Here is a 57,671-nt window from a genome sequence, read left to right on the forward strand (position 1 = left end):
GGTTCATTTTGGTTCCTTTTCAATTTCATTTACTTATTATTTCTTTGTTTTAAAAGTTATAAATATTTGACTATGGCAAAAATCTGCTATAGCGCTTAACAATAAATTTACGTGTTCCGTTAAATTCCTAAAAAAAGAACGTAAGACGATACTTCCGTTTTACTTTTTTTACCATCTATTGTGATGCAGTGAGCAACTTCCCAGAATAGTTATTATGTCGCATAACATTCGCTATTCGTTGAGTGTACTCGTACATCCTTTACAGTTTTGTCTTAATACATACTTTACAAAAAGTATGATCAAAATCCTGATTCAGACGTTAAAGAGGATGGCATTGGGTTTTTAAATTGCAACAATTTTCCTGTATATAGGTCTATTACTCCAAGACTGACTCCATAAAAATGAATCTTCACATGTCTATCAGAGATCTCTTCCAGTCCGACTTCCTCTAATGCAAGTGCGGAAGATAAAAAAATCCGATGCCCTTCAAAATGTAGATTCCCTAGATCATTCACTTCACCAATCATTATGTTTGTTGGATAAGAAGCTTTAACGATCCGTTTCGGAAACTTTCGTTTGGACTTCTGATAATGCTGCGCTGGAAATGAATTTTGGATTCCTTCATGGGGTCTTAGATAGTTGAACTCCTTTTGAAACTCCCGAAATGCTTTCTGTTGGGCTTCTAAACTCGACCTTGGTGGCAAAGCTGTTTCTTCTTTTAACGTTTTATGCATCCTTTCATGCCTACCATTCTGTTGGGGTTTGCCCGGTTCAATTCGCTCTAATTTGATCCCAAGTTTGATCCACCAAACTGACAGTTTACTTAGCCCAGCAAGTGCATTGGATGCAAACGGTGGTCCATTGTCCGTTCGAATCGCAAGAGGCATTCCGTACTCCGTGAATAACTTCGTAAATTCATTGATTACATTGGCGGTATCCGCCTTTGCCACAATCTCACAACAGAGTAAAAATCGACTATAAGCATCCGTTACCGTAAGCGGAGTGCATCTTTCTCCATTCCCAACAGTGAAATGACCCTTAAAATCCGCACACCAAATATCATTCGGACCAAGCGCATGAGAAAACGGTTGTTCGATGCTTTCTCTCCGGATCCTTCGTTTGGGAGGTTTGATTAAATCATTTTGTTTTAAGATACGACCAACAGTACTTGGATGAGGCCAGTTCTTAATCATATGAATCCTCGCAGATAAAGAAGCCAAGAGTTTCCTTGCTCCCCATCTCGGATGTTCTTTCCTTTCTTGTAAGGTCAGTTCAATGATTTTCTTTCGGGTTTGGTGTGGGTGGCGTTTGGGTTTTCGACTTTTATCTTTTAAACCATCAAGACCATAAAGCTCATACTGTTCTAAGTATTTATAGCCAGTGACTCGACTAATATTAAATTCATGGCAAAGGTCTGTGAGAGACCAACCTCCACGTTTCCACGCTACAACAAATTTCATTCTTTCTTCAAACACGTTTGTCTCCTTCCAAGCCATGACACACTCCTGGTGTGTACATCGTGTTCTGAATCGAAGAATTAAAATCTAGTTTGTAAAGGATGTATTGAGATCAATTTGTAAGCGAAGAAGCAAGTACGGACCCTTTGAATAGAAAGGCACATCGGTAACACATTATACTAAGAATTCGATGTTATCAATTTTTTTCATAATTCTGTCAGTTTCAAAAAGAGCGACAATTATTTTCTGGTAATAAGAGATATCTTCAAATGTAAGCTCCATCCCTTTTCGATCATTTAACCATTTTTGTGCAGGCTGATATCCACCAATTGAGAAGTTCCATATAAAATCTGAAATTCCAGTAAAAAATTGTTCAGAATTAATATAAACATATCCTTCCGAATATGTTAAATCATCTATTAGATTGCTACCTGCTTTAGGATACTTTGTAACAAATTTTTCAAGCTTGAGGCTTTCCAGTAAATGTAGCTCCCTGAGTTCCCCTCCGAGATTCACCAATTCCCAAAAAACTTTTTTATCACTTGGATAAGGAATTCGAGGAAAATCTGATTTGAAATATTCTTTGTAAGTTTTTCTGTATACTTGTGAATGCAATATTGCATAGATATAGTCAAATAAGTCCATAGGTGCGAATGAATCTTTTGTTGATTCTTTTTCGTCTGAAAATGTTAACCCTAAGTTATTAGCGATTTCAAGAACGATGTCCATATTTAAATTTGGTTTTCGTTTTCCCGCTCCGATCAGTTCTGGATTTTTGAAGTCTGGATAAATATAAAGTGGGAACACATAATTTATATTGTATGCACTAAAGGTTTTATGGCCAGCTATAAATTTAGATACAAACGCGCCAGCTTGCTCTTTCTCTGGCACTTGCTTTGGGCAAATCAGACTAATATTATCTTTTTTAAACAAATGTTTCATTACCTCAGCTCTAGGCATGCAATGAAAGCCTTTTGTGATTCCAGAATAATAAGTATACCTATATTCAAAAGGACGATAAGTAATCTTTACAATGTTCGAGAAGTCTAAACCAGAATTTTTTAAATCGTTCTTTGCTCCCGATACTGACCAGTCTCTAACGTCTTTGCCTAAATTAAATTTTGATCTTCCTGCATCATCATCTAATTCGATAAATTCTTCGATTGTTTGTTTTAAATCTTGAATTGTAAAATGAATTGTAAATTCATCCCTGGCAGTAACAATACCAGCAGAGTTTATACTAAAAATTTCATGAATTGAAAATCCCTTGTCATATTCTAGTTGTGCAGAATACTCTTTCGGAACGAAAAAATAATTTGGTTTATTTTTTTCTATTTCTAGAAATTGAATTTTATTTAATGTGTTTATCGATAAAAAATTATATTTTTCATCTCTTTTCCCGAATAGATCAAAGTGAAACACTTTCGCCAATTCTTTAGGTTTTTTCTTACCAGTTTTGATGAAAAAATTAATAGAAACCCCTTGTTGAATATCGAATACATTCTCATCAAGACTTCCATCAGGTGATTTTTCTTTTTTTTTGCTATTCCCATGCAAGTCGATTGTATATATTTTGTCATAAGTTTTAAGCAAGTTCCAGCGCATCCCTCTAAAAGTCGGGTTATCTAGGAAACCATGCGGATTTATGAATGCAAGTATTCCAAACTCGTTCTTTTCTATAAAATGCTGTCCGTAACGTATAAATTTAACATAGTCATCATTAATCCATTTTGGATTTCGTTCTTTTAGTTTTTCTACACCTCCAGGTTCTTTCTTGTAGTCCTCCATTAGACTCATTATCCATTCGCCTTTGTTTGAGCTTTCTCCACTATAAGGTGGGTTTCCAAATACAATCATCACTGGAGCATCTCGCTTTACGTCATTCGCATGCCTTGCTTCTTCAGACAACCACCTTGCAAGAGCAAATAAAGTGCCATCATCTTCATGATATTCTTCCAATGAATTTGTAAGAAAGACTTTCAACCTTTGATTTTTTGATGGTTTGAAGCCAGTTTGGTGTAGTAGCATTTCTATTTTTAAATGAGCCATTGCATATGAGGCCATAAGGATTTCAAACCCATGCATTCTTGGGATTAAATGGTTTTCCACGTAATTACTCCAAATGCCTTCTTGACCATCAAACTTATGTTTTACCAAACTAATCAATTCCGCGAGAAACGTTCCCGTTCCCGTAGCAGGATCAAGAAATTGTACTTTATGTAACTTTTTCTTTACTGCTTTTTTTTCACCTGGTTCTTTAATCTGTACGTCGATCATAGAATGATCAGCAATCCCATCAGAAATCTCAAACTCCGATTTCAGTATTTCGTCTATTGATCTGGTGATGAAATTTACTACCGGTCTTGGTGTATAATAAACACCCTTTGCCTTTCGCAAGGCAGGATCATATTCAGCTAAAAAAGTTTCATAGAAATGGATTATCGGATCTTGAGTTTGAGTAGACCTTCCAAAATCCTTGAGCAGAGAAGCAACATCAGCCGATCTAAATATCTCAGCTAAAGAATCTACTACCCATTTGATTCTATCATCAATCTCGGGTCCGGCAATATATCCAAACAAACTTCTTAAGAATGGATTTGATTTAGGTATGAGTTCCGCTGCTTCTTGCCTGGAGAATGTTTCTAATGTCTTATCATGGAACCTTGCCGCAAACATACCATATGCAATAGTTTGCGCGTATATATCTGCAAAAGCTTTAGGTTCAATGTCGTGAATAAGTACTTTTTTAAATGCCTCCATCTGGTCCCACAAAGAAGACTTTTCGCGATTCTTTATGTCAAGCTGGAGTGCTGATTCAATAATACCATCGAGCATTCTTGCTTTTTTAGCCATAAACTTTGCTAACATCTGCGAAGAAGTAATCGTCTGTCCCTTGTAGTGACAGAATTCTTGAATTAAATTTATAAGTTGATCGAATGACTCAGGTTTTGAAACAATTTTCCCATTCCTGATATCAGCAATCTTTACTCTAATTTTATTCTCACCATCAACATAAAGATGAAAATCTAAGTAGTCTGTGAAAATTAAATTACCAAGACTTGATCTGTAGCGGTCGAACTGCTCTTTGTTACCTGTTTTCTTCATCCCTTCTAAGTCATTGTCACCAATATCTTTTGCTTCAATGTAACCAATAGGGATATCACGTTTAGAAATTATATAATCTGGAGCACCACATGCGATTTTCTTAGGTTCATTCGTAACTAGCACATCAGGAACCAAATCCTCTATAAGTGTTTGAAGATCTCCTCGATAAGTATGTTCCGTTGCCTTCCCAGATTTAAAATGCTTGCTGATGTTTTGTAAATATTTCTCTATATGCATGTAAAAATTTTATAACCTAAGTAAATCTTAAAATTTGGGAAATTTCTGTTCATTAAATATTAGCATCCCAGCAGGTACAGAATTCATACTTTCCCACTTCTGAATAATGACGCTAGCAGATTCCTGTGATCTCGGAGTTCTCATCGAAAAACTTGCATCTGTGACATGCAAGCTCCCAGGAGGCCCGGATGGTCTCTCTCAACGGAATAGCGTATTCGTCTAGGTCGGATTTATCTTTTTCCATATAAGGTAGGGAGGTTGAGAATCGAGGATTTGGGCCCAAGAGTGCAAATTTTTGCAAAATTTAAAAATTAATTTTACTGATCCAATCTTTAATCAAATCGACTGTCTTCGTATCTTCAGAGGCCTCGGAGATGGTATTTGTCATCGCGAGCATATAATGCTCATTTTTCCCTTGTTTGTAGACATCATTGAAATAAGAAATCTTATTGAATCGGCGAAAATGACGAAACCAAATTTCCATTTCTGGAATGACTTTCTTGATATAGTTGTATTCTTCTATTTCTGTAACCAAGGCAAAAGGTATATTGTGATGGAAAATAATTATAATATCATCCTTGGAAATAGCTTTCGCAAAGGCGCGAATGTTATTTGGAAATGTTTCTAATTCGGAATCGTCATAAGTTGTCAGATCAGACTTATCATCGTCAAAATCTAGTCCAACGTAATTCTTAGACAAACATTTAACAGTATAGTCAGTAGCATATGCACTGTCGTTAGGATGAAGTTGCATTCTCCAGTATTTCATTTCATTTTCCTTCTAATAATAATTAATTTTTATTCTAGTATTCTCGACCGACGACTTGGTATTACAAATTCGTCAAATATGGTGCAATAAATTTGCCAAACGAAACCACATGTTGTGAAGTTTCGATTAAGGAAAGATATGGATTCCACTTCTCCATCAATAACTTTAGAAACCCCTTATCCTTTAGTCTATCATTAGTATTTTCCATAAATAAAATCAGCAGGGAAACCAACTGTTCCTTATCATGGTAATTTGTTTTTTCTATTTCTTTGATTATCTCTGCTACCGTTGAATGAACATCACTTGATATATTAATCGTTGAATTGTTTGAATTAGATTGTAAGGCGATACTTCCAGAGTTATTTTGAATCAATATTCCTTTACTGAGTTCACTGTTTTCTAAATAAGCAGTTTCCAAATCATTAAAGATTTCTTCAAAGAATGGAAGGAGGATAGACTCATGAAACATTTTTACATGTGCGTTGACATTTTTAGTATTTCCACCATATAGGTATCCCAAATTAAAGTAATCCAAATGTTTCTTGGTTTTTACCCAATCATTTATTAAAGCCCAAATAAAAGAGCTCCGCTCGTTCGAGTTTGATGGTAATTTATATCTGCTAAAATCTCTACCTTTGTATAATTCTTTTTCGCTATATTGATGCTGCTCTAATTTTTCGATAACTTTTGAAAATACACTTTCAGCTCTCATAAAGTTAATAATCGATTCCAGCGCTTCAAATCCATCATCATTTGAGCTCCCAATTAAAAACTTTATATTGGTCTCAAATTTTTTTAGAATATTTCGAATTTCTTTTATTTCCATTTTAATTTCGTGCGTTTTTCCACGTTCTGGATATTATTCAGTACTTGGAAAACAGTTAATCAATTTAATTTTTCTATCCAGAAATATCCTTTATTTGTCTCAGAAAAAGGATCTATTCCATTTTTTACTAAGTATTCTTTTGTTTGATTAATTGCTTTTAAACATATATTTCTCAGAAAAGTTTCTGGATATGATAAATGCCAATATTCACCTGATGAGTTTTTATCACTCGGATTATCTATCCAAGATAAATAATGCGGGATATCCTGCCGCAAAACTCTTTTATTATCAATTCCCAGTGGTTTCATTTCGTGAATTAAAGAATTTCGATATTTATAAAATAAGTTTAAATGTTGGAATTGGAAAAGTGACCCATTATACTTCTTATCGAATAATACAACAATTGGAGGGCGATCGAATTTTTTTAATTCGGAGATCGAAATGTCAATCTCTGGAACAGTGTATACCCAACCATGTTTCATGTGATTATATTTCTTGTTTATGAAATCTTTGATTTCTGAAAACTGAGGCTCTAGTAGATATTTAAAATATTCATACAAATGAGGAAGACTAAACAATTGGCCCTCTTCCCAGCTTACTATATTTTCCAGGAATTTTATGATTCTTTCTCGATTGCCTTCGGAAGGGAAAATTGATTTTGAGAGCGCATCAATTATTGTAAAATATAGAATCTTTTTAAAATCTTTAAGATCCGCCTTCAAGGAATCTGCCTCATTGAATTGAACTTCAAAGTAATTTATAAAATATTCCACATTTGATATAATTTCCTCGTTCACTTAATTTTCCCTTCTTCATTCTGAATTCCGAATGGTTTCACCCCCTACCCCTGGGCACAGCTTCGCCCCTTGAGTCCCATGCCCAAAACAAAACAGTGGTTCCATTTTTAGGGATTTGGCGCAAGTGAATTTCCAGCTAACGGGAATTTTCTGTATTCGAGTTTTATGTAATTATGTTGGAAAATGCTAATTTTTTAGGTAGATCTTGGTAAAAAAATTGAGACGAATGCAATAAAATGAATCTGCTTTATTTGTATCGCAAGTTAAACCTACATTCAAACATAGTGACTAATTCCAATGGCGTGGAAGGCCATGAAAAGTTGAAAGGTCCCCCTCCCTCGGATTATTCTGAATATCATACGCCAATAGGTAACAAAGCCTTAGGTCTTCTTTCGGACTTTTTGTTTTTGAAGTATCCTGGCAATCAAAGGAGAGTAAGGTAAAAATTACCAGTAATGTTTTCATCGCATAATCTACCTTAAATTTGATCATCGTATATATTTATTGATTTAATTCAATAAATACTTTTATTCACAATGCGAGAGATCTTTCTAAATAATTAGGGTAATATACCAGAATTTCCTTTGCAATCTTGATCCCTTACATAGGATAAAACTCAATGATTCACGTTAAATGCCCGCAGACTTTCCCACCTAGCGGAACCTTTGTCTTCGGAATTATCGGAGGTAATTAGAATAAGAAGAGAAGACTCCAAACTGCTAATCCCGTTTCTTTTATTCTGTTCTTCGCATTTGGCTCTTGCACTAAAGCAATTGATGAAAAGGAAAAATAAAAATATTCTAAGTAAGTTCAGCATTTCTCGGGTAAAATTCTGATTAATTTTGGCTGGGCAACTAATTCACGTCCTCTTGAGTTTTAGATAGAAAAATATTGAGATCGCAAGAGTTATAACAAACAAATTCATAAAGACAATATTCCCAATAATAAGGTAATTTAATTTCTCTTTATTCGCATTTAATTGTTCTGTCAGTTTCGATTCAGTCTCGTTTATTTTAAAAACAATCTGTTCAAATTCAGGAATCGGATCCTGTATCTCAATCCTCTGAGCTACGCATTCAGTAAGATTAGGAGTTTTTTTACTTCTTTTCCCATCGGCTTTATTTTCCTCATCAATCAATTCTTTATTCTTCAACTCATAATATCTTTGTTGAACTAACGGATCAGCACTCCAAAATTCGAAGGCTTTAGAGAAATATTTATAAGCAGTACTGAATTTTCGTTGGTTATAATTTTGATTTCCAAGTTCAATCCATATTTTTGATTGTAATAAATCATATTCAGGATTAGAAAACTTAATTGCCGAATGTTTGTTTATTTCGATTTCCGCTTCTGCAAACTTATTTTCCTTGTATAATTTTTTTGCGAATTCCAACGGATCATCTTTACTCTCCGCAATGATAGGTAATATAGAGAAGATTGTAATTGTTAGATAAATTAATTTTTTCATCTGTTGATTATAATAGCCTTATGAGCAAAACGTGGTCTTGGCATTTTTATGGATTCTGTTCTCCATGGACCTGCAATGGGGTTGGCTAAATCTATAGAATATATGGTATCTGTAGGGATATTAATGCTATTCGCACCTCCCATGAGGTATGCCCTTCGATTTTCATATGAGATTTCCAAACTTGGGTAGTAAATTGCTGCCGGCAAAGCAGGTCCAGACTGAAAAACATTGCTACTGATTCCAGTTCTATAATAGTCGTACGCGGAAGACGGAGTAATCGCAGTTACAGGTTGATTAAAATTTGAGGACGTGCTTCCACCTGCTAGTAAAAATGATTGGGAGTCATTTGGGAAAGGATCCGAACTTTTCGGATTATAACATACTGATGCTACACCGTGCCTAGCTTGATTATTTGACGCCTCAACGAGAGTCGTTGTAGTGTTCGCAGCTGGTAAGTATACATCTGTAGTTGCAAATGCATTCCCATCAGAATATAAACGGCCTCCGGAGAAGAATAATGAACCGTTCATCATACATCCACCCATATCTAAACGTGGGAAAATAGCATTATTAGAAGTATATTGAACCCATTGACCATTGCTTCCAACGTTTGGATTAAATCGATACACTGTATTCAAAATAGTTCCTGTGGTCATATCCATCGTAGTAGAACCAGAAATTAAAAAGATCTCTTCTCCATTTGACACCCCTATTCCACCTTGAAGGTCTGTTGGCATATCAGCCATTCTTTGCCATTCATTCCTCTGAGTATCAAATCTCTCTACTACTCGCGACTGAACCCAAGAGGATCCAACTTTTCTTGCTCCCCCAATTATGAAAATAGATCCTTTATGATAAACTGTTTGTGAAAATGCTCGAGGCGTTGGTATTTGGGCCACGTTTTCATACCAAACATTTCCTACAGGATCAAAGACATCGATAGCAGCAATTGGCTCAAAGGTCGTTCCGATTCCACCTACTACCCATATTGCTCTCCTTCCATTTATTCGATCGAGAAAGTCGTTTGTTCTCGTAACGAAAGATTGATTTCCACTAGTGATTTCTCCAAGTTCTTTGCAGTAGACTTGATAGTAGTATCGAGTATTGGGCTTTAAGCCATTGACCATAAACAAATGTTCTTTTCCCTCTCGAATACTTGCTCTCACATTGTCGGATCCCAATAATGCAGCAAGACCATTTAATGGTAACTCTGAGAAAGCCATTAAGCCATTTGTCTTAGAAGAGCATAATACGAATATATCAGCTGAGGTCTCACCAATGTAAGATGTTCCAAAGCCTTCAATTTTTAAATTTTCTAATTTTTCTGTGCTAGAGAGCGGTGAATTGTAACAGTTAATAGAGAGAATCGAAACAAATAAGGTTAATATAAATATCTTCAAAATTTTAGCATTCCTTGAATTGCTGGGCCAGAGAAACATAATGTAGATTTTGTTTCAAAGGAACAGAAAGTGTTTATACCCAATCTAAGCTGAAAATCATTGATTTTGTAGCCTTGCCATCCGAGTTCAATCATAGCCAATGGATTCAGACCAGATCTATTTCCATCATCGGATATGGTATTTACGTAATTTCCACCGACCCCAAACTTTCCATAAAAATCCAATTTAGGATTTTCATAAAATTGATAATGATTATAGTAATAAACGAGACCATTGAATATATTGAGCTTGTAATCGGAGTTTGATCCCCATATGCCATCTAACTGAAAACCTATTCTTCCATTTCCATTCAAAGCTAAATAAGCAGGTTCGAGATTTAAAAATATTTGATTTAATGTAATATTTAAATTCGGCGATCTGTAAATACCATAACCTAAACCGATGAAGGTATTCAATGATTCTTGAGTGCTCACAAGAAACTTTTTTGGTAGAGCAAAGTTCTTTTCTCGATTTAATTCAGATTCAGATATCTTCGACTTTTCTACATTCACGAAGCCAAGCTGACTTTGCAAAATGACATTTTCTTGCCCTTCTTCAACTAGATATCCGATGATTTGACTTTTATCTTTCAGAGTAACCCTGGATAATCCAATACTAAAGTCACCGCCAGTTTTACTTCTATCAAATTTTACAATCTCGGATTTCGGAATTCGATAATCCTTATCTTGGAATTTGAATAGAATAGACCTCTCATCTTCAGAAATGAATCTCCCGAGAAATTTGTCTCCAGAAGATAGTTCAATTTCAGATGGAAAAATAGAAACTATCATCAAAAAGTTCAAATAAACATAAAAAATACTCCGAAAAATTGCTTTCATATTGATCGAGTGTCATCAAATTTAAATGAATAAAAAATTTCACTAATTAGATTATTGTTTCTTATTCTGAATAAATTATGCATAAATAATTTCCTTTTCTATATATAGAGTAAATAAATTTGTATTCTTTATCAAGCGGAGCATCCTTAAAATCAAATTCGATGCATTTATTTTTACTTTCGATTCTACTTGGTTCATTAACTTTCCGTATATAAAAGTCTCCAAAATAAAAAATTTTTCCGTAGAAATCTGGATGTTTAATGAACTTATTTCTCTCTTTGTCGAATGTAACTTTTTCTTCTAGTGAGTAGTTATATTTTTTACTGTCTCTCGATTCACTGCTAGTCTCAAATGAATTACAAGATATCATTAAAATTAAAACCGGGGCAAAAAGGATTTTATTTATTTTTATCATATTTTATCAAGTAACCTGTTATAATAAACTGATCTGAATTTGTTTGCACATAAATTAATCCAGGCGTCGGAACAACTGAAATTTGTGTTTCATTTTTAAATGCTTCATTTTTATAAATAGTTAGTTCTTCTATTTCATCATATTCAAAAATTCCTTCAGCAGGAAAAATTAAACCATGAATATCTTCCCTTACCGAGTTTAGCAGTTTCCTGCCCACAATTTGTAGAAAATCTTTTGAATTTTCATCTAGCTTTTCTTCTAATCTGAACTGAATTTTGAATGGAATTCTCGTTTTATGTTCAACTTTCACCTTCTTGCGCTCTAGCTCAATAATTGGGATTGTCTTTCGACAACCACATAACGAAATGAAGATAATAGAATAAAATAAAACTAATTTCATGGTGTGAACCCCCAATGTTCATTATCTAAATAATAACTCAACAAATACATTGGTGCAACTATAACAGCACCAATCAATAGTGCAGCACCAGCCTGTGCCAATATATATAAATAAGCGTCGGACCATAAAGGATTAAAGAATTCAAGAATACTAGCAATTCCTTGATCGGTAAAAGACAAACCTAAAGGGAAATCTACGCTCCCAAACAATGAGTATCTACCAGATTGATCAAGTAGCCTTAAAAAGTTATCGGTCTTATTCTGATTTTCTATTTTTCTTCGATTATCTTGATTCTTGCCTACAAGATATGCTGAGATAATGAATAATTCTTTATTGGGCATGTCTCGTGTTAATATATAAGCAGCAAATGCCATCTTCCATGAATTGCTAATTCTGTTTGTCTCATCCTTAAAGCCTTCTATCTCATTCCACGTTCGACCAGCTTTTTTACCCATTGTGAATGCTAAGGCAAAAATTTTAACTTTCTCACTCGTACTCGAGTTTTCTGTCAGAAGGTAGGCGGCAGTCAGGTATTTCATCAACTTTGAAATGTGAGGCTTGCCCAAATGAGAAGCATTTTTACCACTTGTTTTTTCTAACCATGATTGTTTGCCTCTTTCATTTCCTCTAAACTCAGCAAAAGCCGAGGAGGTTAAAAGCAAAGGTTCTCTTTCACTCATTCCTGCACTTAACATATATACTACGACGGCCCCTAAGTATGGTGTTTGTTTGCCAAAACCAGTCGGATCATTATACTTAATAGGATTTCCGTTTGTGTACATGTATCTATTCAATCCATTGACTTGCTTTGGATAAATTTTTGGATCCCCAGTTAAAAATCTCCCAACAAAAGGATCATAATAACGTGCTTTCATGTAGTATAAACCAGATTCTTTGTCTTCGAGTTGACCAGCATATTTAACTTTACTGATGTCGGGACCACCGCTATCCGTTCTATGAATAAGACCATACGGTCTGTATGCAATTCGAGACCTTCCTGTCCAGTCTCCTCCGGAAAGAGGATTTCCTTGTGAATCAGACAAAAAACTGACTGAACCTAAATGGTCTGCATGTTGAAAAGCTACGCCACTAATCGAACCTGAAGATATGGGAGAGGCCGTTGTGCCACTCCCTGGAAAATAATCATTTCCAGTATCGTTCACAGAAGGAGCTGATTCGGCCACTTGAGTTGGAAAAATTAACAAAGGTTGTTCTGATCCATTACTACCGACACCTAAGAAACCGCAGTTGCCTACACTAAACAAAAATGAAAATAGCAAGAGTGCATTTGCATATCGGATAAATGTGGGAATTATATTTGAGTATTTGGATTTTTGTCGTCGCACAAAAGTAAACAAGAAGCCTAAGAAAGCAAATTGAAATGAATAGGATCCAAATTTTATGTTTTTTTTAGTTAGCTTTTTTCGGATCGGATCAAAGAACATAGAATCAATTCTATTTTTCCTATATTGGGAACATTCTAGTCTTGTCTTCGAACAATCAAATACAGAAAAATTATCAGCAATAAGTTTGTCCCAACCGGCAAGTGAAGTAAAATTTTCATCTCGAAGAAACTTTACATCAGGAATTGCTATTTGGGATAGTGGTTCACCCTTTAATCCTTTTACATAAATTGTTACCGACTCAGGTAAACCTTCCTCCCTTGTTACGTCAAAAGAATCTCCGTATAATGTATAACTTACATGCTTCCCACTTCCAATATCTTTCTTAATGCGACTTCCGCTATGATCGTAAAGGTATCGGATGTTCGTTCCACCAGAAGTTCGAATCTGGGTTAACTGATTATTTGTATTATAAGTATGGACATCCCCATTCCGATTAATCATATTTCCATTTTCATCATAATGATAATGGAAAGTTCCAATCTGAGGAGAACTAGCTTCCGTCACCAAATGAGGTCTATTGGAATTTTCATATTTGAACCTAACCTCCCCTCTTCTCAAGAGGTTTCCGTCATAGGAGTATTCGTAGACCTCTTCACCATATTTTCCTGCAGCTTTGACCAATCGATTATGGCTGTCATACTCATAAGTTTGAGTTCTATCATCTCTATTCAAATCTTGAATTTTACTGATATTTCCTGAATAATCGTATTCATACTTGAGATTCTGTTCAAAATAGCCATTCGCTAATTTCGTGCGAAGCCCAACTAAACGTTTATGTTTCTTATCAATTTCGATCTGAGACTCAACACCATTGCCTGCAGTTTTTCGAATGAATAGATTATCCCCGTCTGTGAATGGTCCTTCATATTTTACTAGCAATTGATTAGTTGAATTTCCATCCGCTGAATCAAGCGTTATCTTATTTAAATGCCCTCCAGAGCCATATGAATAGCGTAGAGTAGTTCCCTCTGGATATCTAGTGTAAATGGGATTATTGTTAGTATCGTATGCAGATTCTACAAATAGATGTAAACCATCTAAAGACTTCTTTTGTCTGATAATGTTTCCTCTTTGATCATAATCAATATTAATTACCAGGGCTCCATCATTTACCTGTGTTAATCTTCCAACTGGGAAGGTATCCGATGTTGCACCACCTACGTCATAACTAAAGGTGATATTCTTCTCTATCGAGTTTTGTGTTTTAATTCTTGATAAACTGTCATACGTAAAATCAGTTTGCGATCCATCTGCTTTTATTACTCTGGACAATCTTCCCAAAGAATCATAACTCATGTGAGTTACTCCAGAAGAGGAATCTGATTGTCGAATTTTCCTGCCCCTGTTATCATATTCTGATCTAAATTGATTCCCAGAGGGATCAGTAATCATAGCAACATCCCCTCTTTCAGTGAAGCTAGTTAAATGAGTTAGGCCATTAACTGTTCGTCTTATTTCTTGACCTATTGAATTTTTTTCAACTTCGACTGTCTGAATAATCTCTCCATTTGCTCCGAAGATTGTAGATGTTATAGTCAATTGGTTTGGAGAGTAACTCATCGACATTCTCTCGCCCTTTGAATTTCGAGCGCCGACGATTCTATCATAGCTATCATAATCATACTCTTCCCACTCTTCATCCATCAAGCCTTCGACTACGGGTGAATACTTTTTTGTAAGGCGTCCGAAAGCATCATAATCTCTTCTTTCCGTTAATGAAGCAAAATCATTTAATTGAGTGACCCTACTTTCCAATTTCCCTTCATTATTCAGAATGTCCGTAACAACAGAGTATCCACCTTCTGAATTCCTGTTCTGTTTGGTTATCCTAAGTTTCTGAATATCCTTGTCGAATTTGAAAGATTGCTTCTCATTCGGTTCTGTATCTCCTGGTAGAATTTCACTCTTTTCATTCAGGAATGGATCGTAATCTTTTTTTAGGCTTGCTCCGTTTGCCGAAATTTCTTCGACTAGTGCATCAGTTGAGGCATCATATCTTTTTACAGTTTTGTGACCTAAACTATTTGTTTCCCCAATAACATTAATTCCTGAAAGCGAATCGTATTCTGTAAATACCTCCCCCATCCCTGGGATATTCTTAGTTTGCACTCTTCCTAAGTCATCATAAGCCATTTGAATTTTACTTTGATCAGAAGAACCTGGAAAGGAAATAACTTCTGCTACTAAGCCTTGATTGGTATAGAGAAATTCTTCATCCGAGATCAATTCAGATTTAATGAATTGTTTTATCCTATTCGGTCTTCCTATGTAATAATTCTCAAAACTTATGCTGTTGTCAAAATTTGAGTCTTCCGTCTTTAACAATACTCCATTAAAGTAAGACTTATTGGAGAGAGCATTACCATAGTTATCAAAAACAATTTGCATTTCTTCTTTTTTATAAAGATTAGAATCAATATACGAATTGGAAATTTGTGAATTCCTCACAATCAAATCCGAAGCAAAAGGTTGTTTAACTTGATATGTAAAAGTAACAGTGCTTGAGGGAGAGCCATCCGAATAAAAGTTAGAAATCGACTTTTCTAACCCAGCCATATTTGGTTGAGTTTGGAAATATAATGTTTCCTTCTTTGTATTGTGCAATAAGTTAGTCTCAGAAACTTTTTCGAATCCGTAATATGCCCGAGAAAACAAGTCTCCCAAGTGTATTCGGAAGTTGTTATAGTCATACCTTTCAGTAATTTTATTAGAAGAACTTCTAGAAGTTATTTCATATACTTGATGTTTTGAGATTGGGACAGCGACATTAGGGTAGGATCCAGAATTAAACTCAATCGCATTCGGGAATTCGTTAGTTTTCTTGTAAGTAATTTCTGTATCAAACCACATTCCATCACTTATTCGAACTAGATTGCTATGACTATTATTTGGAACGGCTGGAGTTATCGCTAAATTTCCACCTTCAGGAGTGTCATACAAAGCTAGTAAGCTTAATATGCTCAATAAAAAACCAGCTGACATTTTGGGCTTAGATGGAAAATACTTTGAAACAAACGCATCAAATCCTCTTTGATGCTTCGCGAAGAAGTTTTGACTCTTTCTAGTTCCATCTACATAATCTTGAATATTTTGGTAAAAATTTAAGTGGGGTACATTTAATAAAAAAGCATTCTTATCGGCTCTCAAATGAATAAGCTCCACGCGCCCATCTTGATTTAAATCCATTGCACCGAAAAATGAATCGGCATTGGTTAAGGCTCCACCGCCTACAAAACTAACTCCATTACCGTAGCTGACATAAACGGTTGATCCATCGAAGGCAAGGATATCTGTTTTCCCATCTTGATTTACGTCAGCAAAAGTTTTCGTTTTAATAATTTCATCGCCTACTACCTCAGTTTGGTATGCCATTCCTGGTAAATAACCTTGGTTGACACCTTCTGCGAAACCACGGCCCTGATTTATATATGTGTAGAACAAGCCATTAGGCATAAGCACACAATAGTCTGGTCTTCCATCACTATTAATATCAGCGAACCACCTATTTAGCCCCTCTTCCTTCCTATTCCCATTCCCAGTATAAATACCACCTAACTTATATTCAATTGAGGAATTTGAATTAAGAAATATTTTCCGAACTATTACCTCTCCATTCAGGATATGCACAAATTCAGGCTTTCCATCGGAATCAAAATCCATAAATTGCCCCATGCTCTCATCATAGAATATTGGGCCTATTTCAATATGCTTCTCTGATCCAAAAAAACTACCTTGTGATAAACTAACAGAAATTGTAGTATCATTTATTTTTTTAACATAATCCGAACGGCCGTCGCCATCAATATCAACCAAACCTCCTTTCCAGCTTAAGTCAGGAGGACTGAAAAGAAAATCAATTGGGGGGGTAACCAACGGAACACTTGGCATGGAAATAGGATCTGTAAAATTACCATTTCGAGAAAATGAAACGTGAACGTTTTGTCCATTTGAGAATGCTAAATCAAGGTTACCATCCCCATCAACATCTCCCCATGACATAGTTGAGAAACTATTATAATTAATCCCGGAAAAATTTGGAGATATTGTAATTTCATCCATTGAAGTTGTTGGATTCTTAATGGATACTATTCTGAGTGTATTGTCATCATCACTTCCAACTAATCTTATTCCCTCAAGATTACCATCACCATCTGTATCTCCAAAGGTGAGTAAATTATTTGGACTTTTTGTTCCAGTCATACAGGGAATAAACCATGTATTTTGAAACTGCTGACATAGGGCGCCGTAACTTGCTTTGGTGGCTTGACAACTTAGTTGCGCAGCTGGGTTTGGAATATTGCAAACCATAGTCGTGTAGGTAAGGCAATTCAAAGTTCCTAGATTACACTCAAACTTGTCCTGAAGAGGAACTCGAGACATTGCAAATAAATTTGGAATTCTCTTTTCTACTTTGGAGCCATATGCTGAAGGCGTTTTTGAACCATAAGTCAATTCGATGTCTTCAAATTTTCCTTCTCCAAAATTATTCGTTTCTTCTCTGGAAATTTTCGAAAGTAATTTCTCTCCTACGCTGTTTGTATTGAAATCAAACTTATACTTTCGAACTATCGAGTTACCTACCTTAATACTTATCCCGCTTAAAATTGCGTTTTCTTGGGAACGGATGAAATTTGAAAATTTTAAGGCATTGTCATTATTATTGATATACTCAAAGGCAATTTCCCGATTCTGATAATTTATTTTTATCGGGAGTTTCCCATTTATATCAAGAGGAGTTCCATATTCAATATCGTAACCGACTCCAAACTTATCTTTTACGCTTGATAGACGCCACTTTTGAATTATTTCAGAATTGTAAATTGAGGAATCTCTATTTAATTGGGATCCCCCTCCAAACGTATAAATTAATCCATTCTTATCTTTTGCTTGCCATGTAGTGGCATTTATACTTTTAAAAACAAACAGAGATTCTGGTTTGGTCCTAAAAACTCCGTCTTCAGAAGTAGGAACCAATTCCCCTCCCATAGTTGAAGTGTACGAACCTAATCCGTGATCATAGGATCCGCGAACATCTCTCTCGATACTATGCTGAATATTTATTTCCCATCCCCTGCCAAGTAAACCACTAGGGAGTTCAGAGTTATAAGTTAACTGAAGATTTGGAGCAATCTCCTTCAATGCAGTAGGAATTTCTATTTTAAAAACTGCAACTGCATTACCATATTGATCAACGGTGACAGTGGGGAGTTTTTGTGGTGGTTTATCAATCCAAAAATCTAAGAGCGTAAAACTTGAAAAGGTATAAAAAGCAAAAAATAAAAATATTACAAATCTTGTTTTTGAAAAATCCAACATAAAAGAATTCCTTTAATAGCATCTTTTCTTTAGCTTACGGAGTACTAACGAGAGCAGGTTAGTCTGGGGAAAAGCTAATTGTCAAATTTTTTAGAATTGAGGGACTTTCATTTTGAACGTTAAAAACGTTTTTTAGACGATTTTAGAACGTTCCCAACGTTATTTTTCATTTTTTTTTCTTGAACCAAGTTCAAAATTATTTTTCGAATAATTTTCCCTGTTATTTCTCCAATTTGCGATAGCATATTCCTTTCTATTATCTTTCCATAATATTAATATCTTTCGATTATGATATATAGAATGAATTAGTTTCTACACTCCAATCAGAGGCTTTCTTGACGTATTTTACTCAGTTAAATCTTCCCTTGCGAATGGTCATTCTTCGAATCTCCTCCATGGATCCAGTTTATTCAAGAAAACGAGAAAATGAGTAGCGAATAGGATGTGCAATCTCTCTCCGGATGTTCCTCTTTCAAAAAATGATTATATTCCATACTAATCTCTGGACTTGAATTGCAGAATCAATGTATAGCTTGATCCTTGTGACTTTTATCATTCGCTATTGGTTCTAATTGCGACTATGCCTCCATTCGCATCCCTGGTAGCGAATACGTATTCGCGTCTAAGATAGCGACTGTACATTCGCGTTCTAGATAGCGAATGCATATATATCTCTATATTATATCTCAATAATTAAATAGAGAAATCGCCTCCGGCTCTTTTTGCCGCTTGCGTAAGCGATAAGAGGAAAAACAATCTAAGAAGACATTCTCGAATCGTCATAATTTCGATCAGATTTAATTTCTAGCCACGTCGAACTCCTAGGTTAAGTCTAAGGTAGGTCGGGCCGAAAAAAACGATTCTGAAGCAATCTATAGCGTTTTCGAATCTTGTCAGATTTATCTCCTGAAGCTCCCCTACTCTAGCTCAAAATTGGCGACCGAAGTGAGAAAGAATTCCAAAAGATTTTGTCCTTCCCATTCAAGAACTCTGGACCAGAAATTCCCTGCAACCGTTCGCGAGTGCTTGGCGGTAGTTTTGCAGCCCAATTCAAAAATTCATTCCAAAGATCCTTGGATCCCTTCTTATGAGTTTTTTGTACTTTTGATGTACTTGGTACAAAGGCGGCACCACTGGAATGCGAGTCAGCATAGGATTTTTGTGGAAGGTCGGTTGGATTTACTGAGGCTCTCGCTTCTGATTTCAATCCTAGGCAGTAAGATAATTCTCTCTTTCTTCCATCGAATGATTTCTGAGAGATGAGGTTCAATCTCTTCAGTTTTGTAATCATCTTGGAAATCGTATCGGGTTTTTTGTTTAGAAGGGTCGCAAAGTATGCATTTGATGCAAAACATCCCCTAGCGAGCGTTAAAGATCGAATTTCAGAGAGTAAATATTTCTCTGAGACTGTTAATTGGTGAAGGCATTCGATCTCTCTCGGGATCCAAATGCCAGTTCGATTTGAATGTTTCATTTTCAGGAATCCTATTTTGCGAAAAGGACATGCCTTCGGCCAGAAGCTAGTTCGCTATTTTTTAGGCCAATGAAGCAAAAGGTTCCCTCCCCTACTCCGGTAGTAAGATTGAGAATCGCTAATTGCGTCTTTTCTGGATTCCTTTGGGGGTTTCCAGACTGCTTACGACGGCAATGTGGTAGTGCCGGTCTTTCTGCATGTCGCGAAAGACGTGTACGAGTATTTATGTCTGAAACATTCCTGTCAAGCCTAATGTGACATATTTCTGTTATGATCTCTTGGGGGGAAGAACTGTGTCCTGGCGGGCTACCACACCTACCAGGACGTAAGCAATCTGAGTGATTAATCAAATAATAAACATGGGTACGATTTTGTGTACACAATTTTTTTTCCTGATGAAGTTTTTTTTGAAAAAATCGTACGACCAAATTTGGTCAGCGAATTGGTCACTTAAAGAAGGGAAAGTTTCGAGTTGAGATGAGTGTTATGATCTTTTGGTTTTAATCGCAGAAGAAGAAAAGTTCTAATTCTTTCATCATGACCATTGCAGAACAGTTATGAGATGCTAAAGTTTATAGTTATCCTGAAAATAGATTGAGGATCTGCTAGCTATCTTATCTTTCGGATTTCTTTCTCTAAAGTTTCTGCTTTGGTTTTGAGTTTGTTTACTTTTTCCTGGATCCAACCGCGGAGGATTTGTTTTTCTTCCTTAGCAAGATTCTTCCCTTCTTTAAAATCTTTGTAGATTTCGTCAGGCTTTCTTTTCGGATTAATCTCTCTCTCTTCATCCTTAGATTCTTTGTCGGATTCTGCAAGAAGCTGAAGAGCTTCCCTCAGAGAAAGGGACACGCGTGTCCCTTCTAGCCTTGCTCGGTGGTCGTGAATGTATAAATACCTTTTTGCATGACGGTATGAAAATTCAAAGTTGTTAGCATCGAACCAAGGTTTGAATTTTCCGTAACCAAGTTCCTTTCGTTTCTTATCCAGCATCTCTCCAATTAAGAGTGAATTCTGGATAGATTTTTCAATGTAGGTCCCAATCTGCCTGTGAAGTACATTTATTGTTTCAATATCTCCTTTCGGAATATTTGCTGAAACTTCCGATCTACTACCGGGTCGATCGCCAAGGAAATTACCAATTAGTTTATTCCGATCGCTCATAGGACTTCCTTAACAAGTTTTTCTAGGTCATCCCATATATCCAAAGACTCGCTGAAGATCTTTCCAAGTGTTGCTGACTTTACAAATTGTGCACTCTTTGGAACGAAACTCTTTGTTACGTTTTGAAGTCCCGAATCATAAATCCTTTCAGCATCTTTTTGAGAGACATTAAAAGGCACACAGATTGGATCTGGTGCTTCAAGTTTTCTACATGCTCGATCTATGAGTTTGAATCCTTGAAGGGTCCATCTCGAAAATCCTATTGGACAAATGACTGAAGTTGAAAGGTGTAATGCTAAGAATAATTCGTAGGTTAAAGAAGGTGGCGTATCAAAAATAACAAAATCTATCTTGTTTGTTTCGCAAAAATTCTCCAAGTTTTTTCTAAATCGAATCATCGATGACGGATCGTTTGATAGTTCCAAGTGAGCTCCAGCTAGGTCCGGAGTTGCTGGCAGAATATAGAGATTATCTATGACTCTTATCGATTCATCAAGTCTGGATTCACCTATGAGAACTGTGAAAAGATTCCTCTCTTCTAAAGCCTCTACAGTTTCCTCCCGAAGGAAAAAATCTGTTAAATTGTTGTTTGGATCGGCATCGACAAGTAAGACTTTTTTGCTCGGAAAAACCTTCTGAATAGAAGCTCCCAGATAGATAGAAAGAGTGGTTTTTCCCACTCCGCCTTTTAAAGAGGCAATCGAAATAACTTTCATTTATGGAGTAGTCTTTTCACTAGTACTTTCGATTCAATCAAAATCTTTTTTTCGAAGAATTTCTAAGAGAATTGAGCAGAAATTACGCGAAAAGAAAAAAGATGGGAAAGTAAAGGCAGGCAGAAATTCTGTAAATTACAGAACTAAATTAAAGAATAGTTTCAAAATAGAGATGAAAGAAATAATTTTGCCCAAATATGTATTTGATGAGCTTTTCGATTTCATTGAAGCTATTTCTTTCGAAACAGATGAACACGATTCTGTGGTTTTCGATTTCGCATATGTCGAAAATTATTCGCCTGTGGCTCTCGTTGCAATTATTTGCCGAGTCAAATACCTTCAGTCCATCAAAGCCAAAGTGTATTTCAGAAACCATGATTCCTTTAGAGCGCTTACATATTTTCAAAGAATGAATTTTTTCTCAATATGTAACCTCAACATGGATGAGAAATTTAAAAGGCACGATTCGAACGGCAACTTTCAAGAAATTCAAGAATTCGGAAGATTGGGAGGTTCAGTCGAGAAGTTATCAGAAGGTATTGCACTTTGCTGTATTCCGGAATCTGAGCGGTGGAAGATTGACGATTACGAGGAAAACTCGGAGATATATGATTTAGTAGTTTATGCAGTCTCTGAATTGATAAATAATGTCTTTCAGCATTCGGGAAGCAATGGTTATATATCAGCGCAAGTTTATAGAAAAGGTGAGCTCGTCAGACTGGGGATTGCCGACTAAGGAATAGGAATACTTAATAGCTTCAAAAACAATCTCTCTCCTCATTTCAATGAATCTTGGTCTGATTCCGATGCAATAAGGGCAGCGTTGCAGGCTAAAATTTCATCGAAGAACCATATTGCGTCACCTTTCTCCACTCCTGTGAATGCCGGGGTTGGCCTTTCAATTTTGAAAAAATTATCCGAAAAATTAGAGGGTAAGTTTTGTCTTGTCTCAGGTAGAGGTATAATAGAAAATGCTCAGTTAAAGGAATTTCCAGACGATATTTACTACAATGGAGTAGCTATCAACATTTCTTTCAAGAAATCCAAACTCGAAGTTTTTCAAGAAGCGTTGATGGAGACAAAATTGGAATTGGGTCTAATAAATAGGGCTAGAAACTTTAAGGAGGTTATTGGCGATGACGTTTAAAATATTTGATCATATTGGAAAATCTGGATTGGATTCTGACAAAGCTGTAAGGTTTATAAATGAAGTTGTTGTACCAAACTCAATAACTTCCGAAGAAAAAATAGTCTTAGATTTCTTTGGTATTCACAATGTAAACAGTTCATTCGTGAACGCTTTATTTCTAAACCTATTTGTAAAATTTGGATCTGAAATTGTTTCAAACAGATTGAAAGTAATTAATTGTCGAAGTAACATAGCTGATATTGTAGAAGCTGGCATTGATTACTCCTTTGAAAGATCGAAAGAACTCATTGCAACTTAATAATTTAATCAAGATATTCTGAACCTTAATCATCTCCTTAGATGACAAAACGGGTCTTCCTTTGCAAACCGTGAATAGTCATTACTGAAAACAAACTGAAACTATTATCTTATGCATTCGTTTTAGGATTTAATTTAACGAAGGCTGTTTGTAATAAATTTCCCATTCCGAAAAATATACCTATAAATTATGTCACATCATATGGACAAATTAAACGAATCTGAACAAAAAAAATAAGAAATGAGTGATTTCTGTCCCAGGGAAATACTACTATACAAATGTGGAGTTAAATAAAGAGACAAGAAAGGAGATAATTAAAGAAGAACTTTGGCAGTTTGCCGAATCTCTTCTCCATTCTGAGGAGTCAGTAGAAAACCTCATAGAAGAATTTTTTGCCAAATTAGAGGGCAGGGTATTGGAGGTCATAGAGCGAGAGGAGGCTTAAAATGTCAAAAAAATCGGAAAATCCTACTTGCAGATGTTACCTATAAGTATAGAACAATAACTAATCTAGGAAACTACTGCCTGGTACCAGGTTGTTTGTTTTGAAAATTTGAATAAATGCAATTTCGAGAGGGAAAGGAAAATAGGTTTTAAAATGATCAACGTTGATTTGGGATCAGTTGTAGTTTATGGAAAAATCCCCATGGTCTTTTTAGGAAGACCATTTAAAATTCATTTCTTCACTTATAAAGTAGATGCTGATGAATCTACTGAAGAATGCTTCGCTTCCGTTATTCTGGAACTTGGTTTTTTCTCATATGGAAATTCTGTAGAGGAATCACAACAAAATATGAGATCAGAGCTCAAGGAATTTTCCCAAAATTTAAAATCGAAGGCTCATTTTATAAATGCAATAGAAAATCTTTCGTTAGAACATCTCTGGGATATTTATAGAAAATTAAATTTTCTAAATGGAGATCCAGAACACGAATATTACTTTAAATTAAAACAAGAGAATTCAGAATTGAAAGAATCTAACAACGAGAAAGACGAACAGATTTTCTCGTTAAAGATTGATATAGATAAACTGAACAGGCAGCTGAATTCTAATGAGAGTGTCCCTTTATCCTGAATTTTTGGATTATGAAAAAGTTAAAAATCTTTTAATTCAAAAACTTCTTGGAATACAATTTGAACTAGAAAATGCACTTTATGAGGGAGCAAAGAGTCAGTTCGTTACTGTTTACTTAAAGCTTCCCGGTGATGAGTTTTTAATTCCTGTAAGTGTATACATTCCTGAGAAAAAAATATCAAGAAATCGATTCTTCACGATTTGCAATCGTTTACAATTGGATATTAAAGATTTTGATAACCAGTGTGGATTTAAGAGGAAAACTAATCTTCCCCAATAAACCCTCGAATAACGCCGAATAGCTTCGCTCGATCTGCTTTCTTAAGTTCCAATAATGATTCGATTATTTCTTTGAGCTCGGGATCCTTCAGGATTTTTCGGGTGAATTCCAAATCCTCTGTCAGTGCATTTTTTTTGATTTCCATGTGGCCAGTGCCATCCAAAAGCCAGTCGGCGGAAATGCCATAGATTCGTTCGATTAGAAGGGCAGTGGACCGGGACATGAGAGATTTTCCCGAAAGGAAAGTGGAAACAGTGCTCTGCGCGATTCCGATAGAGTTTGCGAAATCGACTTGTTTGATTCCAATTTTTTCGACAACTTGCCGAAATCTGTCTGAAAATTTGTCTTTGCTCACCGAATTTATTATTGCCTTTTTCTTCGGTCACCGAAGACTTGATCTAGTGAATTTTTGCACCTATTTAAATATCGGTGAATGATATTCAAAAAAAGCAAGCATTACACTGAGCGGAAGAGGGATCTAGGAAATTTTTTTAAGAGATTTTCCGATATCCATTCCACCTTTTAAAATCGTGGTCAGGAGAAAGAAATGGATACTAAAAGCAAACGCACAAAACCCATGACTGGCCGCGAACTTCGAGCTGAGTTACTTTTACGAGGGATAACAATCCTTCAGATTATGGAAGCATTGAACGGAGTCCCAACGTATGAAACGATTCAAGGGACAGTCGCTGGTGCAAAAAGAAACCCGAGAGTTTTGAAATACCTTAATGATATCGGAATTGATCACGGCAGGACTTTCGGAAGAATGCTCGTGTCCCTTGAAGACGGATCAAAGAAGCTGGTGGACGTCAAAAAAAACGAGGCCGCTTGAGATGGAATTAGCGGAAATTCAAAATCAACTTACAATGTCTTCGCTTGAGATCGCGGAGCTCACTTTAAAGGAGCACAAACACGTGAGAAGGGACATAGAGGTGATGTTACGCAAACTCGCATTAGATGAGTCCAGATTTGGGCATACCTATAAAGATGCCTCAAATAGGACTCAAAACTTCTATCGCCTTCCAAAGCGTGAATGTCTGATTTTGATTTCAGGTTATTCAGTCGAGCTTCGAGCGAAAATTATAGATCGATGGCAGGAATTGGAAAAAGCGGTCCCGTTCGAGTTAAGGCAAAAATCCAAGGCAGTTCGGAACGCCTATACTCAATGCCTGAGAAATCATGGAGTGAATAAACCTCATGAATTCATCCAATTGACCTATACCCATAAAGAAAAATTACAGATCCCGAGAACCAAGAAAAAGGATCAGTATGATTCTGAGGAGATCCTGCTGACAGCAGCTGCAGAAATGCTGACTCAGTGGCATGTAGAAAAAAAATCTCTAAATGGTTACAAGGAAATCAAACCAGCTGCGGTGATTTCTGCCAATGCGGTCTTTGCTTCCACTATCGGCTTGGAAGAGGGTAGCATTGGCAAAGCGAAACAATTAAGCAGTGAGGCCGCTTGAGATGTCAGTTCAGACATACGTGAGAATGTCTATGGATGACGAAATATCGGAAAAGTCTTTGAACGGGATTATTTCCGATATTTCCAAAACCAGATTGGTGGTGAGATCTTCAATAAAACCTTCAAGTCAACCAGGTCGATCTAGAGAAAATGCCGATAAGGATAAGGACGATGGAAAAGGACTTAATAAAGAAAATCATCAAGAAGCGGAAAGAGCTCTTAGAGTCCGAAGCTTCCGACAGAGAAGCATTGATTCAATACATTCGGCAATTCGTAGAATCCAAACGGGGAAACCAAGCTTGGTTAGCGAACGAGAGCGAAGTTCATGCTCAAAAAATATCGAATCTAATGAATGGAACTGGAACTCCACCGTCCATCGAGACATTAATCAAGCTTGCCGAGGTTATAATAAAGTAAACAAAACGTTTACTTTTGCGATTGAAAATGTAATCGCTCCGTTTATATTCTGTTCTCAGGAGGCCCTGGGATGGAATTGAATCAGACATTTCTTACTTATCCAAAAGATGATCAAATACATAGGATTGAATATAAGAAAAACGGTTACGTGAATGTAACCGAAATGGCGAAGATTTTTGGCAAAGATCAGTTCGATTTTTTCCGCCATAAAACTGCCAATGAATATATCCAGGCTCTAAGTCGATCTACTGGTTTACCTGAAGGTGAGCTAAAATACGTTATTCAAGGTGGCAATCAAAAGGATTCTAACCGTTCCGTGAATTCTCGGAACGGTGAATTTGCAGAGAATACGCCAAACAAATGCAAAGTAGAACAGGGCACTTTTTGCCATCCTAAGCTTGCAATTCGATTCGCTCAGTGGCTGAATGCTGACTTTGCAGTTTGGGTAGATGGGAAAATTCTCGAAATACTTAATCCACCAACTAAGGAAGAATCGTTTGAGGAAAAAACATTATCCGTTATTCAAGGATTGCTTTCTAAAGTCGAAACCCAAAAACACCAAATAGAGGATCTCACTCCCAAAGCAGAATTTGCAGACCATGTTGCCGAATCAGAATCTCACTTTGATTTTAGAGAGGTATGCAAAGAGCTCGCCTTAGAAGGAATTGGAGAGAAAAGACTATTCAGTTGGTGCCGAGATCATGGTATTCTCATGTCTTCAAATGAGCCTTACCAAGAATATGTTGGAAGAGGATTATTAAAGTTAGTACTCGTTCCTTATTCCAAAGGAGACGGAACAAAAGATTTTCATAGAAAACCTGTTTGGACTGGCAAGGGGCTACAATGGCTCGATAAGAAACTTCGTGAAAGTGGATTTCGGGAGGCCATATGAATCTCTATCCTTACTTGAAAGAGGAACTCAAGTTATTCACCAAAAAGAAAAATGGCTCTGATGATTTGAATGATTACATGCCAATTTTCTTAGAAGATCATTGGGAAGATTTGGGATTTATATCTCACGAACATGGAATGAGTGTGATAGAAAACCATTTAAAAAGCTATTTGTACATAAATATCCACGGACTTTTCCCATGTGGATCCATCGAAAATGATTTCGAGAATGCCGTACCTGAAAGTTTTATGTTCGATTTTCATATGGCCCTTCGTCTCGCCTACCTCTCAGGGACAGTAAGAGGTAGAATCGCATTTAATAAAATGGTAAGGTGCCTAAGACTTTCATATGAAATTCGTCGAGATTTCCACTTAATAAAAGATGAATTTTATTCCGGTTTGAGAAAAGAATTTTGGGATAGATATCGTTAAAAATGAAATTGGTTAGCCGAATCAACTTAAAAGAAATCAAAGCCATTCGAGTTAATCCTATCGGATCCAAGTTCACACATGAATTGTCACCAAAAGAAGTGAATCCTACTTTTCATTCACCAGATAGAAAAGTATCCGAACGTATTTCTATGTTAGTTGAGATTATTCGTGAATTACAAAGAGAATCGGATTGGAAAATTGAATTTGATACTTGGGAGGAATGAATTTTGAAAGAAAGGAAGACAAAAGGAGTTTCGATCGGGACCATGCGCTTCGAAACGAAAGAAGAAACACTTCTGTATCTGAACAATCGACGGAATAAGACGTACGGGAAGTTTTATGGGATGCCGAATTCGGGCCATACACGCTCTCACCGTATTGCATTATCAAGGATCTAGATGCTGATGAGTATGTCGTTGTTGACGAAAAAGGAAAGATCTTTGGGAGATCGAGAGAGAAAGCTCTCTGCGTCTCACGAATTATCGATCTGGAAAGGAAAGTTAACACCGGAGCACAGTATCGTGATCAGGGGTGTGGAGTGGATACTTCGCTTAAGGGACGTTCAATCTAACGTGAATTAGATTGAAGGAGTGGTAACGGCAAAAGATGCCCAGGCCATTGGAAAAATTTTGGAAGAAATGAAATCATAGCAATATAAAGCAAAAACCCCCTCGGAGAGAATGTTTGGCGACGTTCTCTGAGGGGGTCCCGTGACTGTTCCGATAAAGGAAGTCTCCTATAGACTATCCCTAGTCGCGAATTGGTCAAGCTGAATTGCAAATGATTAGGGAGATTCTATGCCTAACGATGTATTGGTTCCAGAGATTCAAATGAATCTTGAAGAGGCCATTTCAAAAACCAAACTGAACGGTCAAATCGTCCAGAGATTGATGTCGGAAGTTCTCAAGAAAGATGAGCATTACGGCGTCATTCCTGGAACGCAAAAACCCACCCTTCTCAAAAGTGGTGCGGAAAAACTGGCCTTCACCTTTCGACTAGATCCTCAGTACAAAACGGAAATCAACGATCTTGGAAATGGACACCGGGAAGTAATCGTCACTTGTACGATTTATTCTTCGGAGACTGAGAGAAGATTAGGATCTGGAAGCGGATCATGTTCTACTTTGGAAACAAAGTATCGCTACCGAGGAAATTCCTTTGAAGTAACTGATGAAGAGATTCCACTGGACTACAAAGAGAAAAAAGATTTCTACAAAAAGCAAGGCTTCGGCGCCAAGCAGATAGACAATCAATGGCGATGGGTTCGCTTCCTTGGAGAAAGAGCAGAGAATCCAGATATCGCTGATCAGTACAACACGGTCCTCAAGATGGCTCAGAAGAGGGCTTTCATTGCAGCGACTCTGACAGTTCTTGCAGTGAGCGATATGTTTACTCAGGATGTCGAGGATTTCCTACAAACTCCTGCAGGTACGGTAAATCGCACCACAGGTGAGTTAGTTGACGAGAAGAACAAAAAGCCAACTTCAAAACCAACAACTACCAATCAAAACAAACCAAATGGATCGCAACCTAATAACGATCCTCCAAAACCTGAACACCAAACTCCAGATGAAAAGTTAGAAAAACTAGATGGAGAGTTGGATTCACTCGAAGAATCAAATGCTACTCGCGAACAGAAAATCGACCGTTTAACAAAACTTATGGAACGATGGGATAAGCTCGCGGATGAGCTGACTGACACTGTTTACGGGAAAGGAATGCAACGGATGCAGACCTTGTTTGCTAAATATCAAGACGAGAAGGGAGGATTATTCTAATGGAAGCTACAGCAACAAAAACAACAAAAGTCGAGAAACCGAAGAAATCTTTGGACTATATCCTCAAAGATAAAAAGGCACTAGATGAGCTCCTCGATTCAACAGATGGTGAATTGGATTCTACACTGGAAGAGTGGTTAGATGAAGTTTATAAAGATGTTGAAGCCAAAGTGGATAACATCGGTGGTCTCATTCGTCATTTGGAGTTGGAAGCTTCCAATCACAAATCCTTTGAGGAAAGTTTTGCACAGAAGAGAAAGGCAAGGGAAGCTCAAGTAAAGAAAATCAAAGAGCACTTCAAAAACCTCATGTCGTATCGAAGTGTTGCGAAGCTTGAGGGTGAAGCATTTACACTGGCAGTTCAGAAAAATGGAGGCCTTGCTCCCATTAAATTTCTTCCTCCCTTCGACAAAGAGTTTAGCGACAAAACTCTTAAAATGATTTCTGAGGAATATCTACCAAATGTTCCAAAGGAGCTCACTCGAACAGTTGTCGTTTTGGATACCGACAAACTCCGCGAGTACCTCTCTAGTGAAGAGAAGAAGGCCCATTTGGAGTTTGCAGTCAAGTTAGAGCATGGAACTCACCTGAGGGTAGATTGATGAACTTCCAGGCAGAAAATTTGATGAATCTTGTCGGCAAAAAAGAAACTCCCTCTCGCAAAGAGAGGGATCCTAAGGATACGTTCCCAGTGATCGCAAGGCTTCGCAAAGAAGTTTGTGATCTCCGGCATACGCGAAGGTATCTGGAAAATCAGATCATTGAACGGGACATCCTTTTGGAAAACGAAAGGAGCGTGAAAGCATTTATTGCAAAATCATTAATTCGATTTGAGGCGTATAGGTAATGTTTGCGTTTCTGGAATCCGTGGCAGCTATCGTTGTGTTAGCTGTCATAGCGATAATTGTCCTTACGGTTTTGGAATCCATTTTGGAGTGTTTGCTTCAAAATCGATCCGTTTCTCGTAACCAACGCATCCTGAATAAAATCAACAAAGACTTCGAAGAAAAGAGAAAGTAAATATTTATGAATTTTGCCGTTAAAAGTGCTGAAAAACCCAAATCGAATTTTAACAAGAGTATTTTATACATCTCTATTCTTGCCAACTTGAATCTTCCAAGGGCGCAGAGTGACGTAATCTTATTCCTTCATTCATTTTGTGCGAATGGCCTTACTTGTTTTCCGTCTTTACAGGCGTTACAGACAAGATCCGGTGGAAAGTACAAAATAAAACGGATCTCGCAGATTCTGCAAGAGCTTAAATGGAAGGGATGGATTACAATTACTAGGAAGGGACCTTTCAAAGGGAATGAATACGAAATTCATATACCTTCAGGACTCCAATACTTTCCTGATAATTCTCCTCCCCTGAAAATTGTAGATCCTCCAATCCAAAAGCCAAAGCGAAGGCAATGGAGAGAACCTAAAGATACTCAGTTGAAGCTTCCTCTAGAGATCCCAAAACCTCTGATGCGAATCATCGATTCACCCAAAAAAGTAGGCTGTGATGTTGAAGCCAAGTCGCCTGAGATTGAGACACCAAAGGTAGAGTGTCCTCAATTAGATAAACTGAATTCCGACCTTGATTTGCTCTTAGATTCAAAAGAGAGAACAAGCCATAAAATCGAAACTCTGATTAAGTACATGAATATGTGGGATGGGCTCATTCATGAGATCAATGATTCGATCTATCAGGATGGGATGCATAGAATGCAATCGATGTTTATTCATTTTAAAAAAGAAAATGGAATAAGATTCAATGAACGAAAAAACTAATACTAACTATAAGGCAAGTTTCCAAGTGAATCCGGAAGAGTTTATCATTGAACACTCTAGGAATCTTTCCCTCCAATATACCAAAGAATTACGAGAGGATTTTATTCGTAATCATGCCGTAGAATTCGTTCAAACACTTACTCTAAGAAATGCAATTGGGAATTCTCCCTTGGATCCTTCCAAATTCGGAGCGTATAAATCAGAGAAGTTAGATCAAGCTTGCAAACTTTATAACAAGCGACTTGACTCAATGATTCAGGCGAATTTGAAACCTCGCCTTCAACTTGTTCAGCCTCAAAAGGTGCACTCATGAAGATTGCAGTTTTTGACTTAGAAACAACAGGTATTTCCATTTTGGAGGATCGGATAGTAGAGATCGCAATCTTTGTTTTCGATACTGAAGATGATTCATACTTTAAATACTTTTTTTCTAAAGTAAATCCAGGGATTCCGATTCCAAAAAAAGTTTCCGAGATTCATGGGATCACTGATGAAAAGGTAAAAAACTCTCCTTCCTTTGATGAGATTTCCTTCGCCATTTACGACTTGCTAAATGGTATTCCATGGTCCGGATATAATATCAAAAGATTCGATGTGCCATTGATATTGAAAGAATTTGAACGGTTGGGTGAGGAGCCTCCTAAATTCACAGGTCTCATAGATTCACGGGATATCTTCGAGAAGCAATTCTCATTCAAGCTCGAAAACGCATACAAATACTACTGCGGAAAAGAAATAGGTGATGACGCGCATTCGGCAATCTTCGATGCCCGAGCATCCAAGGAAGTTCTTAAACAACAAATCAAAACAAACGAAGGTTTGGTAATGAAGGAACTGGAAAAGAAGGATATTGAGAAAATGTCTCTTTCTGAACTCTTAGAGATTTCTTCAAAGTTTATCGTAAAGGAATCAAAGGTTCTCTTTAAGTTTGGGAAATATGCAGGGGAGGAGGCAGAAACAAGGCCAGATTATCTGGAATGGATGATTAAAGGTGAATTTGACAGAGCAGAAAAGCTTATCGCGAGGGCACTCCTGAAAGGTGAAACACCGTGAGTAGAAGGGGGAAACTAATCCAAGGAGCACGTAGATCGTTTATGGAAAACTTACATTTAAGAGTGTGTATTACCTGTGGCTACAGAAAGTATCTAACACCTTCCCACCTCTTTAAAGTTAATTCGCTGTACAAATTAGCGGATCCGACAGATCCGAATTTGATTGTCTGCCAGTGTATTTTTTGCCACCGGAAGTATGAATAGTTACCACCAAACAAGCGTGTTTTGTATTAGAGAGAGCAAGGATTTCCTTCTTTGGCGAATACGATGCAAGAAGTCATTGATGGAACGTATGTGAGGCCAGAATGAAATGCCACATTATAAGAGTAAAAAACTTAGGATCAATCATACCGAGCTTCAAAAATGCAAAAAGCATAAAGTTCAATTGGCAGACGGGCAAGAGGATTATTGCAACCGACAAGCCCGTAAAAGATCGAATGGATCATTTAATCCGATCGATTCGAGCATCCATCTCATCCTCGTCTTCCATATCTCTGGAAGTAGACAAAGAGACATTGATGGAATGGTATCAACGGTTTTCGACTCTCTCATTAGAGGAGGAATCATTACAGATGACAACCTGGGAATCATTCCTAGTTGCCATGCTAGCTTCGTCAAAACCACTCCGGGAAACGAGGGAGTAGATATTATCTTGGTGGAGAAAAAATGAAAATTAAAATAAGTCAGCTCAAGTTTCATCCTAAAAACTCAATCCTTTTCAATCCGAAAGATGACGAGTTTCTTCAGTCTCTCGCGACAGATATACATACCCATGGACTAATGGAACCTATTTCCATCACCAAGGATTTTGTTATTCTATCGGGAGAGAATAGAGTTAGAGCAGTAAAGCTACTTGGATGGGAAAAGATCGAAGCAAATATTGTTTCTCCTACAAATGAACTGGACTATTTGATTTCTAGAAACACAAATAGGCGTCATCTTACTCATAAAGATCGAATCCGAATCTACAAAGAAATTTGTCCTCATTTCTTCCAAATGGATTCTATTTCCAAAGAAGAACTCAGAGCAATTGCGAAAAGAATTCACATAAGTGCAAAAACGATTCAATCGGATCTGACTCGCATCCGTCGGGGTGATGAAAACACCAAAGACCTATCGATCGATCTTTTGAAGAAACTTTGGGAAAATAAAAACCTTTCCAATATCAAAATCAATATCATCGACACAGATTCAGGAATGATTCTGAAAGTTGTCAGTAGAAAGGGTGAATATGAATTTGGACCTGGAAGTTATAAACAAATCTTCAAACAGGCATTTGATGCTGGGAATTCAAAATACTTTCACAAAGTAGATCAAGCAAATGAGCTCAACCAAGAACTCAGACAACTGAGAGTCTCTGCAAACCTTACTCAGTTTCAGTTGGCCCAAAAGATAGGCTATTCTCAATCTTATTTGGCAGAATTGGAAAAGGGGAAATGGCCGGTATCCAAGTCTTTATTTGAGCAAATTCGTGATGTTTGCATGGGAATCGCTATATGATTTCTGCTCCGGCGCTGAAATACAATGGAGGAAAATTTCGGCTTAGGGAATGGGTAATTTCTCAATTCCCTGACCATGTTGTCTATGTTGAACTATGCGCTGGATCTGCTTCTGTCCTTCTATCCAAAGAACAATCAAAAGTTGAGGTTTTGAACGATCTTGATGGGAATGTTACAAACTTCTTTGAAGTACTCAGAGACAGGCCGAAAGATTTAATCAGAAAAATCGAATTCACTCCTTATTCGGAAGACGTATTGAATGAAGCAATTAACTCCGTGAATTCCGAATCAGAAGATTTGGAGAGGGCTTATAAATTCTATTGTATTTGTTGGATGAGTCTTCGAGCCAATGACGTACGAAAGGGGAATCTTAATTTCAGAGCAAAAGGGAATATCAAGGGAGAAGGGGGACACCATCCAGCAAAACTTTTTTCCCGAGTAAAACATCTCTATCAAATCGCAAAGCGACTGAAAAATGTTATCATCCTAAACAGAGACTCGATAGATATCATTGCGTACTATGACTCTGAACATACGCTATTCTATTTGGATCTTCCATATCTTGCGGAAAGCAGAAATACGAAACGATTATATAACCTAGAATTCAATCAAGAATTCCAGCATAGGCCTATTCTCGAGTCACTCACAAAAATTCAAGGCAAAGCAGTTGTTAGTCACTACGAACATCCACTCTATGAAGAAATATTCGAAGGGTGGGAAAAGATTTCTAAACAGACTCTCGCAAATCGAATGAATAAATGCTTTTCCAAAGATCAGAAAGTAAGAACGGAAATTTTATATATCAAAAATGATTAAATTTAGGAGTTATAAATGATACTTGGATTCTCAACAAAGTTTCCCTGTGGAGGGAAAGAACGTTATTTCACAAATTTTGTTCCAAAGATATTGGATGGAAGAAAGCTTCATACTTTTAGGAAAGGAAGCCGTTGGAAAGCAGGAGATAAGATTCATTTTGCAATTGGAGTAAGGACAAAAAATTACCATCAATTTGCGACCGGTAAAGTAACGTCTGTTTTTAAAACTAAGATCAATCCAAAATCAAGATCGATATCTTTTTACTTCAAAGGTTCGGGCTATGTAAAAATAAAACCTTCTGCAATTGATAAGTTGGCTAAAGATGATGGGTTTGCTAGCACTGAAGATTTTTGGAAATTGTTTAAGGAACCTTTTACTGGTCAATTGATCATTTGGGAGTTGGATTGATATGGTGGAAGAGATAGCAACAGAAATTGCAAAGAAATTCTATATACAATTAGAAGACCTTGAAAATCCTTTTGAGGATTATCTTTCCAATATCATTGAAGGCGTTCGATCTCCCAAATCTAAATCTGACCAATTAATGAGAATTATTGTGGATGCAATAATGGTGGAAAGAACTGCGAAAAAACTAGTGGAATCATTAGCAAATTCTCAGAAAAATCAGACGAATTACATTTTTGATTTATTGGAAAAACTTTACAGTCTTCAGAATGGCCCTCCTCATTCGAAATTGGAGAAAGAGTGGGAGAGCTTGATGAAAGAAATAAATCTTCTAATTGAAATCTATGAGAAGTAGATCCCCTGGGAATTGGATTTACAAAGAGCGCAAAGTAAGATTTTTTTGAGAAAAATGGTGTTGACAATATTGTAAAAAATGGTAAAAATGTTGACAGGCCCGAAATTGAGGAAATCACAAAATGGATAAAATTAATTTTGCAAAAGAAAAAATAAATCATCCGAATATTGCAAAGCACATTTCAGAATCATTAGCGAAAGGATTCGTTTCGTCAGATTCGCTTATGCAAAGAGAGCCGATATTTAATGAATTTGGCCAGAATATTAGGGGCGAGATCCGAAGAATAGCCTGTCTTTTTTATCTAAAAAATCATCCAGAAAACGAACTATTTAAAGTTGAGGCTAGAACCCCATTTGGTTCATATAAAAAGCATGATGTTCTGTTTACTTCTGGATTAATAGCAACCTTTTCCCAAGTGCGATCTTCAACGACTACTCCTCCATCCACAAATTATTCGAGGAATTTAATTGATTCTCAGCCGTCATTATTTGATGAGCCTAAAGCAATGTATAATGAGGAAGATGATTATTTGTATTTACAAATCACATTTGGAGGGAAAAGTAATCAGCGACCAGATTTTATTAATATTTGGTACCCGACTAAAGATAATACATTTAAATTTATTGGCCCTTTGATTGCTCCTGTCCAATTGGATACCGTTGATGAAGAATTTATTCCATCTGAAGATGAAATTCTCAAAATAAAGAATGTATTTTTAACCGAAAAGAAAAGTAGTAATGAATGAGTCGATTTTTAATTCGCAAAATCTAAAACTTGCTAGAGAAATCCGTGGGTTAAGTGTAACCGAATTATCAGAACGTTTGTCAACTACTAAACAAACTATTTCGAATTACGAACTTGGGAAGAGAATTCCTAGTTATGATTTTGTTCAAAAGGCAGCAAAGTTTTTAAGATTTCCAGAATCATATTTTTATCGAAATAATTTAAAGTTACTTCGAGAAGAAACTGCATTTGCGTATAGAAGTTTCCAGTCAGCAACAGTTATTAATCGTCAAATATCGACTGCAAAAGCAACAATTGCGATTAATATTTTAGACTATCTGCTTAGATTTCTTACAATTCCTGAATCGGCAATTCCAATAGATGAGTATGATTATCTTTCATTGTCAGATGATGAGATCGAATCTCGCGCAATCGACTTGAGAGAACGATGGAATATTGGTAATGGCCCTATTGGAAATCTTACCACCTTACTTGAATCAAAGGGAGTTTTTCTTTTTTATGAAAATCTTGCAGAAGGCATTGACGCTTTTTCATTTTGGAAAGAAGGTATACCTGTTATTGTTGTATCAAAAAAAACTACATCCGCTTGTAGGCTGAGAATGAACATAGCTCATGAGCTAGGTCATCTAATTCTTCACCAATCCTTAACTAAGGAAGATTTTAAGAAAAATTTGAAACTAGTTGAGAAACAAGCTTTTGTATTTGGATCCGAGTTTTTGTTTCCTAGTAAAACTTTCTCGAGAGAGTTCTTTCATAATGATTTGGAGCATTATGAAACGCTGAAAAAACGTTGGAAAGTTTCCATTGCCGCCCTAATTGAAAAGGCATTTCATTTAAACCTAATTAGTAATTCTCAAAGAAGCTATTCCTATAAAAGATTGAATATAGAAAAGAAAAGAAAACAAGAACCACTTGACGATATTTTGATTCTTGAGGAGCCAAGTATTATCAAGAAAGCAATTCAATTAGGAGAAGAGCATAATTTATTTAACCGTAATGATTTTTTTCATTCGATGGGTGTTCCGCTAGATCTTTTAGCAGAATTCCTTGGTGTTGAAATGGAATACTTTCAGTCGACAATCAGAAATGTTAACCGACCAACATTGACATTGATTAAATAATAATTTGAGACGCAGATCCCTATTTTTGATTCGATTTTCGAATCTATGATAAATTGAGGATATGTCTGGGAAGATAGACAGTCACACCGCCGCACAAATGAAAGCCGATTACTTAATGGGTATGACCGTTAAGCAAATTGCAGCTAAATACGGTTTTACTGTCCGTGAGGTGGGAGGTCTCAGAACTCGAAAGAAATGGACCCAAAAAGCAGAACTTCTGGATGCAAAAGTAAATCTAGAAGTTGAAAACCAAATTATCAAAGAACGATTGAGGATCCTAGAGAAGCTTCATGCTCAATCAGAAACGATTATTGATAATGCATTCAATAAACTCAAAGACAAAGATTCTTATGAGAAAATGGATGTGTACGATAGCGAAGGTAATGTGGTCGAAGAAAAGACAAATTACCGAGAATTGAAAGCCCTCGCAGATATTTGGAATCTTGGATTTACGAGATTACTAAGATCTGTCGGTGAAACTGACTCAGTAAAAACTCTCGATGAAAATCAAAACAACTCTGGAGATAGGCCTCTCGTTCAGGTCCTTTTGAAAGTTGGAATCAAAAATGAAGCGGAGGTAGATATAACCAATGGGAAGAAAGCGAAAAAATTTAAAGCTTGAAGACTTCGATGTTGAAGTAGTCTCTTCGGATTCAGCTTTTTCCGAGAAACAGCATTTAGCATTGAATGAGGATTGGGTTCCAGAATCGATTGATGAGATCTGTTATGATGGTGGAGCTCGTTCTGGAAAGACTTACTTGGTTATTTTGGCAATTATCAGTCGAGCTTGGTTAATCGCTGAATCACGTCATCTCGTTGCAAGATATCGATTGAATCACTTAAAGATGTCTCTATGGAGACAAACACTGATTCCCATTTTAAAGAAGAATGGTTTCCGAGAAGGTATAGATTACAAAATCAATGAATCCGATTTTATAATTACTTTTGCGAACGGATCCGAGATTTACGGTGCAGGACTCGATGATGCTGATCGAGTAGAAAAGATCATGGGTACGGAATTCAATACTATTTTTATAAATGAAGCGACTCAGATATCCTATGCTACTTACCAAAAAGTGTCTTCGAGACTTTCGCTTAACATACCTTCAATAATCAATAAAATGATAATTGATTGTAACCCTAGAAATAAATACCATTGGATTTATAAGTATTTTATCCTCAGACAGGATCCGGAATCTGGAAATGCTTTGTCCGAAAGAAGGATGAAGCGAATTGCTAGAAGAAACTGGACTCCTCTCGATAATCCATATCTTTCCAAAGAGTATGTTGAAAGACTCTCCGATCTCACAGGAGCAGAAAAAGAACGGTTATACAAAGGACTTTGGGTAGATGTTGAAGGTTTAGTTTATCCTATGTTTGAACAGGCAATTGTCGAAGATTTTCCAATTCCCGAATCTTGGGACTGTGCAGGTGCAGTTGACTTTGGTTATACGAACCCTTTTGTATTCCTCTGGTTTTTCTATGATAAATCGAATGAAACTTGGTATTTGGCTAAAGAACACTATGAAGCCGAAAAAACTGTTCGAGAACATTGTAAGGTTATCAAAGAATTTAGGATCCCAAATACTTTCACGGTCGCTGATTGGGATGCTGAAGACAGGGCAACGATGGCAGAAAATGGCATTACTACAATTCAAGCCGACAAAGATATCAGCACAGGACTTCAGGCAGTTATGCAGCTTCTCTCAAATCAGAAGGGATTGAAGTTAAAGATTTTTAGGTCCTGTGTGAAAACTGTAGAAGAATTTTCAGTGTATTCTTGGGAACCAACCAAAGAAGGGAAAAATTCAAAAGAACATCCAGTGAAATCTTTTGATCATGCGATGGATGCCATTCGCTACTTTGCAAATAAAGTTCTAGGAAAGAAATTTAATATCATAACAAGAGATTTGGAAAAAGTCCGAGCGGAAGAATCCAAACGAAATAAACCAATGAGCGCGGATGATGTACGTGCCAATCGATTGAGAATGATGGGAGTAGATCCTGGCTATTTCACCAAAAAAAGGTAATCCGATAAAGAAGAGCCAATTAGCCTATAGATAAACTAATTCTATAGGATTTTTAAAAATGGAAGAAACAAGTAACCCATTCCCAGCTGATGAGGATCTAAATGAAGCGTCCTCTGAAGATTTCACCAAATCTAAATTTAACGAAAATGAAACAAAGACTCCTCCGGAAGTAAATTCTGAAGAGCCTGTAGAGGAAAATAAAGAAGCTATGTTGGCCGAGCTTTTTATGAAGCTTCCAGATCGGGACCGAAGAGCAATTTACGACCTGGCAGTATCGATGATTTTCAACAAAAACAAGCCAGATTCCGTTGTGTACCAAATTCTCAGAAAAACGGGAAGCAAGCTGATTCAAAACAAACTTGTCTAGTGATCCGAGAAAGCCCTTTTCATCCATATCGATTTGTAAGAGAGCTTCAGTATGCCTATGCATTGTATTTTTTGAGTCTACAATTTGCGCTCTTAGGTAATTCTGACTCCTCAATAAAAATCAAAATAGAGAAGGGCTTTTTTTCTTCCACCAAAGAGATTTTTGGAAAAATTAGATCTGGATTTTTTGGAGATCTTCTACAGAAACCAAAATTCAAAGGTCCATCAATTAATGTTTCTTACAATCCGGAAATAGACTATAAAAAGATTCCTAAAGCAAATGGAGTTTTAGAGTTTCCAGAAGGAACGTTAAAAAGAGAGGAGCTCGAGGAAGCAGATAAAGCAATCTTTGATTTTCTCGCATCAGATTGGAATGATATCTACCAACAAACAAGGGATAAAGCAACAGTCATAGGTCATATTTCCGAATTCATGATCGGCAAAGGTGCTAAAGTGAAAGACATTAAACAGATGTCCATTCCAGAATTCAACTCCGAGCTTACAAATAAATACTCCCTTCCTGGCCTCGATCAAATAGAGGACCTAATGAAGGAAACTGGTTTGGACAAGGACAGAGCATACCAACTTATTTATGCGCAGGCCAAGGGAGCTGAATGGCTAGCTGTTTATGATGAAAATTATAAGAGGTCGGGTAAGGCTTATGAGTTAATCACCAAAATGTACAGACAACAAATCTCCGAGGCATTGATAAAAGGTGCGACTTTGAGTGATATCCGTTCTGTTTTGGTATCGCCTGATGATGACGAAATCAAAGAAGCAATAGGATTATTCGAGGAAGGGCTTACGGAAAAGGAAAGATTGAGGAGAGAAGCAGATTATGAATTTGTAGTTCGAAAACATTTGAACCGCGATATGCAAAGGTTTGCTTTCACTGAAGTTCAGATAAATTACAATAATGGCCTTCTATTAAGACTAGCGAACGAAACGGATAGAGAGATGGGAACATATGTGAGGTTCACAAAAGGATGAAGTTCGATCCTGTAAGTTGTGAGAAGTGCCTTGAGTTTGAGGGAACCATTGCCCGGGTTTTCTCCTCTCAGGAAGAATTCATGGTTTCACCATTTTATGGAGGTGAAGACAAACTCATAAATGATCCGATTGCAGATGTTGCAGTCTGGCCAGGAAAGTCGAATGCTCTTTTTAGATCCGACATGGACTCTTGGTGGTTATGTGCGCCAGTCCATCCAAACTGCAGTCATATTTATGAGCATTACGATATGGAAGAAATGCCAGATTTTGATGAAGGTATTTCTGACTTTCGAAATGAAATGGGAAAGGAATTTGCAAAACAATTTGGAAAGGATTTTCCTATCGCTCGTGCCCTAAAAAAGTCCTCAATCTATACTTCAGGAGTGTGGGAGGAATGTGAGTGTTCGCACCACTCATTGGCATTTTCCGATAATGATAACTGGCTTCATGATTATTTGGAATGGAAGCTTCAAAAGTAATTGTAGGAAAAATCACAAAGTATTTCCCCTTTGACAAATCTCAAAATAAAGGTGGATTCGGATTCGTTGAACATGAAGGACAAGAATTGTTCTTTAACATCAAGTATGTCGATATCCCAATCGATGAAATAAAAGTCGGTCTTGCCGTTCAATTTGAGACTCGAATGGGATTTGATCGTAAGAGGAACGAGAAAACTACCCAAGCAACAAAGCTGAGATATGCCTAAGAAAATTGGTAGGGGAGGGGAAACTCCCTTCCCAATATCAACAAAGCCAAACATATTCACACCTCTTCGCAATGAAGAGCTTTTGGAAAGAAGAGGTGAATCTGCGTATTGGTTCAGGCTTACTCAATGCCCTTGTCCTCAAGAGACAAGAGTTCCCGATTGTAAATTTTGTAACGAAGGTCTGATGAAGTCTTTCCAAGAGGATCTCCAAATTGAAGAAGAGATTTCATGGAAAGTTGAAGGTAGAAGAATTTATTTGAGATATGGTCCAATAAAATCAGTCTCCAAAATTTTTTACTATTTCAGAGAGCAAAAGTTAGAGCTGACAGTACAAGAAATCAAAGACGATTATGTTTTGGTTTTAGAAGAGCTTGAGTACTATCATCAAGTTCAAGTCGATTACAAAGTCAAACTGATAAGTGAAATAGAGACCATCGTTAATGCCGATAGCAAAGTCGTATTTCCTGAAATCGAAGAAAATGGAATATATGAAGCAGTTGACGCAATCGAAGTTAAAAATAAAAACACGGTTCCAATCGCAGCTTGGACTTTAACTTCAGTTTCCTTTCAAAAAGAAATCTTTGGTGAAGTAAAAATCAAACTAAAGGTTTTTCAGCCGATTAAAATCGCTTACAAAACTTTCTCTGTTGATGACAGGAATACCGGAATCGGTAGGAGTCTCGTTGAAAATCCAGATGGTGAATTATTGGCTGTGATGGGATCGGGATACAAACTCGGTGAAGGTGATATCATAATTCTCACAAAATCGACATTGAGACATTCAATGTATGTAAAATTCAGTCCTTCTGATTTCGATAGGCTTCCTTTTTCTCCTGTTGCTGAAATTGACAAAGTTATTTCAAGGGGGAAGGACGGTTTTATAGAACATCGGTTAGGAACGGACTTTCTCTTAATGGGTGAGAATCTTGTGAAGTGGATCAATCCAAAACCTAGAAGTGGTTATTCAATCATTTATGATTATTACACAACATTCCGCGTAACTTCGATGGTTGAGACGGGAATGGGAGAGGATAGGGCAAAACCAAGACAATTCAAAATGAAATCAGTACCGAGCATGCAGGCAAGATAATGGAAACAAAATTAATCGTAGAAATCTCTCTTAAACTCAATGAATCCGAGGCAATTGAACATTTGAGTTATCTATTTGATAAACTCAAAGAGTAAGTGGAATACAAAGATTTGAAAATTCTAAAAATCTCAAAACTTAACTTAGAGGAAGAAAATGGGAAGGCTAAAGAAAATAATTAACTATCTGGTTTTTCAGTATTTGATGCTGAAGATGAATCACGAGCTTTTAAAAACAAAGTCAACAATCAGAAAAACGGAAGTAAATGATTTGATGATCGTTCACTACAATCCGGAAGTGAACTCGGTTGAAAACTTCATTCCCTCGTTGGAGAAATCTGTTTCGGATCCATACAAAGCTTTGAATGGATATCCACCGATGGTACTTGTTATGCCTTTTGGAATGCAATTTTCGTCCATTAATTGGGATAACTTTGCCGAAATGCTAACTTATGATCAGAAGAAAGCACTAAGAAATGCTCTAATTCGAAAACAGGATCTAAAAATCGTTACAGCTTAGTATGAATGAACTTGTCGATTTATTCTTTGATAAATTTCAAATGGCGATGACCAAATTGAATCCCAATTGGCAAGAACAAGCCATGGATCCAGATGTTTCGACTTCAGTTGAATTGCAGAAGAATAAAATTATGGCGGTCAAATGGGTGATATCCTCCTCAAAGGATTCTCAGAAACTTGATAAAGTATTGAAGGAAGTCTCGAAAGAGGAAGGTTTCGAATTGATAGAGGAATTGCTAAAAAGAAGGATCCAGAAAAGTAAAATTTCTCAAGCTCAATATGAAGCAGGGAATTACAAGAAGGAACACATTCGACTTCATGGACTGGATATTGCAATTGAGAACAAGAAAAATACTTATCGAAAAGGAACTGCAAAATCTATTTCGACTTCGGATATATCAAAGGGACAGTCGGAGCTGATGGAGATCAGTTAGATGTTTTTCTAGGACCAGACAAGAACTCCGAAATAGTTTTTATCATAAATCAAATCGATCCTAAATCCAATGAATTTGATGAACACAAAGTAATGTTAGGATTTACTTCTGTCGATTCGGCAAAAGAAGGATATCTCAAAAACTACGAAACAAACTGGAAAGGATTTGGATCGATTATTCCTCTCACGCTAGAGCAATTTAAGGAATGGCTTGAGAAAGGTTCCCAAAAAGAAGAATTAAAAGATCTCAGATTGAGTTTCCTTAAATCAAAGTTAGTTGAAATTCGAAAATCAGTCCTTGTCCCGGAGTCGGTCCTAGTCCATGGCAAAAATGGGAATTACTATTCAACAAGATTGGTTAGAAAAGATCGAGATGCAGAAACATTCCGATTGAGAGCGGAAAGAAACAAAAAATTAAAACCTAAACCCTTCTCCGAAAAACCTTCTTACAAAGTTAAAAAAGGAGATGAGGTCGTTGGGAATCTAATAACCAATATCAAGAATATACTTATTTCAAATGGTTTGGATTCTAAAGCAAAGGAATTCGTTGATTTAGCTTATATAGCAGAAACCACAAATGATATTTATGAAATCGCCAAAGACTTCATAAAAATTGAAGGAGAGGCGGCACATCGAAAAACAGAGGAAGATGAAATGACATTATTTCGTTCAGAAATTGAATCAAGTATACAATTTGATGGTAGGACTGAGGAATTAATCGGGAAGCTTCGGATTATAATGAAAGGTGGTCGCCATCGGGAAGAGGGCGAAGAGTGGATCCAGCCATCTGGCCGTAAGGTGACAAAGAAGGGAGGAAAAGTTGTTCCTGTTGGACAAGGTAAGCGACTTCCAAATGGCTTAAGAACTAAAGAGAAATCAAAAACAGGTGAACTTAAGGTAGTCATAAGAGACGATTTTGATGTTTCAAAGTTAAAGTATGGTTTCAAGTTTGAGAAGAATGGAAAGCAATTTGAGTACGTTTCTGGTCCCAATAAAAGAGAAGATGGAAAGTTAGAAGCTGTATTCAGAGCAATTGAAGCTGGTGAACAAATATCAGAGACGATCTCCTCTGCACTAGAATCAGGAAAAAAAGGCAAATTCTATGACGCTGCGAAAAAGGCAGTCGATTCATCTAAGAAATCCGAAGAGAAGACTTCGAAAGAGAAAGGCATTGATGTTCCAAACAAATTACCTTTCGGACAAATTCAGAGAATCAAACAATATACAGACGAGAAAGATTTTGATAAAGAGCAAGTAACCTCTTTAAAGCAAAGAATTCTTGAGAATGGGTTTGATCCAGCATTTCCGATCATGGTCGATAAAAAAGATGGAAAGTATACTGTTGTCGCTGGCCATCACCGTCATATGGCAGTTGAGCAATTGATCCAAGAAGGTAAATTGCCAGAGAATTTCCAGATTCCCGTTGTCTTAAAAGAATTTGCATCGGATAACGACAGATTAGCGGCGCAGGTCGCGGAAAACCAAAGAAGGGATGTCCTTCCAACCGATGAAGCTTTAGCATATGGGAAGATGAAAGAAAATGGATGGGATGACAAGAAGATCGCGGAAAAGTTAGGAAAGAAGCCAGGGGAAGTTCAGAAACGACTTGCTCTAAATAATTTAGATAAGGATCTTTTCGAGCTGGTTAAAAGAAAAGATCGAAGTTTACCACTTGGAATTGCAGAAGTTCTTGGAATGTTTTGCGTCGACGATTCTGGAAATCCTTCAAAATCAATGCAACTTCGCGCGTTTAAATGGTACACAGAGAATCGAAGTAAATATCCGGGAAGGGGACCTTCGGTCGTTCAGTCATACATAAAAGAGCTAAAATCCGGAGACCTTGCCAATATGGATTGGGATTCCGTTGCAAGTGACACTCAGAAAGAAGCGTTGCGAGCTGTTGGTTCAACTGAAAAGGCAATCGCCAACAAGAAAATGTTAGATGGAATGATCGATACATTAATGAAATCCTACCAGCGAATACTTGGTGACAATATCAATCAGCTTTCGCCACAAACTGCAAAGGAGCTCGCTGCTTCTTTGGCTGTAGCAGGTGGATCAACTGGAGCGACTCCAGTGATTGGTAAGTTAGAGGCTGTCATAAACGATCTCAATATCATTAAGAATGCTATTTCTACAAAATTAAAGGAAATAGAAAGTGATGCTCAAACTCCTATGATGTTTGGCTTTGCAAAAAGTACATTATCCAAAACTACTTCCCTTATAGAATTATTGAACCGTGAAAGGGAACGAATATCGCTTAGGAAAATTGCATGAACGAGAATGAAAAAAATATGACTCCCATAGAGCTCTTGGAGATTCGCTCCACTCTTACAGAAAGCTTACTTTTTGGTGTCCTTAGAAAAGTGACTTTCGAAGAAATTTTCAAAAAACTAGAAACTGTCTATTTAGAAAATGAATTACTGTTTAGATTTCTCGAATCCAAAAAACTGCAAAATGAATTTGAACAGTACTGTGAATTGGGAAGCTCAGATTGATCTCTTACCATTTGCCAACCGGGCATGATTGATTCGCCAGTTTCACTTTCGCTCTAACAAAACACATACAAGATGTGCATTGTTCTGCAAGATGAAAGTTTTTCCAGACCAAACTGCAATCCAAGCAAGTTTGAAGTCTTTTTTCTGAAACAGATTTTTCTGCAAAAATGCTAGTTGAAGAACCTTCCATTGACTGTATACTCTCCTAAAATTGTCCATTGTAAAAATTCGTATTTATATCTTCGATATGTAGTTTTCCAATCCGGGATGTAACATGTGTTGCAGACAGCAATTGGAGGACGGCAAAATAAATAGCAAAGAGGGAAAGCTCTTTCTCTTCTATCAAAGACCCAACCGTCTGGACAGGATGTACATCCCACTCCAAAATCACAACATGCGGCATAATCACCTCCAAATGGAGGAATATTGATCTCCACTGGGTCCCCGAATCCTGGAGATGAACCGCATTGTCCACAATCAGTTACATTGGATCCTAAATCAACTTGGGAAATGACTGAATGCCATTCATTGCCTACAATATACGAACCTGTTGGGAAAACATCATACCTTGTATTCCCTATTTCCCCCACCCAGTGACCTCCGAAAGCTCCGAAGGTTGGTCCGCTAGGTGGGGTTATGCGAAAGGGCGAAAAATACCGTCACCTTTATCCCAATATGCTAAATTCCCTTGAGTGCGAACGCGAAAGATTCCATCATCAAAACCTCCGCCAGGAATCGTTCTAATAAAATTCTTTGCCTGAGAGAATGAATAGAGGAAGTTTAATGCACCTATGGCTGAAGTTCTACCAGGACCAGTGAATGCTGCTTCCAATTCTGCAAGACTTCCGATTTTGATATCATTTCCTAGATTTTGATCTAGAATTGAATTGGGTGCAAGACTTGAACCTTTGAATCCTTGGCCGTCATTCAAAGACTCTATTTCTCTTAGAACGACTGATAACGGTTCATTTGCTGCAGGTCTTTTGTATGTAATCAAAGTCTGATAATAAACACTGTTCCCAGGATCTGAATTTGTTGTTTCATAAGTATTCTTAAGAAGAAATTTATGAATTTTTCTACTAGGTCCAACTTCAGATTGAAAAGTCTTGGAGCTTACTTTGAATAATTGCTTACTCACCGGATCTCCCAAAGTATCTTCTAACCGAAATTCTATTTTTCCCCAAACAGCATTATCTGGAGGAGTAAAGATCCCACCAGGATATTGATAAATACCTGTCGAACTCAAAATTGCTCCAGGAGAAACTTCAAAGCTTGAAGCAGTTTGATTAAATATTGTGAAACCAAAAGCTATGAATTCTTCTGGTTTCCCAAGGAATCCTTTTATCCCTTTCAGAAGTTCGGCAAATGCTGAATCGATGAGATTTGCACCCGAGAGTCTGTTTATATCCTCTGCATTTAACTTCTGTAATACATCGTGATGATAGAATTTTATTTCATTATTTTCAAGTGAAACGTCATTAGAAACTATTGTCATTGAATTTCTCCTATCCAAACTGCAGAGCCAGCTACTATGACTCTAAGAAGTTTTTCTATTTGTTGTTGAGTGATGAGATTTAAGTCAGGTGTAAAAATATAAACTCCACCTCGATCGAAAGTAGTGAAGGATTGTACGTTGGCTCCGAGGACTCCCGGTTCGATTATATCTAGATCAGTCGCAGAGTAATCCGATGTAAAGCCAACTTGATCAAAATTTAAAATCAAGAAGTCTGGCTTTGGAAAGATTGCCTGTAATGCAGGAAGGCTATTCATTGAGCTTAGGATGGTCCCGAGAATATAACCTTTGAATTCATCATCATTAAATCCAATAGGCCTCGGTAGTCCAAATAACTTTCCCCATTCATCCAAAAACCATTCGGTCGAATTGGAAAATACTGCAGAATCTGCAGTTCTTTCTTGGAAACGTAAATGCCATTCGAGTGAATTTACGATCGCACCTTTATTGATATCATTTATGTTTTGAATGGGATTTAATTCGATTCTTTCCAAATCTCCAATTAACTCTCGAAAAATGATTCCCCTTGAGTTAAAGTTAGGTAGGTTAGAAAATAAATCCTTTGATAGTAATTCTCTTTCTTCCATATTAAAGAGGGTCTACCTTTGTTGCAGTTCCATTTACAGAGCCTCCGGAAGTTCCACCGACTCTTGGTAATTCATTATTTTGAACTGTGACGTCAATAGGTGAGGGAAGAGGTAATAGGACTGGAACGCTATTTGAGGTTGCATTGAATACATTTCCTGGAAGCCATCCCCCAAACTCTGGAGCAAGCGCAGATACTCTTCTTCCATAGGCAACTGTGATATTCACTCGATAGAAATCAAAATTAGCTTTGAGTATGGCACTTTCCATCTGCTGAATCAAAATATCAAAGCCAACGGGAAGAGTATTTAAGAAGTTAACAAGCGCACTATTGGCAATACCTATTGCATCTGAAGTCGTTAGTCTGCTTGAAGAAAGAATTTCTAGTTCATATTCAACTACAATTCCAAGCACCGGAATGTTACCAACATAGACGCTTGTTCCGGCGGCAGCATACCCAGGAAAATTAGATGGATCGGAAAGATCTCCTACAATTGTTTTCCTAACTAGGTCTAACAAAGATTCGGGTGGATTCGATGTTCCATCAGAAACGTAAATATTGATCCAATTTAGTTCAGGAAGACGAGTAATAGGATTGATGTTTGTTTCTACTTGCGCTCCTGCAATTCCAGGAATGGAAACAACTGCATTATAAATTCCGAGTATTGTCGAACGTCCCAATGATAAAATGAATGATTGAAACCTTTTTTCACGGGACTCTTCTGATTCAACTTCCGTACCACCATTGAAATCAAATGGATTCCATACTCTTGCACCAGTTGGTAGAGAGATGTTTATAGTGCCGAGACCATCTGAAGTATCTAATTCATTTGCTTTGATGTTATATTCTGTCCCTGGAAGGGCAGCGATTGCTTCCACTTCTACTGTAGTTTGGCCAACAGGGATTTCTGTGTCGCCAACCGTTTCGAATTCCAAGCCAAAAAGATCTATTTTGAATTTTGGAATAGGAACTGGACTTGTATGACCTTCATTGAAGATCCGAAAGATTCCAGTTGATCGAAGTCCAGGATTTCTAGAAAAACCAAAAGTCGAGAAAACTCCTTCGCGTATAGCATATTGGAAGCCACTTAGAGTATTGACGTCACCTTGAGATAGGACAAATCCAATCGCCTCTAGGAAAGTAAGAAGCCTTGAACCAGGATTGAAATTCGAGAGCCTCGATTGCCTGGAAGATAAGTAATCACGTAAAGAATCTACATAGGTATTTTGAGATGCAGGTCTGTATGGTCTTTTGGCCATACTTTATAATCTATCTCGCCTATATATCGGAGAAGTTTTCCGATAGGCTCCGAATACATAAACTTTGAAGAGTGATCTTTGGTTCTTACATTCCTAAAAATGCCTATGGATTTAGAATTTATAAAAAAGATTCAAAAGGCAAATTTCTCCTGTCAGACAATCCAATCCTGGATTACATCCAAACAGTAGGACCGAGTTCTTACGCTGAGCAATTTAAGTATCGAATTTCATACTCTCCTACATTCGGAAGCACTTCCGTAATTGATTTTGGCCAAGGTAACAATGAAATAAAAATAGATGGCGAATGGCATATTTACCATACACAGGCACCTCCGGATGTAAAGGCATGGTTAGACGGTTGTTCAACTTGGTATGAAAATGCCGCTGCTCAAGGTGCGAATAGAGTTCAATCGACAGTTTCCAAGTTTTCAGATCGATATACAAAAATGATTAATCCGAATATGCGATCTGGTAGAGAAGAGTTCTTTGATTTCTTGTTCTTACTCTACTTTTCTAGACAAACTAACAAATATCAGACAGAAACGAACATGTCTACTTTGGCAAAGGCACTTGAGCAGAATAGTGGGAAGGAGAGATTTAATTATAGAGATTATGCATTAGTTTTTGTCGATTATGATAACCAACGGAACTTAGAAGTAATTCTTCCTCAGGATGGTTTCACATTTCAAAGATCAACATCGGATACTAATACTTATAAATACTCAATCAAGTTAGTTGTCTTAAATGACTTGCTAAAAATTGACAATAAACGTGTGTCAGCTCCTATAAATCCAGCCTTTACCCTAGCAGGTGTAATAAATGTTTTGGATACTCTGATTTCGCTCCCACTTGTTTTCACAGGAGCATTGGTAAATATTTCGAGTATCTTCTCATCAACTGTTTCCTCTCTCCGAGGTGTAAACGATAGAATAAAAATCGTTCAGAAGCAAATGAAGGCTGATGGGAAATTAGCTCAAAGCACTTTCAATGGTGCACTCGATGAAGTAAAAAAATCATTAGGAGGAGGGAGTAAGAAACAATGGAATCCTGAAACTATATCTCAAGCAATAGACGATGCAATAAAAAATGAACGTAGAATAACAGCGGAGCTGCAGGAAAAGTTTGCTTCTGCTGAGAATAGTCTATCTGGACTTTTAGCATTTATGAGAGTCTCTATCCTTGGAAATTCTCAAAGCCAACAGAGCCAAGATGAATCTTCGATCATTCAAGATCCTTTATATCAATGGATTATCGATGCTCAAAGCTCAATAATATCCGCTCAAGCTGCAATTTTTTATGCAACTTCAGATATTGAGTTTAGGCCGATTGAAGTCAAGCCGGGAGATTCATATAACTCAATAGCTTCCGAAAGGCTCGGGAATAGAGAATTTGGAAGAGCTTTAGCGATTTACAATAAAGATCAATTTAGTAGTACGATTAAGAGATCCTCAATCAAAATACCTTTTGGTTTCAACACTGGCATTTATTCGAAGTTACCTGAAAATCCTACAAGTAAAGACATGGAAATTGCTTTGCAGGGTATAGATATCAAGTTAACGGAAGGAAGGGATATTGCTGTTTCACCGAATGGTGATTTAGGAATTATATTTGGAGATGAGGCTGTAATAAACAATGTCCTTGATTTAATTGATTCTCCTGAAGGTTCCTGGTTAGCGCATCCAGAACTCGGAAATCCTATTCCTATCGGTGAGATACCCGACAGTAATCCTAGCAATCTTGCTATAGAAAGGTTTATAGCTCAAATAAATGCTGATCCGAGGATAGAAAGTGTTTCATTTGAGGGAGTAACTCAGGAGGCAGATAATTTCTATTATGTGTTTAATTTTCGATCTATTTTAGGGAAATCTTACTTCATTCAATTATAGTATGGATATATTTGATAATACAGAACCAACACTGAAACGTTATCCTTCACATCTGGATGAACATAAATTAGATTCAACCCTTGCGCGTGTTACAAAAATCAAAAACAAATACCTGGTGGATCTAATCACGAGAACAAATGAAACTCTGAAAGATGTAAGAGTATTTGGTCCTGCGATACTGGAAGGGAAAGCTCACGGACGCTCAATAGGATTGAAAAAGAATCAAATGGTTCTCGTAAATTTTATCGGAGGATCCATTCGCTATCCGGTTGTTGCGAATGTATTTCCATTCTTTGCGGCTGATTCTGATATAAAGAATCTGAATATTTTTTGGGATAAGTTTAAGAGTATAATTAACTTTGAAACGGATATCATAGATTTTCATGAATCTGGATATTTTGTCCGCCAAACACAAAACAAAATTCAATTCTATGATTCTAATCTGGGTAAGATTGGAGAGATTGATTTTACTCAGAAAAAGGTTTCTTGGGAAGCAGACCTAGACATTAAAGGTAACCTCTCAGTTGAAGGTGATATTTCCTTCAAAGGAGATATGGAAGTAGATGGAGAGATATCGGCCACAAAACTGATTCATTCATATGAGGATGTGACAGCTGGGGAAATTGCTCTGAAAGAACATAGGCACCCAACTACTGCACCGGGAGATCCTACAGGGAGCTCAATTCCAGGATGACAGGACTTAGGATACCATTTTCTGATTATCATTACTATGGTGATTTTGACTCCGAACAAAGCTTCGGATATCTAGAGATCCATAGTCCTTTAATTCGCAGTCCTTTTAAATTATTAAGCAAAAATATAAATGGACCTATCGTAAGCAAACGCTCGCTGAATTTAGGAGGAACCAAACTTTCTTTTTCAGTAAAGTATGAAGCTCTTTATGAGCCAGAAGACGAGATTTCTGGATTTACTTCAGAAAGTGGGGGAGTGCCATTCGAGTATATCTTTTTCCTCAATTCTGCAGTTTATCTTTTTGTAAGAAATATAGATGGAACATATTTTCAATTAAATGGAGGAGTAATCCGAAATGTTCAAAAAAGTACGGATGCTAAAGGAGAAGAGACTAGGACTGTCGAATGTGATGGTTTCGAAAAGATTCTAGAAAATTTCCAAGTAAACCTAGATTTCGGAACGGAAGATCAAACAAAAAGCAAAAGAACATCCGAAAATATCAGTAGTGCGATTACTGAAATCACTGAAGTAATAAAGTCGCAAGCCAATCTAAAGGATGCAGTCTCTTCTATTTGGGATAATTTATTCTACGATTTTATTCAGGGAGCAGTCTTTAAGAGATATCCCTTGTTTGGTGGCAAACGACTGATTGCGAAATCTTCCAATCAGATAGAAAATAGTCACTTAATTTTAAATGTCTGCCAAGAGTCTTACTCGCAAAATTTTATCCAACAAGTAATGGTTGCAGGAAATCTTTCTATTGGTTCTTCGGGAATCTCCATTATGGAATTGATAAGACAGTTCGCATCTCCTCCTCTCTATGAAATATTTGTAGATCCACTTAGTTCAGCACTTTTAACTGAGGAGTCGTTTGGGTCTGAATCTGAAAGAAGTGGAACGCCTGACCAGGTCGCACCTTTAAGCTTTGTTCCAGGATCAGAAAATTTAAGTGAAGTATATTCAGTTCAGAAGCGAAGTGCGAATTTTATTTTTAGGCAAACTCCATACTTCTATTGGGATTATTTGGATCAGTCAACTGAAGGAGGCAGGTATAAAGTTCTCAGGGGACCTCATTATGAATTGGATTTTGATAAAATTCAAAACGTAAGTCTGAACGAAAGTGCAGACAATGTATATTCCGGAGTCATGGTTTCTCCAAATATCTCATCACTCTTTGGTTTGGTTCTTTCAAAACCCATTTACAATACGAGTTTGATCACATTAGTTGGTCAGAATGTTTTGACTGTAAAGATTAATGGTATGAATATGAAAGGAGAGGTCACCGAAACCAAAAAAAATGATTTTAAAGAAGCTCTCGATAAAATCAGAGATATGATATTCTATATCTTTTGTAATCCAAAGAATCTGAAACATATAACAGGATCCGTAAAGATTGCATTCACTCCAGTGAGAGTAGGAGTTCCATTTGTCATCAAAAACAGGCCGAAAAGTGGATCCGTTTCTCAGGAAGAAAACTCAAAAGCCAACTTTAACATCAAAGCTATTGAAAGTAGTCTAGGAGATCACGGGTATGTTGTTTCTGTCACAGATACTTTTAATCCTAATGGTGAAGCTTCATCCAGTATTGAATTTAAGTGGATGGATTCTCCAATCGACTTCACTGACTTACAGTGGGAAGCCAGCTAAATTCGCATTATTTACCAAGTTCCGATATTTTCACCCATGCTAATCTTTCTGATATGGAAGAAACAGCATCTCAAGATAAATCCATAAAAAAGCAAACTAGTACCAAATCCAAACTAGAATCTATTCAAGAATTTTTGACTAAGAAGGAATTGGAGAAGGGAGCTATTTCGGAACGTATTCGCAAATACTTTTACAGGATCATTGATAAAAATCCAAACAAGAGTTTGGAAGAAGTATGGAGAGAAATTTATGGCTAGAGCCGTTGAATTTTTAGGAAGAAGTTTTTTTTCTCCCGGTGCTCGAGGCGCATTTAGAGCTCAATCTCAACCTGCAGGGCTAAGTCTTGATTTCAATACCCAGATCATTGTAGGTGCATCAGAGAATGGATGGAATTGCAATGATACGAATCTTCCACTCGATAAACGAGTAATGGAATTTGGATCCGCTGAAGAGGCATTTGCAGTCCTAGGTAACGGTGATCTTGCTGATGCGATAGCGAACGCTTTTTCTCCATCGAGAGACACAAGATTTTCATCCGGTCCCCAATTGGTTAAAGCCTTATGTGTCTCCGCTAACACCAAGGCAGCGGCAACTTTGAAATCTATCAAAGCGAGTAATGACATTCAGGTAAAAGCAATTGTTCCAGGGAAAAAAGGAAATGCAATTCGATTGAGAATTTCTTCTTCTGGAAAAGTTGTCCAAATAGGTGATGCATCGAATACAAGCCAATCACAACCATTAGTTGCTGATGAGCTTTCGATTCAGTATACAGGAGATGCATCAAACGCAATCCTTGATATAAATAACGATCGCCTAGTAGTAACTCTGAGTTCACCAAACGATGGATCTGCTAATCTTTCCGCTGCCTTTACAGAATATGAAACGATTGGTCAGTTGGTGGATTTCATTAATTCAAGACAAGGATATACTGCGAATGTTATTTCCAGACCAGATAGGAAAAGCAACTTACTAGATCACATTGAGACTTCCGAGAATGTTAACATTGGTGGCTCAACTAGAATTCTTACAGCCTTACTTCATGAGCAATCAAGATTCATTTCCGGAAGTGGACTTGCAGAAGTTGAAATAGGGAGTTCAATTAGAAAACCATTAGCAGATATGACGAGTTTTGCTTACTTGTCAGGTGGTGATTCCACGGCACCAACTCCAACGCATTGGATTGATGCAATCAATATGATTTATGACAAAGAGGTTGGAGGATTTTTCATTTCTCTTTGCACAGATCTTCTCACTCCTACTTTGCATCTTGCTGATAAATTATCTTTTGGGAACAGTCCAGACGGTTCCAATGAAAAATTTGGATCTTCTGGTGTCGATGTTTCCAAAGACATTTCCGCAAGATTGGATGATATCAAACTCGTAAACTCAGAATTTATGGCTTTGGGAATGTCGCCAATAACAACGAGGAGAGCTGATCGAGTTTCTTCCAAAACTTATCCAGGATGGATGGGTGGAGTAATTCATAATGCGATTAAAGCTTCGGCAAATCTAAGAGAGACTCCTACCTATAAGGATCTTAACATCATTGATGTGCCAGAACAGTACAATCGGGGTGAAATAAATAGGATAATCCAGACTGGTGGGGTTATCATCACGCGAAAACCCAACAGAGGTCCATGGAAGTTTGAATTCGCACTTACTTCTTATCAAAAGAACAATATCATTCTCAATCAAACATCAATTGTATGCACTGCACTCGGTCTAGTGAAAGATTTTAGAGAGTTTCTTCAAGACACGTTTCTTGGGGAGGTTCCAGTCGATCAGGATGCATTCGGAGGAGCACTCACCGATTCCGATATTCGGACTGCAGTTACGAATCGCTTTCGCTTTACCTATGTTCAACAGTATGGATGGCTAACTCGAAACATCTATACTGGAGAGAGTGCCTTTTCTGAAAACTTTACAATCAGACGAGATGGTGATGCAATCTACTTCGTTTTTCCAGATGGGAAGTTGGTTTCACCGATCAATTTCATGTTCTTTTTACTCAATCTCGATGTTGTTCGAGGTTCTTCTACAGGAGAATAAGCAATGCCAACCAATTTACCACCTAATCCCGATATTCTGACTGGAAATGATGCCTTGATTAAAATCAACGGCCAGACGGTTGGATTCATGACATCTTTGAACGTTACAATTAACAATAACGTTCAGCCAATTAAAGCTTTGGGATTCCGAAAACCGAGAGGCCTGAAATCTCTTGATTGGTCAGGCCAGGCGAATGGAGAATTCCATATCCTTAGAAGTAAAGTCGATGGTGTTGTAGATATCAATACCAATGATGATACGCGAGCTGATGATCTGTATTCAATTCTAGTAATTGATAAGTCCAGTGGTAAAAGGGTCGGTCAATTGATTGGAGCTGTTCAAACAGAAGGTTTTAATCTTATGAATAACCAATTTACAAGTCGAAGCGTAAGCTTTGAACTTATGGATTGGGAACCAATGGAAGCTTATAACTAATTTTTAAAGGATATTTATGAATATTTTGCAACCTAACAGAGAAATTACTCTGACTTCCCAAGGAAAAACTTGGATCGCAGAAATAGCGACTCCAAGGATGAATATCGATATCGATTTAGCTGTAGCAAGAAGGCTAGGGGGTGTGTCACTTGAGAGCGTCCCTGGTGCAACTTATGGATATATTCTTGCATGCAAAACTTTGGAAGTTGTTTTGCGAGTTGTTCCAGATGAGTTTAAAAAATATCGAGCAGTCGAAGACTATCCTGATCCAGACTTGGTTGCTGAACTCATAAAGCAATATGAAGACAAATCAGCCTCCTTCCGAGAGGAGTTAAAAAAAAATAGAGACCAAGGAATACATTCAAAAGAATCCAGGAATAATTCAGGACCTCTACTTGATTCAAAAGTTTCACATCCTTCCAAAAGGAATAAGAAACATAGAAGACATGTTCGAAGAACAGAAGAGTTTTCTTCTGGAGGCGAGCGCGATTCTGGGGGATTTCAGTCGGTACCTAGAGATCCGACAAGTAATAATGGAGATAGGCGAGATAGAGAAGGCAGATCCGCTGACTCTAATACCTCCGAGAATTCAGCTTATGCTTCAGGTCGAGGAAGGATTTACCAAAGCTGATATTCTTACAGAATGTGAAATTAAAAAGCAGAATAGAATACGCGAACTAAGAGAAAGAATAAAGATCGAATAACATGAGTTCAGAGCAAGTCAATATTAAAGTCAAACTTAAAGGAGATGACTCTGAGATTTCCAAAATATTCGATAAAATAGGACGCAGAGGAAAAGAGGGATCCAAATTTCCGACTTCTCCTTCCTCACCGCAAAACTCAAATAATCCTAATTCCTCTTCAAACAGAAAAACAGTAGATAGAGGTTCTTTTCGAGAACAAATAAGGGAAAGTTTTTATAACAACAAACATCGAGGAGAAGGAATAGCTTCTGGAGCCCAACAAGCCATCTCCGAAGGAAAGCAGGGAGCTTTCTATTCAACATTGTCTTCAAGTGTGGAGTCCATGAGAAATTTTATGGTAAAGCATGGAGAGAAGAACAAGGAAAAAGACTCAAATGAAGAAAATAAATCTCCAGAAAGCGCAAGTAAGGCGATCCAAAATGCAACCTTTGAAATAACGAATGCCAATTTTAAAGATATAAAGAACGGAAAAGGTCCAAGTGGAAGTTTTCCCGATTCAATTAATGGAGGAAATAGAAATATTCCAACTTCCTCGCCTGATAGTGGAGATGAACCGAAAGGCCGAGGATCCTTCATTTCGAAAGCCGCAAGTTCACTTCCATTTGTTGGTGGTGTAATTGCAGCTGCAACCGCCGGTATGTTGAAACTCGTATCCGATGTTGGACAAAAGCATACGGAAGCAATAATGTCCCAAGCATCAACGATTGGAGCAACTGGTGGTTATTTCCATAAGGACCAAGGAATGTTCTCTAATGCCGAACTTGCTCAAGCAGTTGTGCAAAGAGGAAGAGTAACCGGAAGAACTGGTGCACAGGAAAGATCAATAGATGATCAAGAACTTCGATTCGCCTCCTCACAAGGAGTAGGTGCGAGTGAAGTGATGACTGCAATG

At 37.2% G+C, this 57,671-nt stretch carries 58 protein-coding genes and 1 pseudogene (1 of these 59 running past the window's edge); 42 read left to right on the top strand and 17 right to left on the bottom strand.

Going from position 1 to position 57,671, the window contains the following annotated elements; all coding sequences use genetic code 11:
• Window positions 1–299 precede the first annotated feature (299 nt).
• The 13 genes from EHQ62_RS16850 to EHQ62_RS16910 form a co-directional block, all read right to left on the bottom strand.
• A complete protein-coding gene (locus EHQ62_RS16850) occupies window positions 300–1,496 on the bottom strand; it encodes an integrase core domain-containing protein (RefSeq protein WP_135644988.1) in 1,197 nt (398 codons plus the stop codon).
• 135 nt (window positions 1,497–1,631) lie between these two features.
• Window positions 1,632–4,799 (bottom strand): type ISP restriction/modification enzyme, encoded by a 3,168-nt coding sequence (locus tag EHQ62_RS16855; protein WP_135644990.1) that lies wholly within the window; start codon window positions 4,797–4,799, stop codon window positions 1,632–1,634.
• A 304-nt stretch (window positions 4,800–5,103) separates the two neighbouring features.
• Window positions 5,104–5,568: a hypothetical protein gene (locus tag EHQ62_RS16860; RefSeq protein ID WP_135644991.1), complete on the bottom strand. Its 465-nt coding sequence runs from the start codon at window positions 5,566–5,568 to the stop codon at window positions 5,104–5,106.
• Between the two features lie 61 nt (window positions 5,569–5,629).
• Window positions 5,630–6,394, bottom strand: coding sequence for a hypothetical protein (locus tag EHQ62_RS16865; RefSeq protein WP_135644993.1), 765 nt, complete (start codon window positions 6,392–6,394; stop codon window positions 5,630–5,632).
• A gap of 59 nt (window positions 6,395–6,453) precedes the next feature.
• Window positions 6,454–7,191 carry a hypothetical protein gene (locus EHQ62_RS16870; protein ID WP_135644995.1) on the bottom strand — a complete coding sequence of 246 codons (738 nt, stop codon included), beginning with the start codon at window positions 7,189–7,191 and terminating at the stop codon, window positions 6,454–6,456.
• Window positions 7,192–8,050: 859 nt separating this feature from the next.
• Entirely contained in the window at window positions 8,051–8,659 is a 609-nt protein-coding gene (locus EHQ62_RS16875; RefSeq protein WP_135644997.1) for a hypothetical protein, read from the bottom strand.
• On the bottom strand, window positions 8,656–10,059 hold the full coding sequence (locus tag EHQ62_RS16880) for a Kelch repeat-containing protein (protein WP_167482893.1): 1,404 nt from the start codon (window positions 10,057–10,059) through the stop codon (window positions 8,656–8,658). Before EHQ62_RS16880 ends, EHQ62_RS16875 begins: the two co-directional genes overlap by 4 nt.
• Entirely contained in the window at window positions 10,056–10,937 is an 882-nt protein-coding gene (locus EHQ62_RS16885) for an LA_3334 family protein (RefSeq protein ID WP_135645001.1), read from the bottom strand. The genes EHQ62_RS16880 and EHQ62_RS16885 overlap by 4 nt, the downstream gene beginning before the upstream one ends.
• Window positions 10,938–11,335: 398 nt before the next feature.
• Complete coding sequence (locus tag EHQ62_RS16890) at window positions 11,336–11,752, bottom strand: hypothetical protein (protein WP_135645003.1); 417 nt, start codon at window positions 11,750–11,752, stop codon at window positions 11,336–11,338.
• Window positions 11,749–18,474: an RHS repeat-associated core domain-containing protein gene (locus EHQ62_RS16895; RefSeq protein WP_135645005.1), complete on the bottom strand. Its 6,726-nt coding sequence runs from the start codon at window positions 18,472–18,474 to the stop codon at window positions 11,749–11,751. Before EHQ62_RS16895 ends, EHQ62_RS16890 begins: the two co-directional genes overlap by 4 nt.
• Before the next feature lie 922 nt (window positions 18,475–19,396).
• Window positions 19,397–19,948: a helix-turn-helix domain-containing protein gene (locus EHQ62_RS16900; protein WP_135645008.1), complete on the bottom strand. Its 552-nt coding sequence runs from the start codon at window positions 19,946–19,948 to the stop codon at window positions 19,397–19,399.
• 609 nt (window positions 19,949–20,557) lie between these two features.
• On the bottom strand, window positions 20,558–20,938 hold the full coding sequence (locus EHQ62_RS16905) for a hypothetical protein (protein WP_135645011.1): 381 nt from the start codon (window positions 20,936–20,938) through the stop codon (window positions 20,558–20,560).
• 167 nt (window positions 20,939–21,105) lie between these two features.
• Complete coding sequence (locus EHQ62_RS16910) at window positions 21,106–21,825, bottom strand: ParA family protein (protein ID WP_135645013.1); 720 nt, start codon at window positions 21,823–21,825, stop codon at window positions 21,106–21,108.
• A gap of 172 nt (window positions 21,826–21,997) precedes the next feature.
• On the opposite strand from EHQ62_RS16910, the gene EHQ62_RS16915 reads away from it, so the two are divergent.
• From EHQ62_RS16915 to EHQ62_RS16940, 6 genes are all read left to right on the top strand, one after another.
• Window positions 21,998–22,561: a hypothetical protein gene (locus EHQ62_RS16915; RefSeq protein WP_135645015.1), complete on the top strand. Its 564-nt coding sequence runs from the start codon at window positions 21,998–22,000 to the stop codon at window positions 22,559–22,561.
• An 87-nt stretch (window positions 22,562–22,648) separates the two neighbouring features.
• Entirely contained in the window at window positions 22,649–22,972 is a 324-nt protein-coding gene (locus EHQ62_RS16920; protein WP_135645017.1) for a hypothetical protein, read from the top strand.
• A complete protein-coding gene (locus tag EHQ62_RS16925) occupies window positions 22,962–23,273 on the top strand; it encodes an STAS-like domain-containing protein (RefSeq protein WP_135645019.1) in 312 nt (103 codons plus the stop codon). The genes EHQ62_RS16920 and EHQ62_RS16925 overlap by 11 nt, the downstream gene beginning before the upstream one ends.
• A 244-nt stretch (window positions 23,274–23,517) precedes the next feature.
• Entirely contained in the window at window positions 23,518–23,718 is a 201-nt protein-coding gene (locus EHQ62_RS16930; protein ID WP_135645021.1) for a hypothetical protein, read from the top strand.
• 153 nt (window positions 23,719–23,871) lie between these two features.
• Complete coding sequence (locus EHQ62_RS16935; protein WP_135645023.1) at window positions 23,872–24,348, top strand: hypothetical protein; 477 nt, start codon at window positions 23,872–23,874, stop codon at window positions 24,346–24,348.
• Window positions 24,332–24,628, top strand: a complete 297-nt coding sequence (locus tag EHQ62_RS16940) for a hypothetical protein (RefSeq protein WP_135645025.1) — start codon at window positions 24,332–24,334, stop codon at window positions 24,626–24,628. The genes EHQ62_RS16935 and EHQ62_RS16940 overlap by 17 nt, the downstream gene beginning before the upstream one ends.
• Here EHQ62_RS16940 and EHQ62_RS16945 read toward each other — a convergent pair.
• Window positions 24,612–24,983 (bottom strand): helix-turn-helix domain-containing protein, encoded by a 372-nt coding sequence (locus EHQ62_RS16945; protein WP_167482894.1) that lies wholly within the window; start codon window positions 24,981–24,983, stop codon window positions 24,612–24,614. The genes EHQ62_RS16940 and EHQ62_RS16945 overlap by 17 nt on opposite strands.
• A 192-nt stretch (window positions 24,984–25,175) precedes the next feature.
• Between EHQ62_RS16945 and EHQ62_RS16950 the strand changes: the two genes are divergently transcribed.
• From EHQ62_RS16950 to EHQ62_RS17080, 28 genes and pseudogenes are all read left to right on the top strand, one after another.
• Window positions 25,176–25,460: a hypothetical protein gene (locus EHQ62_RS16950; protein WP_135645029.1), complete on the top strand. Its 285-nt coding sequence runs from the start codon at window positions 25,176–25,178 to the stop codon at window positions 25,458–25,460.
• A gap of 34 nt (window positions 25,461–25,494) precedes the next feature.
• Complete coding sequence (locus EHQ62_RS16955; protein WP_135645140.1) at window positions 25,495–26,094, top strand: Rha family transcriptional regulator; 600 nt, start codon at window positions 25,495–25,497, stop codon at window positions 26,092–26,094.
• Window positions 26,095–26,125: 31 nt separating this feature from the next.
• Window positions 26,126–26,590 carry a hypothetical protein gene (locus tag EHQ62_RS18600; protein ID WP_167482895.1) on the top strand — a complete coding sequence of 155 codons (465 nt, stop codon included), beginning with the start codon at window positions 26,126–26,128 and terminating at the stop codon, window positions 26,588–26,590.
• Window positions 26,581–27,402, top strand: coding sequence for a phage antirepressor KilAC domain-containing protein (locus EHQ62_RS16965; RefSeq protein ID WP_135645033.1), 822 nt, complete (start codon window positions 26,581–26,583; stop codon window positions 27,400–27,402). The genes EHQ62_RS18600 and EHQ62_RS16965 overlap by 10 nt, the downstream gene beginning before the upstream one ends.
• A complete protein-coding gene (locus EHQ62_RS16970; protein ID WP_135645035.1) occupies window positions 27,399–27,833 on the top strand; it encodes a hypothetical protein in 435 nt (144 codons plus the stop codon). Before EHQ62_RS16965 ends, EHQ62_RS16970 begins: the two co-directional genes overlap by 4 nt.
• A 2-nt stretch (window positions 27,834–27,835) precedes the next feature.
• Window positions 27,836–28,057, top strand: coding sequence for a hypothetical protein (locus tag EHQ62_RS16975; RefSeq protein WP_135645037.1), 222 nt, complete (start codon window positions 27,836–27,838; stop codon window positions 28,055–28,057).
• 573 nt (window positions 28,058–28,630) lie between these two features.
• Complete coding sequence (locus EHQ62_RS16980; RefSeq protein ID WP_135645038.1) at window positions 28,631–29,611, top strand: hypothetical protein; 981 nt, start codon at window positions 28,631–28,633, stop codon at window positions 29,609–29,611.
• The gene (locus EHQ62_RS16985; protein ID WP_135645040.1) at window positions 29,611–30,213 is read left to right on the top strand and encodes a siphovirus Gp157 family protein; all 603 of its coding nucleotides are present in this window, start codon (window positions 29,611–29,613) and stop codon (window positions 30,211–30,213) included. The genes EHQ62_RS16980 and EHQ62_RS16985 overlap by 1 nt, the downstream gene beginning before the upstream one ends.
• Window positions 30,213–30,458 carry a hypothetical protein gene (locus EHQ62_RS16990; RefSeq protein ID WP_135645042.1) on the top strand — a complete coding sequence of 82 codons (246 nt, stop codon included), beginning with the start codon at window positions 30,213–30,215 and terminating at the stop codon, window positions 30,456–30,458. Before EHQ62_RS16985 ends, EHQ62_RS16990 begins: the two co-directional genes overlap by 1 nt.
• 20 nt (window positions 30,459–30,478) lie before the next feature.
• Window positions 30,479–30,631, top strand: a complete 153-nt coding sequence (locus EHQ62_RS18605; RefSeq protein ID WP_167482896.1) for a hypothetical protein — start codon at window positions 30,479–30,481, stop codon at window positions 30,629–30,631.
• A 417-nt stretch (window positions 30,632–31,048) separates the two neighbouring features.
• Complete coding sequence (locus EHQ62_RS16995) at window positions 31,049–31,387, top strand: hypothetical protein (protein WP_135645044.1); 339 nt, start codon at window positions 31,049–31,051, stop codon at window positions 31,385–31,387.
• Between the two features lie 309 nt (window positions 31,388–31,696).
• Window positions 31,697–32,440 carry a 3'-5' exonuclease gene (locus EHQ62_RS17000; RefSeq protein WP_135645046.1) on the top strand — a complete coding sequence of 248 codons (744 nt, stop codon included), beginning with the start codon at window positions 31,697–31,699 and terminating at the stop codon, window positions 32,438–32,440.
• A 665-nt stretch (window positions 32,441–33,105) separates the two neighbouring features.
• Entirely contained in the window at window positions 33,106–33,939 is an 834-nt protein-coding gene (locus EHQ62_RS17005) for a helix-turn-helix domain-containing protein (RefSeq protein ID WP_135645048.1), read from the top strand.
• Window positions 33,936–34,754, top strand: coding sequence for a DNA adenine methylase (locus EHQ62_RS17010; RefSeq protein ID WP_135645050.1), 819 nt, complete (start codon window positions 33,936–33,938; stop codon window positions 34,752–34,754). The genes EHQ62_RS17005 and EHQ62_RS17010 overlap by 4 nt, the downstream gene beginning before the upstream one ends.
• 15 nt (window positions 34,755–34,769) lie before the next feature.
• Window positions 34,770–35,162, top strand: coding sequence for an ASCH domain-containing protein (locus EHQ62_RS17015; RefSeq protein ID WP_135645052.1), 393 nt, complete (start codon window positions 34,770–34,772; stop codon window positions 35,160–35,162).
• A gap of 1 nt (window position 35,163) precedes the next feature.
• A complete protein-coding gene (locus EHQ62_RS17020) occupies window positions 35,164–35,514 on the top strand; it encodes a hypothetical protein (RefSeq protein WP_135645054.1) in 351 nt (116 codons plus the stop codon).
• 121 nt (window positions 35,515–35,635) lie between these two features.
• Window positions 35,636–36,259, top strand: a complete 624-nt coding sequence (locus EHQ62_RS17025) for a hypothetical protein (protein WP_135645056.1) — start codon at window positions 35,636–35,638, stop codon at window positions 36,257–36,259.
• Window positions 36,252–37,379, top strand: a complete 1,128-nt coding sequence (locus tag EHQ62_RS17030) for an XRE family transcriptional regulator (RefSeq protein ID WP_135645058.1) — start codon at window positions 36,252–36,254, stop codon at window positions 37,377–37,379. The genes EHQ62_RS17025 and EHQ62_RS17030 overlap by 8 nt, the downstream gene beginning before the upstream one ends.
• Before the next feature lie 61 nt (window positions 37,380–37,440).
• Complete coding sequence (locus EHQ62_RS17035) at window positions 37,441–38,001, top strand: hypothetical protein (protein ID WP_135645060.1); 561 nt, start codon at window positions 37,441–37,443, stop codon at window positions 37,999–38,001.
• Window positions 37,970–39,409 (top strand): PBSX family phage terminase large subunit, encoded by a 1,440-nt coding sequence (locus EHQ62_RS17040; protein WP_135645062.1) that lies wholly within the window; start codon window positions 37,970–37,972, stop codon window positions 39,407–39,409. Before EHQ62_RS17035 ends, EHQ62_RS17040 begins: the two co-directional genes overlap by 32 nt.
• 58 nt (window positions 39,410–39,467) lie before the next feature.
• Complete coding sequence (locus EHQ62_RS17045; RefSeq protein ID WP_135645064.1) at window positions 39,468–39,776, top strand: hypothetical protein; 309 nt, start codon at window positions 39,468–39,470, stop codon at window positions 39,774–39,776.
• Window positions 39,776–40,765 carry a hypothetical protein gene (locus tag EHQ62_RS17050; protein WP_135645066.1) on the top strand — a complete coding sequence of 330 codons (990 nt, stop codon included), beginning with the start codon at window positions 39,776–39,778 and terminating at the stop codon, window positions 40,763–40,765. Before EHQ62_RS17045 ends, EHQ62_RS17050 begins: the two co-directional genes overlap by 1 nt.
• Window positions 40,766–40,845: 80 nt before the next feature.
• Window positions 40,846–41,244, top strand: coding sequence for a hypothetical protein (locus tag EHQ62_RS17055; protein ID WP_135645068.1), 399 nt, complete (start codon window positions 40,846–40,848; stop codon window positions 41,242–41,244).
• Window positions 41,226–41,471 (top strand): cold shock domain-containing protein, encoded by a 246-nt coding sequence (locus EHQ62_RS17060; RefSeq protein ID WP_135645070.1) that lies wholly within the window; start codon window positions 41,226–41,228, stop codon window positions 41,469–41,471. Before EHQ62_RS17055 ends, EHQ62_RS17060 begins: the two co-directional genes overlap by 19 nt.
• Window positions 41,464–42,561: a hypothetical protein gene (locus tag EHQ62_RS17065; RefSeq protein ID WP_135645072.1), complete on the top strand. Its 1,098-nt coding sequence runs from the start codon at window positions 41,464–41,466 to the stop codon at window positions 42,559–42,561. The genes EHQ62_RS17060 and EHQ62_RS17065 overlap by 8 nt, the downstream gene beginning before the upstream one ends.
• 153 nt (window positions 42,562–42,714) lie before the next feature.
• Window positions 42,715–43,077, top strand: a complete 363-nt coding sequence (locus tag EHQ62_RS17070; protein ID WP_135645074.1) for a hypothetical protein — start codon at window positions 42,715–42,717, stop codon at window positions 43,075–43,077.
• A gap of 130 nt (window positions 43,078–43,207) precedes the next feature.
• Window positions 43,208–43,665 (top strand): annotated as a pseudogene (locus tag EHQ62_RS17075) (hypothetical protein); the annotation flags it as partial.
• A gap of 582 nt (window positions 43,666–44,247) precedes the next feature.
• Window positions 44,248–45,786: a ParB/RepB/Spo0J family partition protein gene (locus EHQ62_RS17080; protein ID WP_425269549.1), complete on the top strand. Its 1,539-nt coding sequence runs from the start codon at window positions 44,248–44,250 to the stop codon at window positions 45,784–45,786.
• Between the two features lie 855 nt (window positions 45,787–46,641).
• Here the strand turns inward: EHQ62_RS17080 and EHQ62_RS17095 are convergent.
• The 3 genes from EHQ62_RS17095 to EHQ62_RS17105 are packed head-to-tail and all read right to left on the bottom strand — an operon-like array spanning window position 46,642 to window position 49,365.
• A complete protein-coding gene (locus EHQ62_RS17095) occupies window positions 46,642–47,502 on the bottom strand; it encodes a hypothetical protein (RefSeq protein ID WP_135645082.1) in 861 nt (286 codons plus the stop codon).
• The gene (locus EHQ62_RS17100; RefSeq protein ID WP_135645084.1) at window positions 47,499–48,107 is read right to left on the bottom strand and encodes a hypothetical protein; all 609 of its coding nucleotides are present in this window, start codon (window positions 48,105–48,107) and stop codon (window positions 47,499–47,501) included. The genes EHQ62_RS17095 and EHQ62_RS17100 overlap by 4 nt, the downstream gene beginning before the upstream one ends.
• Before the next feature lies 1 nt (window position 48,108).
• Window positions 48,109–49,365, bottom strand: a complete 1,257-nt coding sequence (locus tag EHQ62_RS17105) for a baseplate J/gp47 family protein (protein WP_135645086.1) — start codon at window positions 49,363–49,365, stop codon at window positions 48,109–48,111.
• 71 nt (window positions 49,366–49,436) lie between these two features.
• On the opposite strand from EHQ62_RS17105, the gene EHQ62_RS17110 reads away from it, so the two are divergent.
• From EHQ62_RS17110 to EHQ62_RS17145, 8 genes are all read left to right on the top strand, one after another.
• Window positions 49,437–51,251 carry a hypothetical protein gene (locus tag EHQ62_RS17110; RefSeq protein WP_135645088.1) on the top strand — a complete coding sequence of 605 codons (1,815 nt, stop codon included), beginning with the start codon at window positions 49,437–49,439 and terminating at the stop codon, window positions 51,249–51,251.
• Window position 51,252: 1 nt separating this feature from the next.
• Entirely contained in the window at window positions 51,253–51,945 is a 693-nt protein-coding gene (locus tag EHQ62_RS17115) for a baseplate assembly protein (RefSeq protein WP_135645090.1), read from the top strand.
• Window positions 51,942–53,591: a hypothetical protein gene (locus EHQ62_RS17120; protein WP_135645092.1), complete on the top strand. Its 1,650-nt coding sequence runs from the start codon at window positions 51,942–51,944 to the stop codon at window positions 53,589–53,591. The genes EHQ62_RS17115 and EHQ62_RS17120 overlap by 4 nt, the downstream gene beginning before the upstream one ends.
• A gap of 53 nt (window positions 53,592–53,644) precedes the next feature.
• On the top strand, window positions 53,645–53,848 hold the full coding sequence (locus tag EHQ62_RS17125) for a hypothetical protein (protein WP_135645094.1): 204 nt from the start codon (window positions 53,645–53,647) through the stop codon (window positions 53,846–53,848).
• A complete protein-coding gene (locus EHQ62_RS17130) occupies window positions 53,841–55,640 on the top strand; it encodes a hypothetical protein (protein WP_135645096.1) in 1,800 nt (599 codons plus the stop codon). The genes EHQ62_RS17125 and EHQ62_RS17130 overlap by 8 nt, the downstream gene beginning before the upstream one ends.
• Window positions 55,641–55,643: 3 nt before the next feature.
• Complete coding sequence (locus EHQ62_RS17135) at window positions 55,644–56,075, top strand: phage tail tube protein (RefSeq protein ID WP_135645098.1); 432 nt, start codon at window positions 55,644–55,646, stop codon at window positions 56,073–56,075.
• 16 nt (window positions 56,076–56,091) lie between these two features.
• Window positions 56,092–56,706 (top strand): hypothetical protein, encoded by a 615-nt coding sequence (locus EHQ62_RS17140; RefSeq protein ID WP_135645100.1) that lies wholly within the window; start codon window positions 56,092–56,094, stop codon window positions 56,704–56,706.
• A 74-nt stretch (window positions 56,707–56,780) separates the two neighbouring features.
• Window positions 56,781–57,671: the 5' portion of a hypothetical protein gene (locus EHQ62_RS17145; protein WP_135645102.1), read on the top strand. The gene runs 846 nt beyond the window's last position; the window shows 891 of its 1,737 coding nt (coding positions 1–891); it begins with the start codon at window positions 56,781–56,783; its stop codon lies beyond the right edge, outside the window.

Source organism: Leptospira jelokensis, from assembly GCF_004769635.1.
Classification (GTDB): domain Bacteria; phylum Spirochaetota; class Leptospiria; order Leptospirales; family Leptospiraceae; genus Leptospira_A; species Leptospira_A jelokensis.

Excerpts from the sequence above, each read along its gene's own strand:
- EHQ62_RS16970 (WP_135645035.1), top strand. The coding sequence starts at position 27,399 with ATGAATCTCTATCCTTACTTGAAAGAGGAACTCAAGTTATTCACCAAA.
- EHQ62_RS16875 (WP_135644997.1), bottom strand. The coding sequence starts at position 8,659 with ATGAAAAAATTAATTTATCTAACAATTACAATCTTCTCTATATTACCT.
- EHQ62_RS17055 (WP_135645068.1), top strand. The coding sequence starts at position 40,846 with ATGGTTTCACCATTTTATGGAGGTGAAGACAAACTCATAAATGATCCG.
- EHQ62_RS17000 (WP_135645046.1), top strand. The coding sequence starts at position 31,697 with ATGAAGATTGCAGTTTTTGACTTAGAAACAACAGGTATTTCCATTTTG.
- EHQ62_RS17070 (WP_135645074.1), top strand. The coding sequence starts at position 42,715 with ATGGGAAGGCTAAAGAAAATAATTAACTATCTGGTTTTTCAGTATTTG.
- EHQ62_RS16950 (WP_135645029.1), top strand. The coding sequence starts at position 25,176 with ATGGATACTAAAAGCAAACGCACAAAACCCATGACTGGCCGCGAACTT.
- EHQ62_RS17130 (WP_135645096.1), top strand. The coding sequence starts at position 53,841 with ATGGCTAGAGCCGTTGAATTTTTAGGAAGAAGTTTTTTTTCTCCCGGT.
- EHQ62_RS17095 (WP_135645082.1), bottom strand. The coding sequence starts at position 47,502 with ATGACAATAGTTTCTAATGACGTTTCACTTGAAAATAATGAAATAAAA.
- EHQ62_RS16905 (WP_135645011.1), bottom strand. The coding sequence starts at position 20,938 with ATGCTGGATAAGAAACGAAAGGAACTTGGTTACGGAAAATTCAAACCT.
- EHQ62_RS17140 (WP_135645100.1), top strand. The coding sequence starts at position 56,092 with ATGAATATTTTGCAACCTAACAGAGAAATTACTCTGACTTCCCAAGGA.
- EHQ62_RS16990 (WP_135645042.1), top strand. The coding sequence starts at position 30,213 with ATGAACTTCCAGGCAGAAAATTTGATGAATCTTGTCGGCAAAAAAGAA.
- EHQ62_RS16885 (WP_135645001.1), bottom strand. The coding sequence starts at position 10,937 with ATGAAAGCAATTTTTCGGAGTATTTTTTATGTTTATTTGAACTTTTTG.
- EHQ62_RS17035 (WP_135645060.1), top strand. The coding sequence starts at position 37,441 with ATGTCTGGGAAGATAGACAGTCACACCGCCGCACAAATGAAAGCCGAT.
- EHQ62_RS16915 (WP_135645015.1), top strand. The coding sequence starts at position 21,998 with ATGAAAGAAATAATTTTGCCCAAATATGTATTTGATGAGCTTTTCGAT.
- EHQ62_RS17080 (WP_425269549.1), top strand. The coding sequence starts at position 44,248 with ATGAAAGGTGGTCGCCATCGGGAAGAGGGCGAAGAGTGGATCCAGCCA.
- EHQ62_RS17065 (WP_135645072.1), top strand. The coding sequence starts at position 41,464 with ATGCCTAAGAAAATTGGTAGGGGAGGGGAAACTCCCTTCCCAATATCA.
- EHQ62_RS16955 (WP_135645140.1), top strand. The coding sequence starts at position 25,495 with ATGTCTTCGCTTGAGATCGCGGAGCTCACTTTAAAGGAGCACAAACAC.
- EHQ62_RS17100 (WP_135645084.1), bottom strand. The coding sequence starts at position 48,107 with ATGGAAGAAAGAGAATTACTATCAAAGGATTTATTTTCTAACCTACCT.
- EHQ62_RS16895 (WP_135645005.1), bottom strand. The coding sequence starts at position 18,474 with ATGTTGGATTTTTCAAAAACAAGATTTGTAATATTTTTATTTTTTGCT.
- EHQ62_RS16890 (WP_135645003.1), bottom strand. The coding sequence starts at position 11,752 with ATGAAATTAGTTTTATTTTATTCTATTATCTTCATTTCGTTATGTGGT.
- EHQ62_RS17105 (WP_135645086.1), bottom strand. The coding sequence starts at position 49,365 with ATGGCCAAAAGACCATACAGACCTGCATCTCAAAATACCTATGTAGAT.
- EHQ62_RS16900 (WP_135645008.1), bottom strand. The coding sequence starts at position 19,948 with ATGAAACATTCAAATCGAACTGGCATTTGGATCCCGAGAGAGATCGAA.
- EHQ62_RS17040 (WP_135645062.1), top strand. The coding sequence starts at position 37,970 with ATGGGAAGAAAGCGAAAAAATTTAAAGCTTGAAGACTTCGATGTTGAA.
- EHQ62_RS16855 (WP_135644990.1), bottom strand. The coding sequence starts at position 4,799 with ATGCATATAGAGAAATATTTACAAAACATCAGCAAGCATTTTAAATCT.
- EHQ62_RS17005 (WP_135645048.1), top strand. The coding sequence starts at position 33,106 with ATGAAAATTAAAATAAGTCAGCTCAAGTTTCATCCTAAAAACTCAATC.
- EHQ62_RS17060 (WP_135645070.1), top strand. The coding sequence starts at position 41,226 with ATGGAAGCTTCAAAAGTAATTGTAGGAAAAATCACAAAGTATTTCCCC.
- EHQ62_RS17120 (WP_135645092.1), top strand. The coding sequence starts at position 51,942 with ATGACAGGACTTAGGATACCATTTTCTGATTATCATTACTATGGTGAT.
- EHQ62_RS17025 (WP_135645056.1), top strand. The coding sequence starts at position 35,636 with ATGGATAAAATTAATTTTGCAAAAGAAAAAATAAATCATCCGAATATT.
- EHQ62_RS17020 (WP_135645054.1), top strand. The coding sequence starts at position 35,164 with ATGGTGGAAGAGATAGCAACAGAAATTGCAAAGAAATTCTATATACAA.
- EHQ62_RS16925 (WP_135645019.1), top strand. The coding sequence starts at position 22,962 with ATGACGTTTAAAATATTTGATCATATTGGAAAATCTGGATTGGATTCT.
- EHQ62_RS17015 (WP_135645052.1), top strand. The coding sequence starts at position 34,770 with ATGATACTTGGATTCTCAACAAAGTTTCCCTGTGGAGGGAAAGAACGT.
- EHQ62_RS16975 (WP_135645037.1), top strand. The coding sequence starts at position 27,836 with ATGAAATTGGTTAGCCGAATCAACTTAAAAGAAATCAAAGCCATTCGA.
- EHQ62_RS18600 (WP_167482895.1), top strand. The coding sequence starts at position 26,126 with ATGGATGACGAAATATCGGAAAAGTCTTTGAACGGGATTATTTCCGAT.
- EHQ62_RS16865 (WP_135644993.1), bottom strand. The coding sequence starts at position 6,394 with ATGGAAATAAAAGAAATTCGAAATATTCTAAAAAAATTTGAGACCAAT.
- EHQ62_RS17135 (WP_135645098.1), top strand. The coding sequence starts at position 55,644 with ATGCCAACCAATTTACCACCTAATCCCGATATTCTGACTGGAAATGAT.
- EHQ62_RS16850 (WP_135644988.1), bottom strand. The coding sequence starts at position 1,496 with ATGGCTTGGAAGGAGACAAACGTGTTTGAAGAAAGAATGAAATTTGTT.
- EHQ62_RS16860 (WP_135644991.1), bottom strand. The coding sequence starts at position 5,568 with ATGAAATACTGGAGAATGCAACTTCATCCTAACGACAGTGCATATGCT.
- EHQ62_RS17010 (WP_135645050.1), top strand. The coding sequence starts at position 33,936 with ATGATTTCTGCTCCGGCGCTGAAATACAATGGAGGAAAATTTCGGCTT.
- EHQ62_RS17030 (WP_135645058.1), top strand. The coding sequence starts at position 36,252 with ATGAATGAGTCGATTTTTAATTCGCAAAATCTAAAACTTGCTAGAGAA.
- EHQ62_RS16935 (WP_135645023.1), top strand. The coding sequence starts at position 23,872 with ATGATCAACGTTGATTTGGGATCAGTTGTAGTTTATGGAAAAATCCCC.
- EHQ62_RS17045 (WP_135645064.1), top strand. The coding sequence starts at position 39,468 with ATGGAAGAAACAAGTAACCCATTCCCAGCTGATGAGGATCTAAATGAA.
- EHQ62_RS16980 (WP_135645038.1), top strand. The coding sequence starts at position 28,631 with ATGCCTAACGATGTATTGGTTCCAGAGATTCAAATGAATCTTGAAGAG.
- EHQ62_RS16965 (WP_135645033.1), top strand. The coding sequence starts at position 26,581 with ATGGAATTGAATCAGACATTTCTTACTTATCCAAAAGATGATCAAATA.
- EHQ62_RS16985 (WP_135645040.1), top strand. The coding sequence starts at position 29,611 with ATGGAAGCTACAGCAACAAAAACAACAAAAGTCGAGAAACCGAAGAAA.
- EHQ62_RS16910 (WP_135645013.1), bottom strand. The coding sequence starts at position 21,825 with ATGAAAGTTATTTCGATTGCCTCTTTAAAAGGCGGAGTGGGAAAAACC.
- EHQ62_RS17125 (WP_135645094.1), top strand. The coding sequence starts at position 53,645 with ATGGAAGAAACAGCATCTCAAGATAAATCCATAAAAAAGCAAACTAGT.
- EHQ62_RS17115 (WP_135645090.1), top strand. The coding sequence starts at position 51,253 with ATGGATATATTTGATAATACAGAACCAACACTGAAACGTTATCCTTCA.